This is a genomic window from uncultured Campylobacter sp. (assembly GCF_938045345.1).
Classification (GTDB): domain Bacteria; phylum Campylobacterota; class Campylobacteria; order Campylobacterales; family Campylobacteraceae; genus Campylobacter_B.
In genome coordinates, this window is the sequence record NZ_CALIMS010000049.1 from 1 (window position 1) to 57,671 (window position 57,671).

Genomic DNA, 57,671 nt, shown 5'->3' on the forward strand with positions numbered 1-57,671 from the left:
TCGCGTTTATTGCGTATTGCGGTAAAGATATAAGTAATAACGGCGATCAGTAATAGCGCCATACAGGACAGCAAATATTCGTATGTATCTATATATCCGAAGTCTATAATATCTCGAATAAGAAGTAGCGGCAGACCTGATGTCGGAAGAATTATAAAAAGCCGCGCATAAACAAAAAACTTTTCATAATTTTTGATGATTATCGGATCTTTGTCGTAGTTCCTAGCGTTAGAATTTTTAAATAAAGTAGCGCCAAGGGAATCTAAATTTTGAAATTTTCTATCGCGCTCTGCGTTTAAATTTAGATCGTCTGAATTTTTGTCGTTAGAATTTAAAGTTTTAGAATCTGTATTGTTTAAATCTGAGGTATCGAAATTTGAAGCATTTAAATTTGAGGTATCAGATTTTGAAGTATCAAAATTTAAGACATCAAAATTTTGAGCGTCAGAATTTTCTTGCGATCCTTGCTCTAAATTTTGACGTCGTTCGTTTAGAATTTTCTTTAGCTCTTCGAGCTTTGCTTCGTTCATCCTTATCCCTCGCCTGCGATCTTAAGCGATCATATTTTACTTCTTTATACCTTGGGATAGTATTAAATTTAAGGCTACTTTGCTTGCCAGACTCAAGCATTTTTGAAATTTATTTGTTGAGTAAAATTTAGTGAGATAAAGAGATAAATTTAAGCGGGAAGATCCCGCTTAAATTTTATTTGCCGCAGCCGCATTTGCCCTGAGCGGCAAGCTTACGGCGGACATAGGCGATTTTGCTTTGAAGCGGAAGATGCTTAGGGCAGTGGTCTTCGCAGCCTAGCAGCGTCATACAGCCGAATACTCCGTCATCATCGCCGATGAGCTCGTAAAAATCCGCGTCGCTGCGTTTATCCAACGCATCGATCTGAAAACGTGCCACGCGGTTGATGCCGACGGCGCCGATGTAGTCTTTTCGCATTATTGCTACGCCACATGCAGCTACGCAGATACCGCACTCGATGCAGCGATCCAGCTCGAAAACCTCCTGCGCGACCTCCGGCTCGACCTTCTCCTCAAGCTTTGAGATGTCGGTTTCGTGATCGGTGTGGATCCAACTCTCTACGCGTTTGCTCATCGCGTTCATCCAGTTGCCCGTATCAACGCTGAGGTCTTTTAGCAACTTAAAAAATGGAAGCGGCATAAGCTCGATCACGCCGTCCGGATAATCCTTAGTAAGCGTGCGGCACGCAAGCTGCGGCTTGCCGTTTACGAGCATACCGCAACTACCACAGATACCCGCGCGACAAACGAAGTCGAAGCTTAGCTCGGGATCAAATCTCTCACGAATCACGTTAAGCGCAATAAACAGCGTCATTCCGTCGGTCTCTTCGATCTCGTAAGTAGCGAAGTGCGGCTTTGAAATTTTGCTTAGCGGATTATACTTAAATGCCTTTATTGTTATTTTTCTACTCATATCCTATACCTGCTCTTTCGTTAGGTGCTTTGTATTTTGGCTGCAATTCATAATGCATCAATGCCTCTTGAATTTCATATCTGCCTTTGCCCTCGGCTTGCATTTTCTCGCGAATTTCATCGACCTCTTTTTGGCGCACGGCGCTGTCCGGATGCTCGATGATATTGCCTTTGGCGCCGTATCCGCGGAATGCAGGCGGCATCTCCATCTTCATAATATCAAGCGGCTCGTAGCTTAGAGTAGGCATAGTGTCGCCCTCTTTCCAGTTTGCAAGCGTTCGTTTTAGCCAGTTTAGATCGTCGCGTTTCGGATAGTCCTCGCGGAAGTGTGCGCCGCGGCTTTCGGTGCGATCAAGCGCACCCTTGGCGATACAAAGCGCAAGCTTTAGCATCTTCGGTACGCGGTAAGCCTCCTCGAGCTCTGGGTTTCCGAAAAGCTCTTTATTGCTTACTTTGACGTCCAAAGATTGCTTATAAAGCTCCTCGAGCTCTTTTACGGCTTTGGCTAATCCCTCGCCGGTACGGAAGATCGCGCAGTGCTCCCACATCACATCTTTCATCTTGTTTTTTATCTCGAATACGTTAAATTTACCCTCTTTTTCAAGCAGGCTTTTAATGTAATTTTTCTCTTTATCTACGAATTTTTCGATATCATGTGTATTGATATCGACGTCGTGTCCTTGACAATATTCCGCAAAATACTCGCCCACGATCATTCCTGCGACGACGGTTTCGGCGACGGAATTTCCGCCTAAGCGATTAAAGCCGTGCATATCCCAGCACGCAGCCTCACCAGCGCTGAATAGTCCCGCCAAAGTCGGACTCTCGCCCGTAGCTTTTGTTTTGATGCCGCCCATTGAGTAGTGCTGCATAGGAAGGATCGGAGCCCAGCCCTTGCCGCGCTTCCTGCCCTGCTCGTCGGTTATTACCTCGGTGTCGGCAGGATCGATGCCGTTGAAAATTTCGCAAATTTCTTGCACGTCGCGTAAATTTTTCTCGATATGCTCGCGTCCGAGGATCGAGATATCAAGCCAAACGTGCTCGCCGTAAGGGCTTTTGACGCCCTTGCCTTTTCTTATATGCTCCATTATGCGACGGCTTACGACGTCGCGGCTAGCAAGCTCCTTTTTCTCCGGCTCATAATCCGGCATAAAGCGATAGCCGTCCACATCGCGTAAAATTCCGCCGTCGCCGCGGCAACCCTCAGTAAGTAAAATTCCGCTCGGAACGATAGGGGTCGGGTGAAATTGCACCGCTTCCATATTTCCAAGCTGCGCGACGCCCGTCTCAAGCGCAATAGCTGCGCCGATGCCCTCGCAAACGACGGCGTTTGTGGTGTGTTTATACACTCTACCGTAGCCGCCGGTAGCGATCAACGTACCTTTTGATACGTATGCGCTAATTTCGCCGGTAACCAAATCACGCACGATTGCGCCATAGCAGCGGTTATTTGCGTGAATTAGCGCGATCGCTTCCTTGCGATCGTGGATATCGACGTTATGTTTTAGCGCTTCGTTTGCAACGGCAAAAAGCATCGTATGTCCCGTAGCATCGGCGGTATAGCAGGTTCGCCATTTTTTCGTACCGCCAAAGTCGCGGCTATGGATAAGTCCGTGAACCTCATCTTTTTCGGTGATCGTGGTTTTTTGAGCATTGATAATAGCGCTTCGCTCGCCTCTAGTAATTCTAGTCCAAGGAACGCCCCAGCCCGCAAGCTCGCGGATCGCCTTAGGCGCCGTTTGCGCAAACATCCTAGCGACATCCTGATCGCAGCCCCAGTCGCTTCCTTTTACCGTATCGGCAAAGTGCACGTCCTCGTTATCGCCCTCGCTCATTTTGGAATTTCCCAGAGACGCTTGCATGCCACCTTGAGCTGCCGCAGAGTGCGAGCGCTTAACGGGGATCAGACTCAAAACGATGGTGCTAAGCCCCTTCTCGCCGGTAGCGATCGCAGCTCTTAAGCCCGCCAAACCGCCGCCAATAACTAAAGAATCGCAATATATTACATTCATCCTAAGCTCCCTATTCTAAACTTAACCATTTGAAATCGGCGATTATCGAAAGCAAGAAAAATGCGCCCCAAACGATAAAAACCGCTTTTTTAATAAAGGCTCTTTTCCTTTGAATTTCAGCCTTTGTGCCGTCTATGCTGATCCATTTCATATAAAGTCTATAAATTCCAATACTAGCGTGAGTTACTACGAAAATCAATAAAACAAAATAAAATAGATGAAGCTGTCCGAATCGCGCGATAGCAAGATCTGCAGTAATTTTCGGACCGAATACGATCATTAAAATATGAGCCGCCGCAAAGAAGAATAGGAAAAATCCCGTCCAAAACTGAAACCACCAAAGCGTTGTATCGCAATGCTTCATTCGCATTTTGTGCGCTTTAAACGCCCTATAAGCGGCGTAATTAGCTGGAAATTTTCTCATCGCCAAAAACGCGTGAACTACGAAAATCACAAAAATTACAAAAGCGACGATGTTTGTAACGAAATAAATTCCGCCCGGTTCGGCAAAATGTACGACGCCCTCAAACGCGCCCTTACCGATCAAAATCGTGCCGGTAAATATCATATGACACAGCATAAAACAGGCCAAAATCAGCCCGCTGATGCTTTGCGCCACATCTTGCAAAGCCATAATACGGCTTTTTTTGCCGTCTATGGATCTGCCCGTAAAGCCTTCAATGCGACCTAGCATAGGTTCTCCTTAAAAAAGATGATTATAAATCCCCGCTAAACGAAAATTTACATTTTTGTAAAAAGATTATATTACTTTTTAACTTTAGATTAATTTAATTTCTGCAAATTAGTTTTTTCTTCAAAGACTGCTTTAAGAAAACTGCTATCAAAAACATTACTAAAGATAAAATTTGCCCCATCGATAAATTTAAAAATACAAAGCCAAGCCCATCGTCCGGCTGCCTAAAAAATTCCACGAAAAATCTAAACGCCGTGTATAGCATCGCATACAGACATATCAACTCGCCGTTAAATTTCTTAAATTTACGGTAGAAAAATAAAATCACGAAAATTACCAGCCCTTCCAAAACCGCTTCGTAAAGTTGGCTTGGGTGACGCAACGTGCCGCCCACCAAGATCCCCCACGGCTCGGTTGTTTCGCGCCCGAAAAGCTCCTGATTTAAAAAATTCCCCACGCGCCCGAAAAAATATCCAAGCGGCACGCTAAGTGCCACGAGATCGAGCAGCGCCCACATATCGGTTTTAAATTTTTTGCAAAACCAAACCGTTGCGATCACGAATCCGACGACCGCGCCGTGATAGCTCATACCGCGGATACCCACGAACTCGCCGTTATGAAATGGGTTAAAAATTTGCCACGGATGGCTGAAATACCACGCCGCCTCGCCCGAATAGATCGCGATGTATCCAAGCCGCGCGCCCAAAATGACGCCCACTTCGACCCAGATAAAGTAGCGATCTAGCATCTTATCGCTGAAGTCAAGGCCGTCTTTTCGCACGAAATATTTGGCGATAAATAGCGCCGTAAGCAGCGCCAAAACATACATAATGCCGTACCAGTGCACGTTTATACCAAACGCGCTGAATGCCACGGGGTCAAAGTGGGCGTAAATTTCGTTCCAGTAATTCAAATTTTTCCTTTGTTTTAAATTTTAAAATTTAACGGCACGCATCGGACGCTGCGTGACGCGCGCTCGGTAAAAGACGCAGGGCGCGCAGGTGCAAGTGCATAGACCTTGCTTCTGCGCCAGGTCGCACACGCAAAGCACGAAAGACGCGCTGTGCCGAGCGACGACATCGAACGATATACAGGGCACCTCACGTAAAATTTCAAATGGCGGTGTCTTGTGTGGCATGCAAAGCTACGCACGGATTACCGAAGCACAGCACCGTGACACAGACGCGATGCGCACAGTGTCTCGATACCGACAGCACACGGCAAAGGCTGGATGATGTGCATAACGCGACCAAAGCGCCGAATGCCGCGCAGAATTCAAAACGACGCGCGCGATATGACAAGCCGACGCACAAAACAGCAAGGCAGCCACTTTACATCCGCGCAGATAAAATTCACCTGCCTCGCTTAGCAGCTTGTCGCGCCCGCAGGAGCTTGTACCGACTACAGCGCAAGAAATCCCGAAAGCAAGCTCCAGACTTATCTCTACATAACGCTTTTCTGTGCCGAACGCGCAAAAACACCGAGCGAGCGCTCTAAATTTTAAATTCCAAGTCCTAGCGTCTCTTTAACCACGCGGCAAAAATCCGCCAAAAACCACCCGAGCGCCTTGTAGTAGCTGCTTTTAGCGTTTATCTGCACGTGCGTAGCAAGCGCGGAAAAGCTAGGAATGATAAATTGCGCCAGATATAGCGTCAAAATTTTATGCGATTTCGCGTCCGTGTTTTGCTTAAAGATCATGGCAAGAAGTGCTAGCATATTGGCCGCGTGAGCGCTTTTAAGCTCCGTAAAAGGCTTTTTGAAGCGGCATTTTTCATAAAACATCTCCACTTCGCTTTCGCTTATGAGCTTGAAAAAATCCATCTCAAACGCCCCTTTTAGCGCCTCAAAATCGCGCCCTAGCGCCGCGTAGTCCTCGCTCTGAATCTTTTGCCAAAGTTCATGGCCGTTTTTGTTCTCGATATTTTTATTTACGATGATCCAGTTTTTGCCCAAGCTGCGCAACTTCTGCTCGTCTATCACGCCTTTGAAATTCGTCGCGAAGATTATGCAGATCACCGAGTATAGCTCGCCTAATTTCATCTTTTTCCTTTAAATTTAATCAAATTTCGCTCGCTTTTTTTAGCTTTTCGATGCCGAATTTTTCCCAAATTCTGCTTAAAGATCGATCCAGGCTCTGCTGCTTTTTATCAATCTCGCCAAAGAGCAGCGAGCCGCCCGATCTGCCGCCGAAATTTGAAAGATTTAGCGCTACGTGGATTATCTGCGCGCCTTTTTTCACGTCGCAGAGCTCAAACAGCTCAAGCGCGGTCTCGCTCAGCAAGCTTAGACTAAACGCCCTATCCTGGCTGATCTGATGCGAAAACTCCTCGCGCGATTTGTAGCGGATCTTTAGATCATACGTCGCGGGCTTTAGGCCCCTTGCGAGCACTTCGCCCGCCAAATGTCGCGCCAAAATTAAAATTTTGCGCCGCAGCTCGTCGCGATCGGCGCACGGCGCGAAGCTGCGCCCAAAGCCGATACTCTTGCGCTCGCGCTTTGAGACGACCTCGCCCTCATCCTCGCCGCTAAGGGCTGCAAAAATTTTCCTGCCGTTTGCGCCCATCTTTTCAAAAATTTCTCTGTGCCCTAGCGCGTCGCCGAAGGTTACGATACCGTATTTGCCGAGCGTTTTTTGCGCCGCTTTGCCGATGCCAAAAAATTTCGCTACCGGCACGGCGGATAGCTCGCGCGCGATTTGCGATTTTAAAATTTGCCGCACGCCGAAGGGCTTGGCAAGGCTGGTGGCGAGCTTTGCGATAAGTTTTGCTTCGCTAAGGCCTACGCTGCACGGAAGGCTAAAGCGGCGCATAATCTCGCTTTGCAAAAACACGGCAAAGCTCAGCGCGTCCGCATCGTATGCCGTACCGCGTAAATTTAGAAAAAACTCGTCGATGCTAAATTTTTCGATCTCGGGCGTAAAGTTTAGTAAAAACTCATAAATTTCGCGTGAAGCTTTTCGGTACTCGCCGTGCCGCGCGCGCACCAAAATCAGCTGCGGACAGAGTCCGAGCGCGATTTTAACGGGCTGCGCCGAGTGCACGCCGCAGGCTCTGGCCTCGTAGCTCGCGCTTAAAATCACACTACCAAGCTCGCTCTTTCCGCCGAAAATCTCCTCGTCGCCGCCTCCGACGACCGCGATCTTTTTGCCCGCAAGCGTGGGATCGGCAAGCCTCGCTACAGAGACGAAGAAGCTGTCCAAATCGATGTGAGCTATCAAACTATGTCGATCCCGAAACCGCTAAGCCCCGCATAGTCTTTCGGCTCGCTCTTGCTTAGAATTTTGATTTTTTTCACGCCCAGATGCGCTAAAATTTGCGCTCCGATGCCGAAGCTCTTAAAATCGGCGCGATTTTGCGCGGATTTTAGCATCAAAAGCACGCCGCCCTCTTTGCGCAAAACGTCCAGATCGCGCATGAAATCGTTAAATTTCATATCGCTTAAAAACTCCAGATCGCTTGAAATTTTATGAAATTTCACGTTCGTCTGCGCGCTCTTTTCCAGCTCGCCGAAAATATATGCGCGGTGCTCGTTGCCCTCGTGATCGCTCACGTCGTAAAATTTCGCCGCCTCGCCGCACAGCAGAGCGCTTTTTGGCTCGCTAAATTTAACCAGAGTTTCGTGTTTTAGGCGGTACTGCACGATCTGCGCGACCGAGATCATATTGATGCCGTGCTGCGCGCAGAATTTTTCCAGATCGTCCCTGCGCGCCATATCGCCGTCGTCTTTGACGATCTCGCAGATCACGGCGCTTTGCGAAAGCCCAGCCAAGCGGCACAGATCCGTAGAGCCCTCGGTGTGCCCCGTGCGAGCGAGCACGCCGCCGCTTTTGGCGATGAGCGGGAAGATATGCCCAGGGCGGACGAAATCATCGGCGCGAGCGCCTACGCGCGACATCAGCTCGATCGTCATATTACGCTCATACGCGCTTACGCCCGTCTTGGCGTCCTTTGCGTCGATCGTGACGGTGAAGGCGGTCTCGTGGCTGGAGGTGTTTTTATCGACCATCAAATTTAAATCTAGCTGCTGCGCTATCTGCGGACTAAGCGCTACGCACAGCACCCCGCGAGCGTGCGTGATCGCAAAATTTACCTTCTCCGCACTGCTAAATGTGCTCGCAAACACCAAATCACCCTCGTTCTCGCGATCAACGTCATCGACCATAACGAGCATTTTGCCGTTTTTCAGATCCTCGATCGCTTGCTCTACGCTAACCATTATCTCTCCTTTAAATTTACGATATTATTTTGCCGTTTTTATTCACGATCGTTTCGCGACCGTCTAAATTGATCTTGACGTAGTCGTCGCTCAGAATTTTAATAACTTCTATCTCGTCGTAAAACATCGGCTTTACAATTTCATTATCCTCATTATCGAGCAGCCCCCATTTACCGTCTTTTTTAACTTTAATGTATCCTTCGCAATATTTGATTTCGTCATAATATCCGCACAAAGTATTGTCAAAATCCCAAGCAAGCTCGTATACACAAGACACTACCTCTGTGCCCGTTTTATCGATAAAGCCCCATTTGCCGTCCTTTTCAATCTTTGCTAAGCCTTCGCAAAAACTCCCGGTCCGATCATATATGCAAGGAATAACTTCTTTGCCCGTTTCATCGATATATCCCCAATAACCGTTCTTTTTAACGTCCGCCAAGCCTTCGCGAAAAACGCCAACGTCATCATATATACAAGGAACGATCTCTTTGCCGGTTTTATCGATAAAACCCCAATAGCCGCTTTTTTGAACTTCCGCCAGTCCTTCGTCAAAATTATAAGCATCATCATATATACAAGAAATCACCTCTTTACCCGTTTTATCGATAAAGCCGAATTTATCGTTCTTTCTAACGCATGCTAGGCCTTCGCTAAAATACGAAACGTCATCATAGATACAAGAAGCTATTTCCTTTCCCGTTTTATCGATAAAGCCCCATTTATCATTTTTTTTAACCCAAGCCGATACCATCTCGATCTTCCGAATTTAAATTTTAATCTCCGCGTAAGCCGCTTTTAGCTTCTCAAAAAGCGGGGCGAACGAAACGCCGTTTACGCGGACGTTTGCGATCGTCGTGATGAAATTCGTATCGCGCTGCCACCGTGGCACGAGATGATAGTGCACGTGCTCGGCGATACCAGCACCCGCGTCGGCGCCTAGGTTCATGCCGATATTTACGCCGTTTGCGCCCAGCGTGCGCTTTAATATCCCCACTCCGGCGCGCACGTATCGGCTTATCTCTGCCCACGCATCATCGCTAAGGCACTCGATATTATCGACGTGCTCGTAAGGTATCACCATAAACGCGCCTGGGCTGTAAGGGTAGAGGTTCATCACCCCGAAGCAGTGCTGCGCGCGAAAAAGCACGCCGTTGCGATCATCAAACGCCGCATCCGCCGCTGCGTCGCAGAAGGGACAGCCGCTTCTTTTTTCGGTAAAATACTCGCTTCGCCAAGGGGCGCAAAGATAATCCATCTCTTTTCCTTTCCGAAATTCCAAAATTCTATGGAATTTTAAAATTTGCGTTTCGCAAAATTCTATGAAATTTGGAATTTAAAACTTCTAAATTTCATAAAATTTTAAATTTACGCGTTTTGCGCTTGCTCGCACGATGCGGAGCTATGCACGCGACGGGACGGGACGCGCTTTGCAATCCCAGACTGCGCAAGGCGCCTCCTCTGCGCGATATATGTTTGCGGATCGAAGCCCGCGGCGGGCATTGGTGCGCATTTGGCGGACACTCATCGCGCGGCAAACATAGCGTCTATCCGCTCCGCAGCCGTTCGCACAGCGTGCGATAACAAGCTCGCGATGCCAAGGCGTAGCACGTACGCTTACGCGGCATGCGACGTTAAATCCACCAGTCTTTGCGCGGCGCATTATAACAAAACTTTGACGCACTCACAGGCACGGTACGCGGTGCCAAACCTGCGCCGCAATCACCATCGCAACACGCGGTAAAATTTAACGCGGCGCGGTCGCGGCGCAGCTGTAATACGGCTGCGGCTTAATCGCGTCGTATCGCAGGGTATCGCAGCCTTGCTAAGCCCCTACGCCGTCCGCTTTTACGATAGCTCGCTTTGCGCAGTTATCGTACGCGCAAGCTCCTCTGGACGGCTTGATCGCGAGTTACGATTAAATTTACGGCGCCATATATAATCGCCGAGACCGGGCTTGCGTAAGCGTACGACATACGGGGCATTACAACAGACGCGCAATCCTAAGCAGTCAAATTCCGCAAGCGCAAACCCGCCTGCGCGAAGCTATGCAAAGCGTAAATTTAAACCTCACTCCGTAGCCGCTCGCACGGCGCGCAATAACAAACTCGCGATGCCAACGCGCAGCGTAGATGCTTACGCCGCATGCGATATTAAATTGCGCCACGGCGCTAAATTTAAAGAGCCGTTAAATTTTAAAGTCCGCCGAATTTTAAAATTTACTGCCTTAAAATTTCGCTCCGTTCGCTAAATTTAACCGCTCGCTTCGGGTTTAAGCTTGCGCGATCAAACGAGCCAAATTTAAATTTTACCGCCAGTGCCGAGCTTTATCTCACGCAATGCCGCGCCGACGTCATTTTGGCGCATAAAATGCTCGCCGATCAAAAACGCATCGACGCCCGCCTCGTGCAAGCTTTTAAGCTGCTCGTGCGAGTGCAGACCGCTTTCGGCGACGATGATCTTGCCGTTTGGAATCAGCGGGATCAGCCGCTCGCTCAGGCTCGTATCGACCTCGAAAGTCTCTAAATTTCGATGGTTGATGCCGATAATACCCGCACCTGCGAAGATCGCCTTTTTCAGATCGTCCTTATCGTGGATCTCGCACAGCGCCTCAAGCCCCAGCCTGCGGGCAAACTCGAGCAGCTCTCTTAGCTCCTTGCGCTCAAGCGCTTTGGCGATCAGCAGTATAAAATCCGCGCCGTAAACCAGCGCTTCGAGAACCTGATAACGATCAACGATGAAATCCTTGCGCAAAATGGGCGTGCGAGTGTAGCGGCGGATCTGCGGGATGAACTCCAAATCGCCTCTGAAATAATGCGGCTCGGTAAGCACCGAAAAGGCGCTCGCACCTGCATTTTCGTACTCCACCGCAAGGCCTAGCGACTCAAAATCCTCACGGATGACCCCCTTGCTCGGGCTTGCCTTTTTAATCTCGGCGATGATGCGCAGCGGGTCCTTCTCATCGCTTCTAAGCGCGCTTATGACGCCCCTCGGCTCGTAGGGATTGGCGCTTAGCGAGCGGCCGAGTAGATCCTCGGGTAGCCTTTCTTTACGAAGCGCGAGATCCTCGCGAGTGCGCTTTAAAATTTCATCCAAAATCATCGCTACTGCTTTGGTGTCTGGATTTTAGAGCCGGTGGGCTCTTTCGACGTAGAATTTTGCTCTGGCATAAAATCCTGCCTCGATACGGAATTTTGTCTTGACGAGGCAGAATTCTGCGCGGCGGAATTTATAGGCGTCGCAAAATTTTCAGAAGCCGCGGAATTTGGTGTCTGGTTTTGAATCGCGGAATTTGCAGACCCGGCAGAATTTTGCGAAGCGGAGTCTTTTGGCGTTAAATCACGCGTTGCAGCGGAGCTCGAACGTGCGGAATCTAACACAGAGCTTTCGGGCGCCGTAGATTTTATGGAATTAGGCGAAGGAGTTTTTATTGCCGGGCTTTGCGGCGCCTGATCTTTCGGCACTGAGCCTTTTATCGTAGTGGGATTTTGCGATATGGAATTCTGCGGCGCTACGCCTGTACCTGCGGCGCACGCATCGATCGCCTCCAAATGCTCTTTGCCTTCGGGGGAATTAAAAAATTCTGCGTCTTTGATCTTAGCCATTTCATTTTTAGCCTTGTCGCACTCGCCAAGCTTGTAGTATCCCCAAGCAAGCGAGTCCAGATAATACGGCGAGTCGGGGTCTTTTTGCAGGGCGCGGCGGACGAGCTCGATGCCCTTGCGAACGTCCAAATCGTGATCTATTAAGATGTAGCCGTAGTAGTTTAGATGCACGGGGTCTTTAAGCTGCGGCGCGATATTTTCAAATTTCGCCACTACGCTAGATAGGGTCTTGGCGTCCACGTTTTTGCCCGCACTTTCATATTCGTAGATCGCTTCGATCGCCAAAAAGTCGTAATTTTTGGTTTTCATAAACTCATCGCGCGCCATTTTAATTGCGGTTTTATAGTCTTTCTTATGCGCGTAGGCATCGATTAGAAGCTCGCGCTTGTAGTCGTATTTTTTCAAAAGCTCGATTATTTTATCAAAGTCGTTTGAGTAGTAATAAATCGCTATCATATCGTCCAAGAATTTATTATCCCCTTTGGCTTCATACAGCGCTTCATCGATCTTAGCGACATCCAAATAGCGTTTATTCGCGCGATACACATCAGCTAGCAGCTCGCACGCCATACCCTGGGCGCAGCCGTAGATGCGCCTATGCGTCTCGATGATGCGGATCGCTCCGTCCGAATCATCGAGTTTATTTAGCAGCACGTCGCATAATCTGATGAGATTTTCGTCAGTTTTGTCTAGCTCATAGGCTTTTTCAAAGTAGGTTTTGGCTAAAGTAAAATTCTCCATCGCATAATATGTCGCCGCTAAGATCGCGTAACTACGCGAAACTGGATCTACGGTGACTAGCTTAAGAGCAGCAGTATTGGCATTTAGATTATCTTTAATGCCTAAGTAGTAGCCGATTTTTACTCGCAGATACTCAGAGTCTGAGCTTAGGCTCTTTTCGCCGAGCTTTAAATAGCGCGCCGTATTTTTACGATCTTTGATCGCAAAAGCAGTCTTTAGCGCCTCTAACAGATAAACGGACGAGCCCGTTTTATTGTATGCCTTTTCATATAAAAACATCGATGCAACGGGATCTTTATGCAGTAGCTCCAAAGCTGTAAGCAAATCGAAATTTAACTCGGCGTCCTCTTGCGCTCGCATCGCGTGATTTAGCTTTTCTTTGGTTATACTTTTAGCGCTTACACCGCGATTTATCAAGCTCTTTTTAATTGCATCTTTTGCACTGTTTTTTGTGCCAATGCTGGAATTCCGATCAGACGCCTTTTTATCCGTAACGGACTGCTTCGCTGCTGCAGCATTCGTCCCACTTTCCGCACTTAGATACTGCGGCGCTAAAATCATCGCCGCGATTAAAATTCCGCTTAAAACCTTACCCCGATACATTCTTCCTCCAATTCTTTAGTATGCGTTTTAAAATATTCCCAAAACGGAAAGCTGCGGCACTGCTTCGGACGCAGCTCGTAAATCCCGCAGTTGCGTTGCGATTCGTCAAAAAATACGCACGCCAGACCATCTTCAAAGGGCTTTTCTTTTACACTAAATTTAGCGCCTATCTTGTCCAAATACGTCCTTTTAAGCTCCGCGGGCGAAATTTCAAATTTTACCGCAAGTGCCGCGATCTCACTCTCATCTATCCAGATGTAGCCGCTCTCTCCCGTGCAGCACTTGCCGCCGCAGCGTTCGCACGCGCTTGCATCGAAGCTAAAGCCAAACTCACTCATAATCCACGCTCGTTAAATCCGCGCTTTTGTAGATCGCGTGGGCTTGTGCGGTGCGCTTTCCGTGCGCGCTAGCATAGATCGGAAGGACGATCTCACAGGGCGAGCGCGAGTTCTTACGAGCCTGCAAAAGCGCGAGTTTAGCGGGCTTTGAAATGTCAGGATAGACAAAACCAAGCCTCGTCAAATTTAGCCTAAACTCGCCCAAAAGCTCGCAAATTTTAGCTAGCTTGCCCGCCTCGTAGCAAAAAATAAGCGTACCGCCAGGCTTAAGATGAGCATTCGCAGATCGCACAAAATCCCGTAGGCTAAGGCTTACTGCGCTCTTACTAAGCGCCATGTGAGGCTCTTTGCTAAGCGAAATGCGCTCGCGATAAAATGGCGGATTTGAAACGATAAAGTCAAAACGCTTCTCGCTTTTAAACTCCGCGAAGTCCGCGTGCAAAATCTCGGCAGGCAGATCGTTTTGCAAAGAATTTAGCCTTAAGATTTCTAAATTTCGCTCTTGAATTTCTAGCAAGCTTAGATTGATGCTCTCAAAATCGCGTTTTAGCAAAAGCCCTAAAATTCCACATCCTGCGCCCACATCCAGCACGTCGCCGTATATCGCTCGCGGATTTAGAGCGCTTTTTAAACTACGCTCATCGCAAACTGCAAAGCCGCCGTCACGCAAGCACTCCGCAGTAAAATCCGCGCGCACCTTGGCGTCTTCAAATTTGCTCGCGAAATCTTTATCGTGCGTCTTTTGAGATTCTAAAGACTGCGCGATTTGCTCGTCACAAAATTTAAAATTTTCACCGCTTGCGATATCAGGCTTTAAAGCATGCCAGGCTTCGTCGTTTTGAAAATCGGAATTTTTACAGCGCTCGCTTTGAAATTTCTCCTGAAATTCCGCTTGAAATTTCATTTTAAATTCCGCCTTAAGTTCAGCGCAGCCCTTACTTCCAAAATCGCGATCATTCCCTACGCTATGGTTAGCGACATACGACTCTTCTTTGCTAAAAGCGCAATCCTCGGCGCAAAATTCCGCTTCGCCGCCTGCGAAATCCGAAGCGCAAAACTGCGCATTAAAGCCTCCATCTGTCGCGTCTTTAAATTCCGCGCCACAGCCCAGCGCCCAAGAGCCATTTTGCGATGCTGCGTCAGCTTTACGCACGCCTGAGCTTCTTATAAAATTCCACAAAAAAATCGTATCGCTAGTGTAGCGATAACCCTTTTTTGGCTGATAAAGCCTCATCTGCGGATATTTTTGATGATGGTATGAGCGTGATTTATCGCCACTACGATCGATCCGCCGCTTCTGCTGATGAGATCTCCGCCGACGTAAAGCCCACTAGTGGCGGTTTGAAGATTTTCATCCACGATCGGCACGCCGTTTTCATCGTAAGCGATGCCGCATTTTTTAAGAAAATCGATCGGGCTCGTGCCGCCGATCGCGTATATCACGCGGTCAAACACGAGCTCGGTGCCATTATCAAATTTTACCAGCACCTTGCCGTTTTCATTCTCAAGAGCCTCTATATCGATACCTAAGCGCAAGATGATGTTGCCGTATTTGGTCTCGCGCATTACGTCGCTTTCGTTCGTCTCGTTTAGGCGGGTAAATTTAGCCTTGCGATAGCAAAGCGTCACGACATTGGTTTTACATAGCGCTATAGCGTATTCCGCGGCTGAGTTACCACCTCCAACGACTAGAATTTTTTCATTGATCGTGCATTTATCAAGATTGAAATTTACGCGTTGCGTGATCGAAGGCGGAATTTTATAAGCGGGCTTATTGGGCTTGCCCATCCTACCAATTGCGACGATGACGTTGCGCGCGCGGTATCCAGCCAAGCTAGTCGTGATATAAAACTCATCTGCGTGCTTTTCGATCTTTTCGACCTCACTTTTGAAATTCGTATCGATTTCGTCGCTATCTAAGAGCTCGTCGAAATAATTTAGCACGCTCTCTTTCGTGCCGGTTTCAAACGAAATAGAGCCACGCGTCTCGCTGTCAAAGCCCTTATATTCTTTATCTACGCGCTTTTTATCTTTGTAAAACTGCCTAATCGTTTGAGAGTGGTTGTCGCCTTTTTCAAGCAGAAGCACGTGCGCGAGCCCGTTTCTTTTGGCTTCTACTACGGAAGCGATGCCGCAAGGACCGCCGCCGATCACCGCCAAGTCGTAAACGTCTATCATAAATTTCCTTTAATCTTTTAAATTTCATACGAAATTATAGTAAAAATTCCATTAAAATCAGTGGAATTTCCTAGCAATTTCGTAGCTTAAATTTAAAATTTTAACGCTTTAAGATGCTTGCTTGGCTAAATTTGAAAAGACATAATTTTCTCCGTTTAAATTTTAAATTTCACGGCGCCAATCCGTTTGTAAAAGCTCATGCGGCGGAGCAGTAGAAGCACAGCAAGAGAGGCAGATTTTAAAATTTCACTTTGCCAAGATAGAATTTCGCGAGCTAAGACAAAGCGGTAAGGGCGGTAAAATTTTAAAATTTCACCGCCCAGGCAGGGGTTTTTAGTAGAATCTTTAAGGCTAGTTAAAATTTAGTGTATACTTTATGCTAAAGTTAAATTCCATATCTTTCTCGACCTTTGGAAAGCTACCTTTGGTGCGCTCGACCGCGCTTAACGCGCCCTCATCAAGCGAATCGACATTCGAAGAAGACGTAACGCGAAGGCCCTTAACATCACCGCTTGCCGTATAGGTAAAGTGCACGCCTACGACGCCGATTTTACGCATACGTTGCGCATTTTTAGGGTAGTGCGACTGCGCGTAGCGCGAAATGATGGCGAAAATTTTCTTGCCGACATCGCTATTGTTAGGATCGCCACGGCTTGTTATAGCGTCGCTACCGCCACCTGCACTACTGGAGCCGCCGCCCCCGCCGCTACCCAGCGAAATAGGCTTTGTCGGGTCAAATTTAGCCGTTAAATTCCTATCGCTGCTTTGAACTTTATGCTCTTTTTTAGGCTTAGGTTTTTCGACCGGTTTTGGTTTTTCTACTGGCTTTGGCTTGGGCTTTTCGACCGGTTTGGGTTTTTCGACTACGGGCTCCGGTATCGGCTCGGGTTCAGGAATCGGCTCAGGCTCCGGTATCGGTTCCGGCTCCGGCGGAGTGGGCTCGGGCTCCGGTTCAGACTCGGACTGATCGGAAGGAGGCGGGATATTCGGCTCATCCGAGATATCGCCCTGCCTAGCCTCGTCCGTTATACTATCGATGGAAAAGGCTATCATATCGGGCATGCTAGGCGGCTTCGGCGCCGAGGATATAAATACGAAAACACCCACAGCGATGATGCAATGCAGCACCAAAGATACAATGAAACCTACTGCGCTATCTTTATTCATTGCTCTTTTTCGGTCACGATCGCAAATTTTTCATGGCCCGCCTTTTTTAGGACATCCATGATAGAAATGAAAGAGGAAAATTTCGAGTCTTTATCGTTTTTCAATACGACAAGATCGTTTTTATCGAGAGCGGCAATTTTTTTCTCAAGCTCATCCTCGCTTATTGCAATATCGTCTAGGTAAATTTTAGATTCGCTATCCACTTTAATGGTAACTTTTTTATCCTCTTGCGGGTTTTGCGAGCTTGAAGAAGATGGAAGATTTACCTTGATATGCCCCTGCGCAATGAAAGTCGAGACACTAAGCACGATCGCTAACAGCACCAGCATAATGTCAATGAACGGGACGATATTTAGCCCGTCTCGTCTAGGGATGCTCATCTTTCTACCTCATCGTAGCGGTTTAGAAGCACATCTACCTTGCGAACAAAGCCATTGTAGATGATAAGCGTAGGCACGGCGACTACTAGACCCGTAGCCGTAGCTTTAAGGGCAAGCGAGAGACCTTGCATGATAGCCTTGGTATCGATACCGCTTGCAGTACTCATATCAAAAAATGTGATCATAATGCCGATGACAGTACCTAAAAGACCGATGTACGGAGCATTTGAATAAACAATATAAAGCGTCGTTAAATTTTTTGTCAGAGCCTCTTCATATAGCGCCTTGCTTTTGTAATCGCTCGCCTTAACCTTCGAATAAAAAAGCAGCCTTTCGATAGTAAACCACACGACTAAAAAGCTCATAAATCCGAGGATCGCAAAGATAATGTAATCCACGTAATGCGCCAAAAATTCCATAATGCCCATAAGCTCTCCTTAAAAATTTTAAAAATTTTTATAAATTCAGCAAAGTGCCTTGCCAAAAAATGAGCGATTTTATCAAAAGTAGATTTAATTTTTACTAAAATTTTGATGATCGATATTTAAATTATATTTTATCATTTAGCTTTATTTAATGATAATAAAGCATTCGGAGATAAAATTGTAATGATTTTAAAATGTCTTGATAATTAATATAAAATAAAGGATTAATTTTATATTATTCGCCGTTTTTTAATCTTATTATCATTTGGGAATTTCGTATGAAAAAATTTCATCTGGCTTTGTCTTTGTGCGCAGTTCTTTGCTTAAGCGCACAAGCAGACGAGAAATCAAGCGCTACGGACGCGTCCAAAAGCAAGGATTCAAATACGCAAAGCCTAGGCGTAATCGAAGTTACTAGCGATTCTAGCACGCCTAGCACCGTGGATGATGTCAAAATCAACACCCGCAACGCTACGCTCGTAAAAGACGTATTTCGCGACATTCCGGGCGTGTATGTGGGCGGCACCAACGGCATGAATCAAAAAATTTATATGCGTGGCGTAAGCGATCGTGGCTTAAATATCACGATTGACGGCGCGAAGCAAAACGGCAATACCTTCCATCACAACGCCGATTTACTAATCGATCCGGATCTTATCAAAGCCGTAGAGGTCGATGTAGGCGCGCGCTCAGTCGTGAACGGCTCGGGCGCTTTGGGCGGCTCAGTTGCCTTCAGGACGGTAGACGCTTCTGACATGCTTGAGGACGGTCAGGATATCGGCGCCAAGCTCAAAGTGGGCTATACGAGCAACAACGAGGGCTATTCGCAAAGCGCAATGCTTTATGGCAGGGTGTTTGATAGCCTAGATATGCTTGCTGCGTTTAAGCACTACGGATACGGCTTCGGCGAATCGGGCAACGGCAAGCCTACGGGCGGCGACGGCAACGATATAAATTATTTATTAAAAGCGGGCTATAGCTTTTTGGATTTTCATAAAATTTCGCTCTCTACCGAACATATGCAGTATAAAGGTCTCTATCCGCTGCGACCGGAATTCGGCTCATGGCTAAACGGACAGCTGGATAACCGCAAATACGAGCGCGATACGCACACGATCAAATACACGTATAATCCAAGCGACCTGTTAGAGCTCGACATCACTGGATACTACACCAAGCATCAACGCATCGGATCAACTTCAACGAACGTAAAATGGGGCGTCGAGACCAAAGGTGGCAAAATCGGCGCTAAGAGTAAATTTGAAACGGGCGATCTGGCTCATACGCTACGTTACGGCTTTGATTACTACCGCTCCGAAAACTACGTTAAGCCCGGCAATCTACGCCCCGAGAAGGTCGATAATTATAGCTTTTATATCGAGGATGCTATGCGCTACGGCGGGCTTACGGTAACTCCGGGCATCCGCTACGAAAGGCACGAGTTAAAAACTTACAACGGCAGAGGCGCTAATATCTCTAGCTACAAATATAAATTTGACGAAGTAAGCCCTGCTTTAGCGCTTGATTACGAGATTGGCGCGGGATTTGGAGCGTTTGCGAGCTATGCGCGGGTATTTAGAGGACCTGACGTAATGGAGAGCATGATGGCTGCGGGCACTAGCCGTGGCAGACCGCTAAGCTGGATGGCCAATGAAAATTTAAAAGCCACTACGGGCAACGCCTACGAAATAGGCGGTCGCTACAAAAGCGAGCTAGGAGAGAACTCCTCGGTAAGCCTAACCGCAAAATATTTCAGGACGGAATATAAAAATCTCATCGTAGATAACAATGCGGCGGGCGGAATCGTCGGCTGCCCGGGAGGCGCACAGGGCACCTTATGCAGGGCTAACGCAGGCGGTGCGGATATTGACGGCGTCGAGCTTTACGCAAGATTGATATTAGATGATTTGAGCCTTGCTGCGGGTTACACCCACCAGCACGTAGAATATAAAGACCGCGTGCGCAGCGGCTCGGGCTATCTAAGCTCAAACATCATCGGCTACCGAGATTATGGCGATAAATACACCTTCAATGCCGAGTACGCAATCTCTGCGGCGGATCTACTGCTGGGCTATAACTTGCTCTTTTTCAACTCCAAGAACGTGGCCTCTGCAAATAGCGACGAAAAAACAAAAGTGCCTAGCTACGCGGTTCACGATCTATATGTGACCTACGCTCCGGATAGCGGGCAATTTAAAGGGCTTGAGATCAACGCGGGCGTTTACAATCTCTTTGATAAAGCCTACGCGTCGCACTCGCAGCGCAGCGCCGATTTCACCGGTGATTCAAACGCTATCGACTGGGAGCCGGGACGAAATTTCAAGCTAAGCGTGGCGTATAAATTTTAAAGCTTACGCGAGATGACGGTACGAAATTTTGCACGCTAAAGCGGCGAAATTTTAAAAATTCAAGCCCTTGGAATTTCAAAATTCCTAGGGCTTTATAAATTTGAAATTCCAAGGGCTTTGAATTTCAAGCTTTTAAATTCTACTAACATAAATTTTCTCGTAAAATTCTTGCGAATAGCAAAATTCTCATTCGCAATGAAATTCTAGCTTGCGGCGAAATTCCCAAAATTCAAAGCGATATCCGCAACGCTTCACATCCAAAGTTCCTTTAGAATTTATAAGATTCCTCCCGCTTCAAGTGCCGTCCGTTTACTCTTCATCGTTAAAATTCCGTTTTAAATTCTACTTAAAAGGAGAGCCTTTGTTAAATTATACTAAAAACGCCATTCGCGGAGCATTTTGGACGAAACCGTTTATAGTTTTAGTGCTGCTTTTGCTGCTGCTAATTCCGCTAAGCTTTATCGATAATCTTACCTACTCGCGCTCCGAAACCAAGCAGCTCGCGCAGGATTCGATCCTCACACCGGTGGGCGGCGAGCTGCAAATCCAGGGCCTTGCGATCGTAGTGCCCTACGCAGAGATAATCGAAGCGATAGACAAAAGCAACAACGAGCTCGTAAAAAGGCGCGTAGAGAAAAATTTCATCATCGTGCCTAAAAACTACTCCCTCGCGGCAGAGATCGACCCCACCTATCTAAAGCGCGGGATTTTTCGCGTTCCGATATATAACGGCGACTTCGCGCTTAAGGCGGACTTTGAGGCGATAAACTATACCGAGCTCGGCGTCGATCCTGCGCGGCTAAATTTCGACGAAGCCGTGCTAGTGCTCGGCGTAGGCAATCAAAAATCCTTCACCGCCTCCCCCGCTTTAAGCTTAAACGGCAAGGAGCTTAAGCAATATCACGGCAACACCGAAGCTAAAATTTTCGATCGAAGCCTAATCTACAAGCTCCCCACTTCAGCGCTGTCGTCTGATTTTAGCATCAGCGGCACGCTTAAAATCCAAGGCGGCGAGGCACTTCATCTAGCTCCGATCGCGCAAAATAGCCGTTTTGAAATTAGCTCTACTTGGGCATCGCCTAGCTTTGGCGGCGGCTTCATCGCCAAATCGCGCGAGGTAAGCGCTAGCGGCTTTAAAGCTTCGTGGGAAGTTACAGGCTTAGCCGCAGGCATTGCTCCTGCGTGGCTTGCAGATCAAGATGACCGCGTCGCTATGACGAACTGGCGCAGCAACGACGATAGAAATGACGCCGTAAGCATCGGCTTCATCGAGCCCGTGAACAACTACTCGCTGATTAAGCGCTGCACGGATTACGCTCTGTTATTCTTAGCGGTGCCGTTTTTGGCGATCTTTTTGTGCGAGGTTTATACTCACGAGCGCATCCACCCGATCCAATATCTACTCATCGGGCTTGAGGACGTCGTTTTCTACCTGCTGGTACTTTCACTCTCCGAACACATGGGCTTTGCGCTTAGCTATGCTGCTTCGGCGATCGCAGTCAGCGCGATAGTATTTTTCTACGCAAGCGCGATTTTCAAAGGCGCGCGCTGGGGCATTTTCATCACTTGCGTTCAGCTCGTTTCATATGCGATCCTCTATGTCATCTTAAATTCCGAAGACTACGCCCTATTAATGGGAAGTTTGATGATATTTGCGGTGATCTCTTTGGTGATGTATTTTACGCGCAAGCTCGATTGGTACGACACCGCGATCCCAAGCGGCGAGAAAAAGCAGGAGTCCGAAATTTAGCCTTTAAATTTAGCGCTAAATTTAATCGCGACGGCCTTTGGAGCTTTAAATCCAAAGGCCTTTTTAAATTTGCTCGCTAAATTTCAACTGCCAAAATTTCATCTATTTAAAATTTACCCGACGCGGCAGACAAACCGCGACCGAGCCGAACGGCGCGCTTTAAAATTTAGCCCCGCGAGCGCGAACATACCGCGACAAAGACAAAATTTAGGGCGCGCCGCTTTAAATTTTAAAATTTCATCTGCGCCGCAGAGCCGATTTTTGAGTATAATGAGCGAAAAATTTTAAGGATTTTGTGTGATACTTGCTATTGAGAGCAGCTGCGACGACAGCTCGGTCGCGGTGATGGATGAGTGCAGTTTCGAGCTGAAATTTTACGAAAAAATAAGCCAGGAAGCCGATCACGCCAAATACGGCGGCGTCGTGCCCGAGCTTGCCGCGAGGCTGCATACTGAGGCGCTGCCGCGGATTTTACAGCGCGCAAAACCCTATTTTAGCGAGCTTAGCGCCGTCGCAGCGACCAATACACCAGGGCTCAGCGTGAGCCTGATCGGCGGCGTGAATATGGCAAAAGCGCTCGCGCTCGCGCTAAATCTGCCGCTCATCGGCGTAAATCATCTCGTAGGTCACATTTACTCGCTGTTTTTAGGCGGCGAGGCGCGATTTCCGATGGGCGTTTTGCTCGTTAGCGGCGGGCATACGATGGTTTTGGATATCGACGCGGCGGGGGGTATTGAAATTTTAGCGACCACTGGCGACGACAGCTTCGGCGAGAGCTTCGATAAGATCGCCAAAATGCTAGGCCTCGGCTACCCCGGCGGCGCACTCATCGAGGAGCTTGCAAAAGGCGGCGAGCCGAGGTTTGAGCTGCCCGTGCCGCTGAAGGGCGATAGGCGGCTAGAGTATAGCTTTTCGGGGCTTAAAAACGCCGTGCGCGTGCAGATCGAAAAGCTAAAAGAGGCGGGCGAGCTAGATGAGCGGGCGATGCGCGATCTGGCGCGCTGCTTTGAGGACGCGGCGTGCGCGCACATACTGGATAAATTGCAGCGGATCTTTGAGCTGCGGCGCTTTGCGCGCTTCGGCGTCGTGGGCGGAGCAAGCGCAAACCTGCACCTGCGCGGGCTTTTGACGGATTTGTGCGAGCGGGCGAGCTGCGAGATACTTTTTGCGCCGATGAAATTTTGCTCCGACAACGCCGCCATGATCGCGCGCGCAGCGATAGAAAAGCTGCGCAAAAAGGAATTTACGGCGCCCGCAGAGCTTGAGATCATTCCGCATCTAAATCTACGCTCGGCGTTTGAGTGAAATTTTAAAATTTACAAATAATCTGCGTCCGCTAGCGGATTCTTGCGCGCTGGATGTTTGAGTAAAATTTTATCTCGCGCTCGCTCACGGTTAGGTTTTGGATAAAATTCACTTTGAATTTATACATCGCGCTTCGAGCTCGCGCCACGTTTTGCCAAACTCCTTTCGTTCTCGCACCGCCATCGGTACCGCTACCGCTGCGCGCCACCTTGCCGTTTGTAATGTCTGATAAAATTTGATCGGCTTGTTCTCGCGTCATTTTTTATCCTTTCTTAATCGTGTAAAAATGTTACAATCTGGTGTTCTTTTGGTAGAAATTTTCTACCGCCAATTCCACGACTACCATATTCTTTTAAAGCCTCATTCAAGACGCCATAAAGTTCATCTAACAAAATTCCGTCAATACTAGAATTTATATTTTCCAGCTTATATTTGATAAAAAACGGATTATCGACTAGCATTTTACTTGTGGTTTCGTCATAGACCCGTCTAATGTCAAGCTCAATTTTTCTACCCTTATAATAAAGCAGCCAAATCATCTCTCCGGTATATCCGTCTCTTGGATCAGGTAGATGCGGGCTACAAACAAAGATAAGCCAAATATCTCTTTGCCTGTCGATGACCCAGTTCAACCACTTTATTTCATTGGGCTCCTGTGAATCATAATGATATTTTGCCAAGCACTGATCTACACGATTTATAATATCATATTTCTTTAAGTCCTCTTTCGAAATATATTCTGCTACAAACGCCACTTTATTTTTCCTTTCTTACATCTATTAATGCTACACTAAAATCATCCTTACCCTCCCAGCCTGGTCTAAATTTAAAATCAATCAAAATATCTCTCAATATTTTAATAACTTCATTATCTGGAATAATAGAATTTATAACATTCACCTCGATAATTTTCCACACCCTTTGAAATTTGCGTCCATCCACTTCTTGATCATATTCGTAGTCCAAAAGAATATCTAAATTATTTCCTTGAATATAAAGCCTCCATAGCTTTTTGCTCCCATAACCATAATCATACCCTTCATTTGGTAGTCTTTTAATTAAAAGAAACCAAATATCTTTTTGTCTATCAACAACAAAATTTCTAGGTAGTTCTTCATAATACGGACTATATTGATAAAAAATTTTACTCAACCCGTACTTTTCATCATCCTTTTTAGTGATGATAGCATTTTCAAACGCCATTCTCTCCTCCTTAAAATTTAATTCTCGGATTATACTACGATATGTTTATATCCGCCTATGCGCTAATAAATATATCGTAGGGTTAAATTTATAATTGATTTTCGCCTCAAACCGCATGCAACGCTCGCATTAAAATTTTTCAAATTCCGAAGCGCAGTTTAAATTTACAGCCACAGCTCGGCGCGCGCCAAAGTGCAGGCCGCAGCGCGTTTAAATCCTGCCGCAAACCATGCAGTATTTCAAATTTAAACGCTACGCGGATTACACGCTACGCGGGCTCGGTAAATTTTGCCGCGGCGCGATTAAATTTCGTCGCGGCGCACCTAAGCTTCTATAGCGTAGGGGATTTTATCTTTCGCGCCGGCGCCAGCAAAGCCTTTGAGCCGCAGCAGGCAGCTGTCGCAAAGCCCGCACGCAGCGTCCTCGCGCTCGTAGCAGCTCCACGTAAGCTCTAGCGGCACGCCGATCTCAAGCGCTAGTGAGACGATCTGCGCCTTGCTAAGGTGCACGAGCGGGGTTTTGATGCGCGGATGAAAGTCGCGGCTCGTGCCCAGATCAAGCGCTCGCTCAAACGCGCCGATAAACTCCGCGCCGCAATCGGGGTAGCCGCTGCTATCCTCCTGCACCACGCCGATGAAAATCGCGTCGCAGCGCTCCTTCTCGGCAAGGGCGGCGGCGATGCTCAAAAACACGCCGTTGCGAAACGGCACGTAGGTGCTCGGCAGATCCGAAAATACGCTCTTGCCGCTTGGCGGTAAAATTTTATCGCTTTGGCCCTGCGATGAAATTTTATTGTTTTGGCTTTGAGGTGAAATTTCACCCCCTGCGCGCTTTGATGAAATTTTATCGCCCTGCTGCGGCTCGGCTCCGCTTTGAAGTGAAATTTCACCTTCTTGAACCAGAATTTTGCTGCCCTGCGATAAAATTTTGTCGTCGCGAGCTAAAATTTTACCGCCTTGCAGCGAAAGCTCATCATCCCCTAGTGGAATTTCACTCTCTTGCGTTAAAGTTTCACCGCTCTGCACGCAGCTGTCTCGCGCCGAATCTACGGCGAGCGGAGCGCCCGCGGGGCTCGTCATGAAATTTGACGCAGTAAAATTTTGCCCGCCAGTCTCGGCATTAGTAGAATTTGCCGCAATAGAATTTTGCCCATCAAGTTCGGCGACGGAATTTGTCTTGGTAAAATTTTGCCCGTCTAGGCGAGCGCTCTTGGAATTTGCCGCGCTGTCAATTTCGGCGCCGGTAAAATTTACCGCGCCGCAAAGCTCTGCAGCACCCTTTCTGATCGGCAAGGTACCGTCCGTAAGGGCACTGCCGCCGATTTGAGCGATAAAGCGAGCGTCCAAAACGAACCTCTTTGCGACCCCCAAATCGTCGCAAATTTTACCGAAGCACTCGCGCTCCTTGCCCATCGTGCGCTGATTGTAGTCAAAGTGCAGCGCCACGATCTCGTAACCTTCGCGCCTCGCGATATAGGCGCAGGTCGCGCTGTCCATGCCGCCGCTGATCACGCATAAAGCTCTCATTTTCGTCCTTTTTTTGCTAAAATTATACGAAAATTTTATAAAAGAGGGGTAAAAATGATACTTTGCGAGCAGCCATATCCCGAAATTTTGGACGCTATCGCGACGGAGCTGGGCGGCGGGAGCGTCGAGCTAATTTTCGTGCGCGGCGAGGAGATGAGACAGCTAAACGCGCAAACGCGCGGCATCGATAAGGCGACCGACGTGCTTAGCTTCCCGCTCGATCCTGCGGCGTTTGCGAGCTTCGGCGAGGATTTGAGCGAAGAGAGCTCCGCGCATGAAAACAGCGGCGGCAAAATTCTAAACACCGCGAATTCTGCTAATGAAAATACAGACGCCGCGAATTCTGCGAGCAAAAATTCCAATACCATAAATTCCAAAAATTCCGAGGGCAAAAGTTCTAGCGATGAAAATTTAAAGAATAAGAATTTTGACGGCGGGAATTTCGCCCCCGTGCTACTCGGCTCGGTCGTGATAAATTTAGACCTCGTAGAGCTGAAAGCCGCGCAGCTGGGGCACGGCAGGGATGACGAGACGGCGCTACTTTTTACGCACGGCTTGCTGCACGTGCTAGGTTACGATCACGAGAGCGACGACGGGCAGATGCGCGCCAAAGAGTGCGAGATCATCGAGAAATTCCGCCTTCCAAAAAGCCTAATCGTACGAACGGAGAGAAACGAGGAGTAGGCGCTGTATATTGAAAAACGGCAAGCTAAATCTATAACGTATAAATTCTACTAAATGAGGATTATAAAATATAAATTCAGCGAGAATATTAATCTCGCTGAATTTATTAAGATCTGCCCAAATTTATACTCGTTTGTCATAACCATTCGCACTATGCAAATAAGCTAGCTCATATAAATTTGAATATTATCTTTTTGTGCATTATTTGACATAAATTCTAGTGCTTGCGAATTATCGGCGTACGAATTTAACTGCTCGATAATTTTATTTACTGTATCTTGCGGCACAAAATAATCGTTTTTCAAGGAACTTGCTTGTTTAAGCCCACCGGTGTATTCGCCCGCACGAACAACATCTTCGATCTGTTTATAACTCATCTGCGTGCCATCTGCAAATTTAATATTTTCAAGCCTGTGGTTATATCCTAAGCTTCGCTTGAAATGATCCTTTATTGTGATTTGATCGCTTCCTTCTTTAAATTTCAAGATCAAATCATTTTTCTCTTTAGATAATTCAAGTTCGTTCTTATTTATATTTTTTAATATCAGCGTATCGTTTCCACTGCAATCGCTAATAACATCCTTGCCGTCTCCCTTGCGAAATACGTATTTATCATTACCCAGGCCGCCGTCTAAATAATCATCACCTTTTCCACCGATGAGCGTATCGTGCCCGAGACCTCCGTAAATTTTATCGTTCAAATTTGATCCCACTAGCGCATCGCTTCTTACACCGCCTTTTATCGTCGTAGCGGTTTCATCATCAGCTTTGAAAAATACCTTTTTCAGTAAAGCTTTTAGCTTATTCTCGCCTTTATTTGCAAATTTAATGACTTCCTTATTGCTTTGAAGCGCAGTTAGCTCTTTGATCTCTTCATAGCCCAACGTTACATCTTTAAATTTGATCTGCGATATCTTCTCTTCATCTGAATAAAAATCTCTTATAGTGACCGCGTCAAATTTTGACCTATTTACGACGACATCATTTTTATTTTGTCTAAAAACGACATCTTTTAAACTGAAGGCGGACATATCTATGATATTTTTATCTTTATTTTCCTTGTTAGTTTCTATTATCGTATCTTTGCCGAAATTTTCTTCAAAAACATAGGTATCGCTTCCTTCTCTTCCTTCTAATACATCATCCCCGCCCTTGCCGTTTATGATATTGTTTTTCTCATTGCCGACAATGGTTTCATTTTTGGAAGTACCTGTATTCATAGCGTCAAAAAGAGCATCCGCCACGGATGTATAGCCCGAGTTTGTCATATTTACATAGCCGCCGCCGGTGGATTCGGCTAATTCTTTAAATTCCGCCGCCACATCTTCACCACCGCCCGTTTGAATCGTAAAGACCTGAATATTATTTAAATCACTGTGATTATTGCCATAAAGCGCGTTTGCTGCGCTTAAACTTCTTGCTACCGCTCTTGGTTTATTGGGCAAAAGCGCCACCATTGCTTTAGATTTGAACTCATTGTCCTTCGCGGGAGCATCGCCAAAAACGAAAATTCTTTTTACGGAGTATTCGCTCCAATTTGAATTTGCGGCATTATAAATCCCATGCCAAGTCATCTCCGGCGTATCGCCTCCGCCATCTGCGTAAAGTGAGTTTATAGCAGACATTATCGCGTTTTGATCATTCGTGAGATTGGTAAAAGTTTGAACGCCCGGATCGTTATAGCCAAATACTCCTACCTTGGTATTTTTATCTCTAGCAAAGGCGGTTTTTATGATCTCTTTTGCTTGGGATTTTACCGAGCTTATCGCCCCACCCATGGAGCCCGTAGTATCGCTAAGTATGGCGAATTCATTCGACTGCTCTTTTTGCAAATTTATCTCTAACTCGTTATTGTCGAAATCGTTTATCTTTAGACCATTCGCGCTCAATACCTTCATGGAAGTATTGTACTCATAAGTTATAGAATCGTCATTACTTTTATAAATTTCGATATTTCCGTGCGATTGCTCTTTTATAAACCTTCCGCCTTTTAGTTTAGTCTCGCTCAAATATACTTTGCCGCTGCCATCGGAATCGTTTATCGTGTCATTCTCATCCGCATGATATATATCATAGCCGTTACCGCCATCGAAAACATCAATACTATTATTTCCACCTACTAATATATCATCACCATTCCCTCCATATAAAAAATTCTTTTTACCACCTACCGCTTGTATAGTATCATTACCTTCATTACCATATAAGTATTGATTTAAATTATTACCTATAATGGTATCTTTTCCGTCTCCGCCATAAACCACATCAGTATTATTTTTACTCTGTAGATCATCGTCGTCATAATTACTTCCATACAATACGTTATAATCTTTTTCTAGAAAATCATATTTCCACCCATCTATTGTTTTAAATAAAAATCTATATAACGACCTATCTACATTCATCATATTGGCTGTAGGAATTAAATTGCCTTGGAAATCAATAGGATTTAAATCCGCTAAATTTAATGCTTTCCATACGAAATCTATACAACTATTAGACAATACGTTATAATCATTATCTCCAAAACCATATTCTATCGCAATATGTTTTTGACCAAAATTTTTTAAAATATCATATTGGGTTTTATTAATAATGATGGTACCCGTATAATACGTGCTTTGGTAGCCATTATTATCCCATTCAGTTACCCCTCCAGGTGCATACCCATATGATTTTTCAGTACTTCCATCTGAAATAGAGTACCACATATGACCTGCCAATGAGCCATGAGGTCTCTCGTAGTTCGGATCCTGCGGAATATAAATAGTTCCTTTCTCTGCAATCTTTATGGTTAATCTATAGGTCATTTTATTCTCCTTGTTAATATTTAAGGCCGCTATCTTTCGTAGTAAAATAAATTTTTACATTCGAAAAAATAGGCAAATCTTGTAAATTCTCTAGTTCTACCTTATACATACCTTTTTGTAAGGGCGTGCAGGCGATCGTCGCACTATATGCGTCATAGTGTTTCTCGCCCCTATAAATACTCGTTTGCATATACGCGGGGCGTAAATTCCTCACCTCTGCAAACACGGGTTTTAACTTATAATAAAAATACTCCTTTCCGCGTCCAAATTTATTCGGCTCATTATCTATTTTGTATATCTTTAGACTTAGCGGTATTTTGGTACCGCGCAGCAGCGTTTCGTTCACGTCGTATTCCCCTCCTATATACGTATTTGCGAACTCATCATCCAAGAGCTTCATATCTCTATCGTAATCGTATGAGACAAAATCCAAAGTAAAATATCTACAAATTTTATCATCTTTGTTATTTATATATAATTCCGCTTTATTGCCGGCTTTAGTTAAATTTATATCGGTAAATTCCATAGGAATGCGCGGCTTAATTATCAAATAATTTATAAGCTCCTCCGCCACATAACAAAACAAAATAGACGCTGCTATTATAAAAATAAATTTTAATACTCTCATATTGCTCCATTTATAGGCATTTTAGCGGATTTATCCTTTCGCTTTAAGCATAATAGATTTTATTCACATTCATGAATGTATGGATCTTTTAGGGTAAATTCACCGTAATTTCCCAACCAAAATTTTGCATACTCAAAATTATCAATCGCAAATGTCGCATGGTGCTCGCTGTATACCCTGCGCGATCTGCATTTTTTGCCTTTGTAATCATAGTGATCTGATAGCTTTTTATAAAACTCGATGCTTTCGTTATCAAAGTCGTAGCCCAGCGCGATATCTTGATTTCGCCCGTCGTAAAAATGGATATAGTCGAAATCGAGGTTGTAATAAACCTTGCAATAACCATTTTCGCCGTTTATTATGGCATCGCTGCAATATTTTTCTAGTTTTAATTTCTCTTTTTCAAACTCATGCCTTAGCTTGGTTTGCTCAGACGGGTCTAAATTTTGTGTTTTCTCAGTAAAAAATTTCTCTTCATACCTAAGCGCCTTCTGCAATAAAATAGCCGCATATTCGGCTTTTTTGGAATAAAAATATAGAAAATAAGAGGCGTATAATATAAAGATGAAACCTGCGAAAATCATAAAATTTCTAAGTAGTTTTTTCAAATCGTTTCCTTCTTTGATTATACAAGGTAGCAAGACCTACCGCTGCCAAAATCTATTTTCTTACCTCAATTCATCGCCTCGTTGCGTAAAATTTTGCGGGTAAGGCTTATGTCGATAAAATTTTATAAATCGCACGTTTAGCCGAAGTTTACGGGATCCATATCGATCTCGACGGGCAGATGCTCAAGCGTGTGCGCAGCATTGATGAGCGGCACGTGCGAGCTAGCGCGCAGCAGAATTTCAAAGCGAAATTTCGACGCGATATAGGCGATGCCCGCCTTGCCGTAGCCGATGATCTCAAAGCTCTCGCTCGCTTTCTCTTTCAAATACTGCGCGGAATTTTCGGCAGTATTTTCGGCCGCTAAATTTATAAAATTTTGCGCGGTGCCGTTTCTTTCGGGCTTTAAATTTACGCTGTCCGCGCCTGCGTCGCAAGCTGAAATTTGCGCGGCATTTTTTAAATTTGAAGCGTTTTGGCGGTTTAAATTTACATCGCCCCCGCACAGATCCGAGCTTTGAAATTTAGAATTTGGCATCTGTTTACCGCCCTGCTGCACAGAATTTTGCAAATTTAAAGCGCTTAAATTTGCTTGCCTCGCGTCCAGCCCGTCATGCGATGCAGACGTGCTACTTTCCGCCTGTTTGTGGCGCAAAAGTTCAAGCGTGGCGCTCATTATCTCGCCCGCCGCCTTTTCGTTTTTATGCGAGATCAGTACGCGCAAAAGCCGCATATACGGTGGATAGAGCCCCTCGCGAAACTCCGCTTCGTCGCGCAAAAAATCGTCGTAGTTTTCGATATAATCCCTAAAAAAGCCGCTTTGGCGCGTCTGTATGACGACCCTGCCCTGCCCCGAGCGACCCGCGCGGCCAGCCACCTGCATCGCAAGCGCTAGCGTCTTCTCGCGCGCCCTAAAATCGGGATAGCTCAGATGCTCGTCGATTCCCATTATCACCGCAAGATCGACGCCATGGTAATCGTGCCCCTTGCTAAGCATCTGCGTGCCTACCAGAATGTCGATTTTATGGGCGTTGAAGTTGTTTAGCAGCGCCTCAAGCTTGCGCTGCGTGGTGATCTCGTCGCGATCAAATTTTGCGATGCGGGCACTTGGGAAACGCGCCGTAAGCTGTGCCGCGAGCTCGCCCGTACCGATCTTGCGCGCCTGCATCACCTCGCCGCCGCAGTTTTCGCAAGACGCCTTGTAAAACGTGCTAAAGCCGCAGTAATGGCACTTTAGCGCCGCAGCGTCCGCGTGGTAGCTCATCCCGACGGCGCAAAACGGGCAGCGCACGATCTGCCCGCAGTTTTCGCAGACCATATATTTGTAGTTCGCGCGCGTGGGCAAAAACACGACCGCCTGCTTGCCGGCTTCGAGGCTGCGCCCGATCTCGGTTAAAATTTTGGAGCTCAGCGCCGTCTCGCTCTCGTCAAAAATAAAGCGCTTGGCGCTGCTAAAGTAGGTGCCGCGCAGGCGGAAGTGCGGCTGCTTCGCGTAGGTGCTAAGCGCGGGCGTCGCGGAGCCCAAAACCACGCGGATGCCGAGCTTCTTGCCGACGAAAATCGCGGCGTCGCGGGCATTTAGGCGCGGCGCGGCGGCGGATTTGTAGCTGTCGTCGTGCTCCTCGTCCACGACGATGAGACCTAGATCGCTAAAGGGCAAAAACAGCGCGGAGCGGGCGCCCGCGATGAGCCGAATCTCGCCTACGTTAAATTTCGCTAAAATTTCGCGCTTTTTTTTGGGCGAAATTTTGGAGTGCCAGACGCCGAGTCGCTCGCCGAAATAGCTCTGCAGCCGCTTCGTCATCTGCGGCGTAAGCGAAATCTCGGGCATCAAAAACAGAGCCTGTTTGCCCGCAGCGAGCGCCTGCGCGATCAGCGCGATATAAATTTCGCTCTTGCCGCTGCCCGTATCGCCGAAAATCAGCGATGTCTCGTTAGCTTCGGCAAATTTACGCGCTTGCTCCTGCGCGGGGGTGAGGTTTGGAATTTTACCTATTTGAAGCGGAGATAGCGACGGCGGGGCGGGGCTTTGCGCCGCGGCGTCGGAATTTTGAATTGAGATGGAATTTTGCGCTGAAGTAGGATTTTGAATCGAAATGGAATTCTCTCTCTCGGTAAAATCCCGCTCTTGGATCGAATTTTGCGCGATAGCGAAATTTTGTTTGTGTGCCGAACTCGGCGCGGTAACAAAATTTATGGCGGTCTTCATGGCGGCAGAATTTTGAATCAATGCGAAATTTTGAATTGAGGCGGAATTTAGTTCATTGACAAAGCCCTGCTCTTGGATAGAATTCTGCGCAGGGGCGGAATTTGACGCCAAATTTTGCGAGATAGAATTTGGCGCCCGCTTTAAATTTTGCTTTTGCATGGAATTTGGCGTGATGACGGAATTTATGACGGTAACAGAATTTTCTGCGGTAGTAGAATTCCTCCTCAATTCAGAATTTTGAATTGAGGCGGAATTGTGTGTGGCATTAAAATTCCCATCGAGCGTAGAATTTTGTGTGGTGATGGAATCCTGCTCGAAAATAAAATTTTGTTCGCGGGTAGAAGCTTGTTTGCAAGCGGAGACCAACTCACTAACGGGAATTTGCTCGCAAGCGCAATTCCGCTCGGTCGTAGGATCCTCCTGCGAATTCCGCAAATTCTGCGTCGTCTCACTTGAAGGCTCAAAGATCCCGAATGCAACGCCCTTTTCGCAAACATAATAATGCGCTATAAAATTTGCTAGTATAATTTGAAACTGCGTAAATTTAAGCTGCGAAATCTCTAAAATTTTCTTAGTTTTGAAGCTCGGCTTTGCAACCTCGCGCAGAATTACGGCGGATTTGATACTTGATTTTATGGGAACGGATACGATTTGATAAGCTGGGATTTTAAAATTTAAACTATAAGTAAGCGGCTTTAGGCTGGCGCCCAAAACCGCAACTTCATAATAGAGCATTTAGCTATTGAGCTAAGGATTGGCAAAGCTCGTCTTTGTGATCGCAGTCGAATGAACCTACGTTTCTACCCGCTGCCGTAGCCAAAGCCGATGTCGGATAGTAATCAAAAGTAGTACTCTTGCCCGCTACGCTAGCCCTATATGTAGACGTTGCGTTAGCATTGCCGTTCGTAACCAAAGCCCAGCCGTTCCTACCGCCATCTCTCATAGGATAGATAGGTTGCTGCAAAACGCCTTCAAAAAGAGTGGCATTGTCTGAACCCTCCAAAGCGGGCCACGTAGTCACGCCCCTCATCATATTCTCGCTTCTAACTAGCGAAAGTCCGCTTCTAATGGCGGCGATATCCCCACGCATCTTAGCGATTGTAGCATCATCGCGCGTAGCGGCTAATCTAGGCACCGCAATGCCCGCCAAAATACCTAAAACGACGATGACAAAAACAAGCTCTATCATCGTAAAAGCTTTTAAATTTTTCATGTTAAATCCTTTGATTTAAAGTGAGATGATTATAGCCAAATTTAAATAAAATTAATTTTAGTTAAAGAAAAAATCCTGCATTTTAAATGGAATTTTGTGAAATTTCATTAAATTCTGCGATTTTTTGTCCGAATTTTACGGACGTATCAGCCGGGGTTTCAAATTTTAAAAACTCGCTTTGCGCTACGAGTACGATCGTTGAGCCCAGCTCGAAATTTCCCAAATGATCGCCCTTTTTAAATTTTAAATTTTCATATTCGTAAAGCGCCTCAGCTCTACTTGCGCATGCATTCGTCTGTATTCGCGTATCGAAATCAAATCTCATCTTGCCGACGTTTAAAGCACCCACGAAAACCATCCATAAAATCCCGCCGTTTCGCATTTTGCACTTCAAAATCACGCGCTCGTTTTTAGCGTAGAGGTTTGGAATTTTAAGTAAAAGCTTCTTCGCCACGCTGTAGAGATCGGCAGGGATATAAAGCGCCTGCAGCACGCCCAGATCGCACGGCGCGTGATAATGATGATAATCACGCGGGCTTAGATAGATATTTGCGTAGCTTAAATTTGCGCCGCTTGTATTTTTGCGGCATTGGGCGTCCTCTGCGCTCGTTTCGCGGCTCGCGCTATTTTCATCTCTGTAAATTTCAGCTCGCACGCCGCTTGCGGCATAAGTTGCACCGCCGCCTATGATTTTCGCTTGAGCGGCGTCCGCGGCGTCATCTAATTTTTTAACCGCGCCGCTTTCGCTTGCAGTAAACGTGCGCCCCAATAGCTCGCTAAGGCTATATTCGCAGCCCTTTACGCTAAAAGCTCGCAGATCGGCGCAGGTCCCGCTCTCAAAGATCACGCCGTCGCTAGGGCTTATAAAAGCCGTCTCGTCCGTCGCTATCTCGCGCGGACGCAGCAAGCGGCGAGTAAAAAGCGCGTTTAGGCTCGCGTAGCTTTGCGGCGGATCAAATTCGCTCATATCGATTTTGAAAAATTCCACATATTTTAGGTTGATAAAATTTTGTATAAATTTAGGAAATTTCACCGCGGCGATAATCCCGAAAATCCTCGAAATAAAACTTCTCATCTATGCCTTTCTAAGCTTAAGCAGCGCGATTTCGGCATCCGCAAAGACCCTTATCGGCGGGCCCCAAAACCCCACGCCGCTGCTTACGTAAATTTGCTTCAGCCCGTCGTTATACAGCCCGTAAAGATACTTCTGGCTAAGCAGCACCAAAAGCGTCCACGGAAAAATTTGCCCCGCGTGCGTGTGTCCGCAGATACACAGATCGACCTCGTCGCGCACGAAGTCCACGACGTATTTGGGCTGATGCGCGAGTAAAATTTTAGGCTTATCAGGATCCGCCTGCGCTAGCGCAGCACTTAAATCTGGCTGCATGTATCCGAAGCGAAAGCCGCTAAGATCGTGCACGCCCATTAAATTTAGCCCTTCAAATTCCACGCTTTCGTTTTGCAGCACGCGCACGCCCGCTTTTTGCATTGCCGCGATAAGCCCGCTTGCGTCGCCGCGGTAATACTCGTGGTTGCCGGTGACGAAAAAGATAGGCTTTTTGATCGCCTCAAGAGGCTGCAAAATATCCCCGAGCTCATCCGAGCGCAGATCAAACATATCGCCCACGATCAGCAACACATCGTAATTTAGCGAGTTTATCTGCGCTACGACGCCTTGCAAAAACTCCTTTTTCAAAAACTCGCCCAGATGCACGTCCGAGATGACGACGAAGCTTAGCTCGCGAGCTAAGCTTTTGATTTTTATTTCGCACTCGGTGATTTTTGGAATTTTTAGTGCATTATAAAGCCCCTTAAAAATATAGCTAAACGCCATTATTACGAAGGTTACGTCGATGAAGGTTTTTAAAAATTTTCGCCTGTTTTGGCTAAATTTAACTACATGCGCGGCGGCGCTTAGCACATCGTAAGCAAGGCAGATAAAAAAGAGCGAAAAGGACGCTGCCATGCAAAATACGCAAGCTTTATAGAGCAGCTCATTTTTAAAGCTTCCATTAAGCCCAAAACCCGCAAAAAATATTGCATCTAAAATTGCTAAAGCTACGCAAAGTAAGCTCAAGACAGGGCGGAAGATCACGAAATTTTTATATGGCGTAAAGCGCGCGCTGATCGATCTGTAGATGTAAAGATTAAAAAATAGGAATAAAACTGTGCCGACGATTGGGAAAATATAGGCGCTTTTCAAACTCTAGCCTTGGATATACTCGTCTAGCTTATCTTTATCAAAGCCCGTGATTTCTTGTTTATCATCCAAAATTAGCGCGCCGCTCTTTTTAAATTTAGTGATGGTGCGCGAAAATGTTTCGGGGGTAACATTTAGAATTTTGGCTATTCTAGTGTATTTCGTGCTCATAAAAATATCGAAATTCTCGCTGATAAACTTAGCAATCTTGCCGTCGCAGTTAAGCACGACTTGATTATCAAAGACTGCATTTAGCGCTCGGATCTTCTCGGACATCGATTTTAAAAGCTCCAGGCAAATCTTTGGATCGCTCATAAACTCGTTTTTAAATTTTTCATAATCGATCTTTAGCACCTCGCCGTTTGTCGAAAACACGCCACTTGCAGGATAGCTCGTCTCTTCGAAATTTACCATCTCCGCCACGAGCGAGATGGGGCGGATCTCGCGCATATGGATCTCACGCCCCTTTGCGGAGGTTTTATAGATTTTTAAAATTCCTTTTAGCAGGATTAATAGATACTGCGAGCGCTCGCCCTCGAAAAATAAAATTTCGCCCTTTTTGTAGCTTTTATGGATGCTAATCTGCTCCAAACGATCGATTTGCGCTGCGCTTAGAGCTTTGAAATAAGGAATTCTCTCAAGCATCACCGTAACCTATTTTTTAAGCAGGTCTCTTATCTCGCTAAGAAGTTTGACCTCTTCGCTAGGCTCAGCGGGCGCAGCCGGCTCAGGCGCAGGCTCGGCTGGCTTTTTAAGCTTATTGATCGCCTTGATCGCGCAGAATATACAAAATGCGATGATGATAAAATCGACCGTTACCTGGATAAACGAGCCGTAGTTTATCGTAACGGCCGGGGTCTGCCCCACCGCTTCTTTTAGCACGATCTTAAGATCGGTAAAATTCATACCTCCCGTAAGAAGTCCTAAAACCGGCATCATAATGTCGCTTACGAGCGAGGTTACGATCTTGCCGAAAGCCCCGCCGATGACGACACCCACCGCCATATCGATGACGTTTCCTTTCATCGCAAATTCTTTGAATTCCTGAATGAAACCCATATTGTCTCCTTAGATAAGATGCGCCGATATTAGCCTATTTTTGCTTTGTTTTTGCTTTTTATTAGGAAGTAAAAAGTATAATCCCAGCTTAAATTTAAACCCAAAGGACCTAAATTGTATCGCTTCGCTCCGTCGCCCACCGGCGATATGCATATCGGAAATTTACGCGCGGCTATTTTTAACTACATCTGCTCGCTGCAAGATGGAAGCGGCTTTATTTTGCGCATCGAGGATACCGACACTGCGCGCAATATCGAAGGCAAAGATCAAGAGATAATCGAAATTTTAAAGCGCTTCGGCATTAAATGGCAGAGCCTGTATTATCAAAGTAAAAATTTAAAATTTCATCAGCAGTTCGCTGCTAAGCTGCTCTCCGAGAAAAAGGCGTTTTGCTGTTTTTGCAGCGAGGAGGAGCTTGAAGCTAAAAAGCAAGCCGCCAAGGACGCAGGCGAGGCGTATCGCTACGACGGGCACTGCGAACATTTAAGCGACGAAGAGGTGCTAAGCTGCGGCAAGCCCTTTACCATCCGTCTTAAAAAGCCTGATCACGCGCTGGAATTTACCGACGCGATCAAGGGACGTATCGTATTTGAGCCGCAGAATATCGACAGCTTCGTCATTATGCGCGCGGACAAGACGCCAACTTATAACTTCGCCTGCGCCTGCGACGATATGATGCAGGGCGTGAGCTTCGTAATCCGCGGCGAGGATCACGTCTCAAACACCCCAAAGCAAAACTGGATCCGCCAAAGCCTTGGCTACGACGGCGAGATCAAATACGCGCACCTGCCGATCATATTAAATTCCGAAGGCAAAAAGATGAGCAAGCGCGAGGATAGCTCCTCGGTAAAATGGCTGCTTCAAAGCGGCTACCTGCCCGAAGCGATCGCAAACTATCTGATCCTACTGGGCAACAAAACGCCGCGCGAGGTCTTTAGCATGGATGAGGCGGTGGAGTTTTTCGATATCGCTAAAATTTCAAAAAGCCCGGCAAAATTTGACGAGGATAAACTAGCCTTTATAAACCGCGAACATATCAAAAGAGCGAGCGAGCAGCGCCTGGCTGAGCTTTTTGAGCTTGAGCCGAAATTTGCGCCTTTAATAAAATTTTACACTCAAGAAGCAAGCCTTATCCCACGTATCAAAGAAAAGATCGCAGCGATCTACGGCGCGAAAGATATCCCGCAGGAGTGGGCGGCGCAGGCACAGGCGCTACGAGAGGCGATCTTAAATTTATTAAGCTCAAACGATGCACCAGCAGAATTTAATGATTTCAAAGCGGCGCTTTCGCAGGCTACAAGCTTAAAGGGCAAGAGTCTGTTTATGCCGCTTAGGTTTTTACTAACCGGCGCGCCGCACGGACCGGAGCTTAGCGAGCTGTATCCGCTGATCCGCGCCGATTTAAAGGAGATACTCGATGCTACTAAATAGCGTATTTTACGGCATTTTAGTGAGTATTCACTACGTGATTCAAGCTTATATGATGCTAATTTTCGTCGCCTGCGTTTTGAGTTTCATCCGTCCAAATCCGTTCGGTAAATTTTATAAAATCGTCCGCGCGATCTCTGCGCTTACGGAGCCTGCGTTTGCATTGGTGCGCCGCTATCTGCCTACTACTTTCGGCGGATTTGATCTTTCGCCGCTTCTTATCCTACTCGTGCTTAACTTCTTTGACAGCGCGATAATCTATATCATCAATAGGACGGTCATTTGAAAATATTTCTGAAATTTAGCCTTGTTTTAGGACTGCTGTGCGCCGCAAGTAGCGGTAAAATTTTAAGCTACGAACAGATCAAAGACGAGCCAAAATCCCTAGCCAAGGACTATTACATCTACCGCCTGATCGACGAGACGAAATTTAATAAAGCCGAGATCAAGGCATTGAAGCAGAGCATCTTTCGCTACAAGGGCAAGCTAAAAGAGAAGCTAGATAGAATTTTCGGCGCCGTTCGCCCGCCTAAGCGTCCGGATCACTGCGCAGGCGTTACCTCCGCCAATATTTTAGATGCAAATTTAACCTGCAAAAAGGCGCGCTCCTATCCAAATTTTATCGCCAAGCTAAGCCCATCGGTGCGCGAGACGCTCGCTTCGCAGCTTGAAAAGCACCAAGACGCGGCAAGTAGAAACGCCGTAAATTTACTGCGCGGATTTAACGACGAAAATCCGAGCGAGTATTTTATGCAGAGCCACAACGCGCAAAACTACTTTTTATATTACGACTACTTAAAAGGTGCGGGCAAGGACGCTCTGATCGATATCGACGCCGACGCAGCCTTCGTAAGCGAACTGGCTTCGCAAAAAGGCTTCAAAGCGGTTCTCAACGACGCGCTAATCAACCGCAAATACCCGCGCCTGCGCCGCTCGCTTACGGACGTCGATCCACTAGCCGTGGAGAAGGACGTAGCGTTTATGCTCGGCGTAAATGCCGTCATGCAGGGCGATGAAGGGGCTGCGCTTGCATTTTTTAGCCGCGCAGTAGCGAGCTTTGAGAAGCCTCACGACGTTCACAATGCAAAATTTTGGATCTACCTGCTAAATGGAGATCAAAATGTCTTGCGCCAGCTTGCTAGCAGCGATTATTACAGCCTCTACGCGCTTTATGCCAAGGAGGTCTTAGGGGATAGGAATTTAAACATAATCATCCCAAACCCCGCTAAAAATTCCATAGAGGGCTACGACATCACCGATCCTTTCGCTTGGGTTCGGACAAAAAATAGCGCTGATCGGATGTCACGCCCGCAGCTTTTGGAATTTGCCAAAAAATTCGACACCAAGCAAAGCATCGGCGAGTACTCATACATAATGAATAAAGCGGGTGGCGGCAAGGACAACTTCTATCCGACGCCGTTTATGGAGTATATCGGCGACGGCGATAACCGCCGCAAAGCGCTAATTTTAGCGCTCGCCCGCCAAGAAAGCCGCTTCGTGCCCGCATCGGTATCTACGTCGTATGCGCTTGGGATGATGCAATTTATGCCGTTTTTGGCTAACGAGATCGGCAAAAAGCAACTCAAAATCGACGGCTTCGATCAAGACGATATGTTCCGCCCGGAAGTCGCTTACCGCTTTGCTAACATCCATATCGACTGGCTGGAGCGCAAAATTTACAGCCCGGTTTTCATCGCATACGCTTACAACGGCGGGCTCGGGCTCGTCAAAAAGATGCTTCAGCGCGGCGATATGTTTAATAAGGGCAAATTTGAGCCGTGGCTTAGCATGGAGCTCGTGCCGTATGCCGAGAGCAGGGACTACGGCAAAAAGGTGCTTGCAAACTTCATCATCTACTCGCAGATCCTAGATCCGCGCGCGAAAGTCTCGGTGCAACAGGAGCTACAAGATCTGCTGATACCGAGCAGAAGCGACAGCTTCCGCTAAGCCGGCGGCGGGCTTGAAGGATGATTTAAGAGGCGGCGAGCGCAAAAGATAATTTTCAAATACGGCGAGCGAGAAATTTTAAAAGCCGCCGCCTCAAAAGCGCGAAATTTGCCCGCTAAGAGCTTAGACGAGCAGATCAAAACGGCGAAATTTCATCTTTTAACGCCAAATAAGGGCTCTTTCCCACCCTGCATGAAAGGCGGCACGCCATGCAAATTATCGCGACCGCAGTTCTCATAGTAGCCGCCTTTTTGTGCGTATCGTTATTGAAAGACGAAAAGAAGCGCTCCGCAAATTTAGCGGCTTGTTTGTTTTTTATGGCGCTTGCGTATTGCGTGCAATTCGGCGTAGGAGACGATAGCTACACCCGAGCGGGCGGCGCAGCGCTGATAGTCTTTTTTATCTTTGCGCTTGCTTTTTTCGAGCTTTATTTCTGGGGTGACGAGCTTTAAAATTTAAAATTCATTGAAATTTTATCGCGGCGTTTTGTGAGCGATCAAATTAGCGCCCGAACGTATAATTTTAAGTGACATGAAATCAAAATCGGGCGCTTTTGGTTATGGAATTTAAACATATAACCTATCCGCAGCTTATCCGCCGCAAAGGCTGCGACAAGTTTAAATTTAGCCGCTTTGCAGCTTGTTTGCTTGTTTGCGACGCCTTAAAATTTCGTAACTTCGGATATGCAAGCCGCCGTTTTAAAATTTCGGTAAGTTTTAAATTTTAAATCCACGCCTCTTTGCCGCACCGTTTTAGTTAAATTTAACGGCACGGAGCCTATAAGCGCGAGATGATTTAATTTTACGACCTTAACTCCGTGCAAGCCGCTTTAAAATTTAGCGATCAAATTGCTATTTGAAAAGCCCTTTGATCTTGTCAAAAAGCGACTTTTCGCCGCCTACGCAGGTTGCGTCTTTATGATCTTCTGCGGCGGAATTCTCGCTACCGCCTTCTATCGTATCGCCGCTGCACGGGACGGAATTCCCGCCGCTTGCTTTCATTGCGCCGCCATCCGCTTCCGTCGCACTGCCGCCGCCCGTTACATCGACGCCGCGCGAGGCAGAATTCCCGCTGCCCGTCGTACCGCCTCCGCCCACCTTATCTCGCTCTATCGCCTCGCCGATCTGCTGCGCGGCGATTTCCGCGTAGATCAGCGCACCCTGCGTATCGCAATTAAAAAGATTTGAAAACGACTCGGACCTATTCAGATCGATCGGATTGGGCTCAACCACCTCGGTAGCCTCAAGCAGCCCTACTCCAAGCTCTGCGGCGGAATTTAACGCCTTTAAAAACACGGGCAAATTTTGCGCATAAAATTCATCTACGGCGGATTTAACCTCGCCGCCCGCCTCATAATCGCGCAGCAGTTTCTGCACGCTAGCAGTGCTAAGATACGCGCCGCAGCAATAGTTTTCGACGATCTCATTGTGAATTTCGCCGCTAAATTCCGCTAGAAATTCCGCCGGCAAAACCTCGCGCCAATCGCTTATGTAGGGTTTAAATTTAGAGCTTTGCTCCGCCAAAAAGCTAAACGCCGTGCCGCGCGTGTAAAAATATTCTCTAAAATAGCCCTGCGCCACGGCTATATGAAATCCGTGCGTTTTATTAAAAATCCCCTGCGTGCCGTACTGCAGCGCCGAGCGGAAGCCATCCGCGTATTTTTCTGCGTAAAATTCATCCATCCCCGCTTCGCGCGCTATTTTAGCGATAGCCTCAAAATCTCCCTTCTGCGCGAGCTTTAGCGGCTTAAAATACCACTGCGAAATTTCATCTTTGCCGATCGCGTGATAACTTATGTCGTAACCCACCTTCTCTCCTTTAATCTTTTAGATCGATCTGCGGGTGCCAATACATCGACTTTGAAATTTTACGAAATTTCATCGTGGCGTTCAGCTCATTTGAGGTGCGGTAGCTAAGCACCAGCTCGTCCTTATCGCTCTTAGGCGCGGTGATCTTGTAGCGGCTCGCCCACGCGATCTTAAAAAGCTCCTTTTGCAAAAGCGGATCGCCGTCATGCAGCGGCACTACGTTTGCGTTTGCGCCGTTGATCTGCACCGCGCGGATCTGAATCTCTTTAGGATAGGAGGTGAGCAAAAACACCTCGTCCTCCGCGGCGTTTCTAAGCTCAGGTGCAACGGGATTTAGATAGGTCGCCACTGCCAAATAGCGATCGCCCGCGCGCACCGATTCAAATTTTTGCGTGTAGGCCAGAAACTCGTTTTTAAGCGGATCGTGACGGGGATCGTTTGCGGAGCAGGAGTTTAAAAATAGCGCTAGCGCGGCTAAAATAGCGCCCTTTGCCGCAACGCTTAACGAGCCCCTTGCCGCGCTACCTCGCGCGCCGCTAAAATCAAATTTCTTCATCGATCTTCCTTTGAAATTTTAGGCGCATTCTAACGAATTTTGCTTTTTAAAAGGCTAAATTCGCTACAATCTGCTCATCTTAAAAAGCCGGATTTTAAAATGAAAAGACTTGTTATCGCGTTTTCAGGCCCTTCCAATAGCGGCAAAACGACGCTAATTTGCAAGATCGCTAAAATTTTTATCGCTAGCGGGCTTCGGACTGCGATCGTAAAGCACGATCCGGGCGATAAGGCGCGTTTCGACGTAGAGGGCAAGGACAGCGCCAAATTTAGCGAGCTCGGCGCCGAAACCGTCGTGATGAGCCCTACGCGGACGAGCTATTTTTCACAGCGCTGTATGCAGATTGACGAGGTCGTGCGGATGCTCGGAGAATTTGACATCCTGCTCGTAGAGGGGCTAAAGACGCTGCCGCTGCCGCGCATAAGCCTGTTTCGCGACAGGATCGATCCGGCGTATCTGCCATTTTCGGATGCGATCGCTTCAAATTTAAGCGGCGAGCAGATGGATAAATTTTGCCGCGTAAATTTCGACATCAACGATGCTGCGGGCATTAGCGAATGGATCTTAAAAAACGCCAAAAAAATGTAAAGGAATAAAATGCAAGAGATCGTAAAATCAATCCAAAATATCGCGCTACAAATCGCCGAGGAGCTGAAATACGCGGACTTCGGCTACACAGATCATCACAACAGCACGGGCGATACGCAGCTCAAACTCGACGTAAAAAGCGACGCCATAATCGAGGCGGAATTTCGCAAAAATCCGCTCGTGCGCGCCCTAATCAGCGAGGAGAAAGAGGAGGCGCTGGAGCTTAGAAAAGATGCGCGCCTAATCGTCGCTTACGATCCGCTCGACGGCTCGAGCTTGGTGGACGTAAATTTCGCTGTGGGCTCGATATTTGGCATCTACGAGGATGAAATTTCGCCCGCAAACTTAAAAGCAGCGATCTATTGCATCTACGGGCCGCGCCTTGAGATGGTCGTTTGCGAGGACGCACCGAAGCTATACCGCCTAAATCGCGAGGGTAAATTTAGCTTCGTAAAAGACCTGCGCCTACAGCAAAAAGGCAAGCTAAACGCCACGGGTGCGACGCAAAAGGGCTGGAGCGAACCGCACCGAAAGCTCGTGCGCACGCTGTTTGATGAGGGCTACCGCTTGCGATACAGCGGCGCGATGGTAAGCGATCTGCATCAAATTTTATTAAAAGGCGGCGGACTTTTCAGCTACCCCGCTACTAGCGATCATCCGCGCGGCAAACTTCGCGTAACCTTCGAAGTGCTGCCGTTTGCGTTTATCTTCGAGCGCGCTGAAGGCGCCACCAGCGACGGCGTGAACAGCTCGCTTTTACAGCTTAAAATCGAGAAAATCCACCAAAGCAGCCCTTGCTTTTTCGGCTCGAAGTACGAGATCGCGAAAATGCATGAAATTTACGGCAAGAAAAACTAATGGCTGACACCGAGAGTAGCGCGCCGCGCGACGTTTACGACGAAATTTTGGATAAAAGCTTAGCCGCGCTGCAAGCGTGTCAGGCGGAGCATAACCTCACCAGCTGCCTGGAATGCGAGAAGCTGCTAGATTGCGCGGTGCGCGATAAGTACGTCAAGGCGGTTTATGAGAGCATGTCGCACGGCGCGACGGGGGATTTTTCGTTTTAAATTTAGCTATTGCAATCGCGGAATTTTACGAAGCAGGCTACTTAAAGCCCTTGCGGCGCAGGATTTTCACGAAGATGGCTGCGGCGCGGAATTTGCTCTGCGGTGCGGATTTAATCCATCGGCGCGCAAGATTTGCTTTGCGGCACTGAATTTGCCCCACCGCGAAACGATAAAATTTACGGCGCGTTTAGCCTCGCGGCTAGGCTGTGCTATAGCACATGTCTGTTTTGCGTGCGGATTTTGCGGCGGGTCGATAAAATTTAAATTGCGGGCGTGGCTAAATTTTAAATGCGTAGCTAAATTTAAAGCAAGCAAATGATTAAATTTCAGGCGCCACGGCTGGATTTTAAAATTTGCGGATAAAATTTTAAGGCGCGAAATTTCACTTCGCGAAATTTCAGCCGCGATCATGGGCTATTTATGAGCGCGGACACGCGAAATTACACAAAGTAAAATTTCGGCGGGTTAAATTTTACCGCCACGATCTTTAAATTTACGCGATTAAAATTTACCGACTTGCGCGAACCGCCATTCGTCGCCAATCTTTTGCTAGTTTAATTTTGCCTTGCAAAATTTGGCTCGCAAACTTAGCGAGACGGCGGATTTTGCCTCGCAAAATTCGAGCCGTAAATTTAAGCTGTAAATTTAAGCCGCGATTGCGCGTTAAAATTTAAAAGCTAAATTTAAAGCTCGTCTAGCGTGAGTGCCGTGCGAAGCGCTCGTTAAAATTTCAAAGCCGAGGCGCACGCAATGCTCGGCATTAGAATTTCAAAGTCAGCCAAGGCTCGGTAAGCAGGTGTGCCGCGAGCCGTGCATGCTAAAATTTCAAAGCCGAGCGCACTACGACGGTCGCGTTAAAATTTTAAAGCTAAGGCGCATTACGGCGGCGATTGCGTTAAATTTAAAAACCGATCGGCGGGTGCGCGGAATTTCAGGATCGATCCATTCGCGAAGCTATGCGCCATCGACCTATTCGCAAAGACACGCGTCATCGATCTGTTCGCAAAGCCGCGCCCATAGATCTTTTCGCAGTGCCGTACGCCGAAATTTTATAGCAAATTGGGGGATGCAAGCAAAAGGATGCAGTCGTTCATACAAGGAATTTTGATGGGGCTTGGCGTTAGCGTGCCGATCGGTCCGGTAAACGTGCTGATAATGTCCTACGCGCTGCGAAGCTACACTAAGGCGCTGTGTCTGGGCCTCGGCGCCATGAGCGCGGATATGCTATATCTGGCGCTCTCGGCATTCGGGATATCGCAGTTAGCCAAAATTCCGATCGTTTTTACCTGCATATCGGTATTTGGCGCGTGCTTTTTGCTCTACATGGCGTACGCGATCTGGCATGGCGCGGCTAGCTCGGTGCAACCTGCAAGCGTCGAGGCTTGCTCAGGCGCGGCGCTTTACGGCAAAGGCTTTTTAATAAATTTACTAAATCCATACGTCATTATGTTTTGGCTCAGCGTCTCTGCCGGTACCGCGCGAGCAAATTTCGCGCTTGCTCTTGCGGGGCTTGTAAGCGGAATTTTAGCTTGGATCACGCTTTTTCCGCTTGCTATATATCTAGCTCGTAGCAAGCTTCCAAACATAGTAGTGCGGGCATTTGCATATATCTCGGCGTTTATTTTGGTATTTTTCGCACTAAAGCTTTTATACGCTATAATTTTCGGTAAAATTTAAACCAAAGGAAGGCTTATGAAACCGATTGAAATTCTAAAAGAGCTCATCAAATTCCGCTCGCTCACGCCTAGCGACGACGGAGCTTTCAACTACGTCTCGATGCTGCTGGCAGACTTTAGCGAGGATAGATTCGAGCTAAACGGCGTAACTAACGCGATTTTTACCAAGCGCTTCGGACAGGGTCCGCATCTGTGCTTTGCCGGGCACATCGACGTCGTGCCGCCGGGCGAGGGCTGGGCGAGCGATCCGTTTGTGCCGGTGGAAGCGGATGGCTTTTTATACGGGCGCGGCACGCAGGATATGAAAAGTGGCATCGCAGCGGCAATCTGCGCGCTAGCGGCGGCACGCGATTTTAAGGGCACGCTGAGCCTACTACTAACCAGCGATGAGGAGGGCGACGGCATCTACGGCACGCGCGAAATGCTCTCTAAATTGCGCGAGCAAGGTGCCCTACCCGACTTCGCAATCGTTGCGGAGCCTACATGCGAAGTGCGCTTCGGTGATACCATTAAGATCGGCCGTCGCGGCTCAATTAACGGCGTCCTCGCACTCACGGGCATCGGCGGGCACGCGGCCTACCCTGATAAATGCATCAATCCTGTCCACATTTTGGCGCCGGTGCTTGCAAGCCTCGCGGGGCATGATCTGGACGCAGGTAGCGAGGATTTCGCTCCAGCCAAGATAGTCATCACCGACATTCGCGGCGGTTCGCAGGTAGTAAACGTAACACCCAAGGACGTACGCGTGATGTTTAACGCCCGTGGTGGCGTAGGGCTGGGGCTAGAAGACGTGCGAGACTACGTACTGAGATTATTTGAGCTGGACGCTAAAGACGCGCTATGCAACGAAAGCGAATCCTGCGGCAAACTAGAAATGAGCTGCACCGCGCAGCTGCGAGCAGGCGCGTCGCTACACCTTGCGCTAAAAAGCTCCTCAAAGCCTTTTTTAACTCAGCGAAACTCCAAAATCGTGCAAAAACTAAGCGCTAGCGTGCAGAAGATCTGCGGCGCAGTAGCCGAGCTAAATACCGCAGGCGGCACGAGCGATGCGAGATACTTCGCGGAGTTTGGCGTGGAGACAGCGGAGTTTGGCGTGCGAAACGACACGATCCATCAGATCAATGAACGAGTAGAGATGAGCGACGTCGAAAATTTAACTAAAATTTTTAGCGATCTGATAGAAAATTTCGACTAATTTAAGAATTTGGCAAAGCTACGTAGATTTGATAAAAATTCTGCGTTCTACCAAACTTTGCTGAATTTGCCGGGGTTTTCGCTCGTAGTTGCTTGGCAAATTTTATCTCTGCCGTGCGTATTGCGTAGAAATTTTGCCCTGCTACGCCGCTTTTGCTAAGAATTTTATCTACAGCACGCTTGCCGCTTTTACAATTACTTTGCTATGCAACGTCGCTTTAGCAAGAAACCCTAGCAAAACGTCGCTTTCAAAGGCGAGCTTCGCCGACGAACGCTACCACTGCTAGGAATTTTTTAAAAGAATATTGCTTTTGCGCGAATTTCAGCAAATAGCGCGGTCTTTGCGCAAAATTCATCTCGCTCTCTTTGCGTAGAATTTCATCTTCGTCAGGTGACTCTAGCGGCATACTGCTGTACTTTGCCGTCTTCGTGAAAAATTTTATCTTTGACGCGCCCGCTGCTTACGCAAGAAGCTTGGCTAGGACAATGCCGATTCTGCTGGGATACTGCCCACTTCGTGGATTTATAAAATTTTACTTAGTCACGTTACCGCCGAGAGGAATTCCGCCTCGCTCTACCGCCTCTGCGGGAATTTTACCCTACCTCGGCAAGCGCGATTTAAGAATTTTACTTTGCTTTGATACGGCAATGTGAAATTTTGCCCGTACGGCGCGGCAGCATAGAATTTTTAGCCTCTGCAAAACTCCGCGACAAAACCTTGCTATCCTTGCCTATCTACACAAAAAGGAGCGGCAAAATTTTACCGCCTCGCGTGCTGCTACACTAAATGCACGCAAGATGAAAATTTATCGAAGGATTTCAGAGCGTAATTTCGCGAGGCTAAATTTTATCACTGCGAAAAATTTCAACCACTCATAGCAGGCGTCTAAGGCGCGATAAATTTAAAATTAGGGCTTTAAGTCAGCATAGCAAGTTTCGCTTCTTGCAAAATTTTAACTGCCTTGGTCGCCGCAAAACTAGAAATTTACAAAATCGCTTTATGAAATTTCGCAGCGTCTCGCGGTAAAATTTGAAAATCAGCGCCGTGCCTGCAAGGCATAATTTAACGGAATTTTACTTGCCCAATTTGGCTAAGCTTTCTCTTTCGAAGTTTAGCAGCCACGCTTTGGTCGCTACGCCGCCCGCGCCGCTGTATCCTCCGAGCCCGCCCGTAGCTACAACGCGGTGGCACGGCACGATGATGGGGATTTTGTTTTTGCCGTTTGCGCTGCCTACTGCGCGGCTTGCGCGCGGTCTGCCGATAGCCCGGGCTAGCTCGCCGTATGTTACGACCTCACCATAAGGGATCTCTAAAAGCGCGCTCCACACGGACTTTTGAAACTGCGTGCCATTTTGGCTCAGTTTAACGCTAAAGCTTTCAAGCTCGCCCCTGAAATATGCGCCAAGCTCGTCGGTGCAAAGAGCCAAATTCTTTTTTAAATCGCTAAGCCTTAAATCGCGTCCTTTATCATCCGCTGCACGCACAAAGCCGAATTTAAGCTCTGCGTCGTGTTTTTTAAAGATCTCATCATTGGGCCCGCAGGCAGAGCTTTTGACCCAGTCGATACTGCAGATCCCGATCTCATCATCCCAAATTTCAAGCATTCCAATGGGCGAATTAAAAAAGGCTTTTTGCATCTCAATCCTTTCAAATTTTTACTGGTTTGATCAAAAAAATTTTAAAAAGCGCTTGTTGCGGTGCGAGCTAAAGCTCGAAAACGATGGAATTTCATGCGGTAGCTCAAAATTTTTAAAATTTATACGCAAAGCATCGCAAAGTCTCTACTCAAACCGCACGAGGTTTACCAAAACCCCGTCGAAAACGTCCTGCTTAAAGAGCTTGATCTCGCGCACGATATCTGCGTTATCATCATCGATGACGCTGTTTTTGACGAGGCTGTCCTCGATGAGCTTAAAGATAAAGGCGTGGTTGCTGACGTCAGAGATACCGCTTTTAAAGCCCATTTCAAGGCGTACCGGCACGCCTATGTGCACGCCGCGCAGATCCTTGGCGATGTAAAGATCGGCGATTGTGCGCACCATTTTTTTAGCCATTTGGTAGCTCGCCGTGGACGACAAAATATCATTAAGACCGAAATTCTCCATCAAAAGTGGAATACGAACGCGCGCCAAAACTCCTTCGCCAGGCTCGCTCGCGCTCTTTTTCAAAAACGAAATTTTAATCCTATGCGCGATGCCTATGAAACGCGGCTTAAGCTCGATGAGCCTAGCTTTAGACGCTTGCGGTAGCGAGATAGGACGCGAAGTGCTTGCAATAGGCAGAGCCTGCGGACGCCCCGGCAGGCGCGCGCGCTCTTTCGCAGGCGCTTTGCGCGCAGGCTTGCCATATAAATTTACGGGCTTAGTCACAAAAGTTGATTCGCTCCCAAAAGCAGCAGACGCGGGCTCATCACCAAGCGCCCCCTCCGCCATAGAAGAAGCAAACGTAGAATTCTCACCCGTTAACTCAGGCTGCGCGGATTGCTCAAATTCGAGCGCAAATTTATTTCCCGCTTGCGGCGGCAAATTTAAAGTGCGCCACTCTTGTGCGGAGCTTTTCTGCTCTAAATTTTGCTCATCGGAATTTTCTAGCGCGTAATTTTGCCCTTTTTCCAAAAACATTGAATTCTCACCGACGAAATTCTCATCTTGAGGCGTAAATTCCGAGGTATTTTCTGAAACAAAATTTGCAGCACGGCAGCTAGCGAAATTAGCGCTTTGCCCCTTGGAAAACTCGGAGCCTTGAGGCCCACAATCATTTGCGCACTTTATATCAAGCGCAGAATTTGCGAAAGTGGAATTTTTTGATGCAGAGCCTTGCGCCGTAGAATTTTTACTTCGTAAGTCCGCGTCCTGCTCTGCTACAAACGAATTTTCAGCTGCAAAATTCTCCGTTTGCGCCATAAAATTAGAATTTTGCGCCTCGAATGCGGAATCTTTCACGAGCATAGAGCTTTGCGCGGAAATAAAATTTCGCGATGCAAGAATGAAGCTTCGCCCTTTGGCAGAATTCATAGACGCAGAGCTTTGCGGCATAAAATTTTCACTCCTCGCATTTGCGCTCTCTTCGAAACTAGCAGCAAGCCCCACACTCATATCATCCTGCGCAGCATCATTTTGCGAAATTAAATTCTCGCGCGCCGTATCCCACGCGGTATCTGCGCAAAATTCCGCCCGAGCCGCACCATAAAATTCTGCTTGCGAAGCATCTTGAAATTCTGCTCGTGAAGCAAAATCTCGCACACTCTGAGCGCTGCACGCAGAAAAATCGCCACACCTTGCGTTTGTAGCATACAAAGTCTTTGCCAAGCTGCCGCCAGCCTCGGGCAAAACTGCGCTTAAATCTCCGCCGCAAAAGCTACCAAAATCGCAGGCGCCGTCAAACTCCGCATAGCCATCTGCCGCGCGGAGACGATCTGCGCGGGCTTTCTTTTTGGGCGTAGAAGAGAGCGTGAGCCTGCCTGCAAGCTCGCGTCCGCCGGAGTTTAAAATCCCAAAAATTCTAGCTCTAAAGCGCTCGAACTGCTCGCCACTAAGCAAAATTTTGTCGTTTAGGCTCTGCACGCCGAAGTCTGCAGCGGTAAAATTTACGATCGCTCCGTCCCTACTCGCGACGCGCACGCGGCCTTTGACCGAGCCTTTTAGCTTAAAATCGCTGCCTGCGAGAATTTTTTTCATTAATTCCTTCGGATTGTAGGGCATTTTAGCGCTCGCCAAAAACCACTTCGTTAAATTTAGCGACGAAGCTTAGCGGATTGACGCTCACGCCGTTGATCGCGATGCCGAAGTGCAGATGTGGGCCGCTAACTCTACCGCTCTCGCCCGAAAGCGCGATTTCATCGCCTTTGTGAACGTGATCGCCAAGCGTAACTTTGATCTCGCTTAGATGATAGTACTGCGAATAAATGCCGCCGCCGTGATCAATCACGACCGAACCGCCCGCGTAGTAGCGGTCTTTGGCGATGACTACGACGCCGTCGTTGGCAGCGCGCACTGCAGTGCCTACCGCGGCGCGATAATCGGTTCCGCTGTGATAGCTTTTAAGCTCGCCATTGAAAGTGCGGGCATTGCCGAATGCAGAGGTTATTTTAGAGTTTAAAGGCAGCTCAAACGGCGTGGAAAAAAGATAGCGCGGCGTGGTAATCGCATAGATCGCGTTAGCTTCGTCGAGCTCTTTTTTGATACGCGCGGCGGCTTCTTTAGGTGGTTTAACTTTGCCTGGAGCGACACTTAGGGCCTCTTTTTTATACTCACCCTTTTTCAAAGCAACGATCTGCTCGTGGCTGCCGCTTTGATCTACTATTCTCAGCGCGAAATCTCCCTTAGCACGGTAATTCGCTGCTAAAACGGCGATTTTACAGCTAGAATTTGGCGCCTCGATAAGGGGGATTTTCTTTGAGCCAAAGCTCAACTCGGTTGTGCTTTTATCTAATTTTAAGATAATAACGTCACCGTTTACTATGTCTAAAGCGAAAATTTTGATCGCCAAAAGTGCAAAAATAGCTAGAAATTTCATAAATTTTCCAAAATTCGTTATTTTTCATCAATTTTTTGTTAAAAATTAGCTAAAACAAATGAAATTGCTGTTATAATAACGAAAATTCAATTTTAAAAGGATTAAATGATGAAAAAGTTTTTGCTTCTAGCATCTGTTGCACTTTGCGGTCTTTTGCACGCGGACGTCGTGGCAAATCAAGAGGTTATAGCGGCGACTAACGTCGTTAGATCTTTCGTAGCGGCTAATAACTTCGGCACCGATGAGCGCTATCTAACCAGCGCCAAAGCCGTCGCAATCCTAACCGACGTAAAACGTTTAGCTGCGGGCGCATCGCTACAATACGGCGATGGAATTTTTAGCGTCAAAGGCGAGAACGGTGAGTGGAGTTCACCGATTTTTATCAAATATAAAGGCTACGGCGTGGGCTTACAGGCAGGCTACGAGACGAGCGACATCGTGATGATCTTCCATACTACGAAGTCATATCAAGACATTTTTACTGGCACAGACACCCTTGAGATCAATGTAGGTGCTGCAGCAGGCGGCGTAGGTAGAAGAACAGGTCGCGCAACCGATCTACCTGATATTTCTGCATGGATGGTAAGCCCGGGCGAGCAAACAGGCGTCTACCTAGGCGTATCGATCGACAACGGCAGAATCACTATCGACGATCAACTAACTAACGACTTCTATGAGAGAATTTACGACTACGAGGATATCTTAAACGATTCTCCGCGCGCGAATAAATATGCAAAAAGATGGAAGGAAGTGATGAGGAAGTATTTCACAAACGGCGAGAAATATGGCGCTAGCAGCAGTGCAGCGATACCTGTAAGTCACGTGCAGAAAAAATACCCTGATGGTAAGCCAATCATCTCAAACCGCTCTCCTAGAACTCATGCTAAGGCTACGCGAAGCAAAAAGGCTAAAAAAGCAAAATAAATTATCGAGCCAAGCCCCGCTTATGGGGCTTCTTGTTTTGGCTTTGCGTTGATTTGTGCAAGAGCGCCTAGATGTGAAATCGAAGCGCATAGGTTATTTTAAAAAGATTTATTGATTCTTTACTAAAGTATTTTATTTAATTTTTATGAGTTATTAGATATATAAAGACCGAATAAAATTTTATGAAATTTAACGAAATTTTTATAAAATTTAATCAGTTTTTTATATTTTTATCACTACAATTATAATTCTTGTCTCGTTAGCTCAGTTGGTAGAGCATCTGACTCTTAATCAGGCGGCCGTAGGTTCGAATCCTACACGGGACACCAATACTTTTTTACATACAATTATAGAATTTTAATCGGCGATTTTTAATTAATACACCTAAATTTATAATTACGATGCTTTTGTAAATGCAAATTAGGGCCACTCGAAGTAATAAATGACTTTTTCGATAATGTATCCAAGCGATAGAATTCGATGCATAGATAAAATTTAATAGTCATAGCTAAAAAGCAAAAAACAATTCTAGCTTTGATACTGTAATAGCTAAATGTCATTCTTACTCTTTAGTAAAATAGTATTGCTAATTTAACGTCAATACTATTTTACTAGAGTTTGCGCAACATAATATTCCATATAAAGCGCCGCAGTAGGGAGTTTTATCAAAAGCAGCCTTTACATTCAGCCGTAACGCCCGAATATAGAAATAAATTATTTAAAATTTATCTATTTTCGGAATTGCAGGTTTTAAATTTATCATAAACCAATACTACAAAGGTAGAAAGCATAAGTCCTATTATTGCAGATATTACTAAAATGATTAGTTTTTTAGGCTTTGCTGGGCGATCAGATAAAACTATATTAGAAATTATATGAGAAGTTTTAAAATTAAAATCAGAAAGCCTACTTTCTATAATGCTCTTTTTCTTCATTAAATCAGGAATTTGTACTAGAGTTATAGCACTAATTTCGTCACTTATTTTAGGTATATTGTCGTTTAAAATTTTGTCTTTTATATTCATTAACTCCATCAGTTTTAATTCGCCAGCATCGCTAAGCTTTTCTTTCTTGTTCAGCATATCTATTTGATCGTCTATTTTGGCTATCTGAACGCCTTTTAAATATTCTATGCGTTCTTTTAGATTACGAATTTTATTATTTTTTAAATAAGTTATCTGCGAATCAATACTTATCAATTGTTCACGTAAAACCTTTTTATATTCATCTAAAACTATAGCATCTTCTTCGCTTAAATCTGCTACCATCTCATCTATATGTTTTTTTAGTAATTCGTTTGATTTGGCAAACGCCGTTATAATAAATATATTGGCGCTATCTTTATCAGCGACGATACTATCAACCATTACGTTCTTGTCCTTAATATCCTTTAGTCCATCAATATATTTTACTCTAAGCTCATGCATCCGAACGGATCTTTCGGTTATATACTGTGGCATACCAGTTTCATTATTATAATAGGCGGTTTCTACCGCCGCCGTTGCTTTATACCACGGAGTAGCAAATAGAATGTACAAAAGCCCAATCGCAATAAATCCACAAGTTACTATACAAATTTGCTTTTTATATTTCCATATCTTTTTTGCCAAATCTAGCAAATCGATCTCATCATCTTTACAATAATTCTGTTGCATATTTCTTCTCCAAATTAAAATTTAAATTGCGCCCTCGCGAACAAGGACCACCTTAAAGGTTTTTATGATTATCACGATATCGTTCCAGATCGACCAGTTTTTCATATACCACGCATCCATGCCCGCCCTGGTCGCAAAATCCACATCGCTGCGCCCGCTCACCTGCCAAAGCCCCGTGATACCGGGCTTGACGGCGAGTATGAGATCAGCGTATTCGCCCATATCTTTGCGCTCGTATTGCGCGCACGGGCGAGGGCCTACGATGCTCATTTCGCCCTTTAGGACGTTGATCAGCTGCGGAAGCTCATCTAGAGAGCTTCTGCGCAAAAAATCGCCCAGCTTCGTGATGCGCGGATCATGCTCGTATTTGTGATATTTTTCAAAATACTCCACCTCTTGCGGATTTTGCTTTAGGTACTGAGATAAAATTTCATCGCCGTTTTCTTTCATCGAGCGAAATTTTAGGCACCCAAATGGCTTGCCGCCAAATCCCATCCTTTGATGCGAAAAAAATATGCGTCCCGTGGGCTCTTTTAGCTTCATCATCAACGCGATTACGCCAAAAATCGGCACCAGCAAAGGAAGTGCTAAGAAAATTAGCGCCAAATCAAGCCCGCGTTTAAGAGCTAAATTTAAAGGGCTTTTCAGAGAATTTCGTATCGCAAAGAGGCTGGTGCGTGATGCAAAGACGCTGTAAATATAGGTCTGCGTAAAGTCGTACGAACGCAGCACCGGGGTGAATAAAATTTCTTTATTTTCCCTGATGTTGCTCTCGATGAGCTCGTTTAAGGCGCTCGCTTCGAGCCTGCTTCCGCCAATAAATAATACGTCGTAGTCCCTACCTAGCGCTCTTACATATCCAAGATATGTGCTTCCTAAAACAGCGCTTTCAAACTCCTCACCTTCACCTAAAATTTTCGCCCTCTTTTTCCATAAGCCAAATTTAAAAAGCTTCCTTTTTGTTACGAGCTTCAAAAGCGGCAAAACCACTGCCATAAAGGCAAAGCTCAGAATAAAACTGGCGCGCGAAAATTCGTAATTAACTTTGATTAAAGCAAGTAGTGCGAGGCTTAGCAAAAGCCCCAAGAAGCAGCTTTTTACTAGAATTCTACTCTCGTGCCAAAAATCATACCGCCTCGAATATATCCCCTGATAGAAAAATAGAAATATCATTATGACATAGGAAGGCGCAAAGCCCTGATACCTGCCGACGTCCAGCAGCACATTATCGCCGTAAAGCAAATTTTTAAGTACCACGGCAAGCCCGAAGCAAAACCAGATGCCGAAAATATCGACCGCCAAGATTATCAAAACGCAGAGTTGCTTTTTCATCCTAGCTCCTATTAAAATCATCTTGCAGGCGCACGATATCATCCTCGCCGGTGTAGCTGCCGACTTGAGCCTCGATTAGCACGACGGGGATTTTGCCCTCGTTTGCGAGGCGGTGAACCTCGCCCATTCTAATGAACGTCGATTCGTTCTCGCGCAGCAAGAAATTTCGCTCGCCCACAGTCACGGTCGCAGTGCCGCTAACGACGATCCAGTGCTCGTTACGATGGTAGTGCTTCTGCAGCGATAGCCGCTTGCCGGGCTTAACGACGATACGCTTGATCTTGTAGCCGCGCTCATCTTCGAGCACCGTGTAGCTGCCCCACGGGCGATGCGTCGTTACGTGCACGTGCGCTAGATCGCTACCGCCTAGCCGCTCCACCACCTGCTTTACCTTTTGGGTAGAGCCTTTTTTACATACGAGCAGGGCGTCTTTGGTATCGACGATAGCGAGATCCTCGATGTCTATGGCGGCTATCGTGCGGCCCGAGCCGATGATGAGATTGTTTTTAGAATTTAGAGCGATATTTTGCTCGCTAGCGGTGTTGCCGTTCGCGTCTTTGGGCAGCTCGGCGTCTAAACTATCGAAGCTTCCCAGATCGCTCCAACCGATGTCTGCCGGCACGACCTTAGCAAGGCTCGTGCGCTCCATAACTGCGTAATCGATACTATCTGCGGGGATTTCTTGCATATCGTCTAGTTTAATTCTAATCGGATTTTCCGCATTAGAATTTTCGTACGCACGAACGCAGGCTTCGTAAATTTCGGGGCTACGCGCTTTTAGCTCGTTTAAAAATACGCCCGCTTTGAACATAAACATGCCGCTGTTCCAGTAAAAATTCCCCGCCGCTATGTAGCTTTGCGCCGCCGCAAGCTCAGGCTTTTCGTGAAATTTTAACACGTCCTCGCCGCTTGCTTCGATATAGCCATAGCCTGTATTTGCATCCGCGGGCTTGATACCAAACGTCACCAAAAACCCCTGCTTTGCAAGCTCGCGCGCGCGCAAGACGCTGTTTTTATACGCCGCCTCATCTCTAATTAGATGATCGCTCGGCGTTACAAAAACTATCTCCTCGGCCTTTAAGCTCAAACATGCAAGCGCGATCGCAGGAGCCGTATTTCTGCCGACGGGCTCGAGTAGAAATTTTACGCCGCGCGTGCCTAGGGCCTCAAGCTGATCGAGCGCCAAAAAATACTGCTGCTCGTTCGAGACGACGAGCGTGCGCTCGCATAGCGGGGAGTTTCGCTCGTAGCTCATCATAAAAAGCGAGCGATCGCTGAAGAGGCGCACGAACTGCTTCGGCATAAGCGTACGGCTGATCGGCCACAGCCTCGTGCCGCTGCCGCCGCTTAGGATTATATTAGTCATTTAGGCCGTCCTTAAATTCCTCATATTTTTTCTCGACGTAGCTTTTGATCTCGGCTTCAAAGCGCGCGCGCGAAAATTTTAAAGAATTTTCTCTGATTTTTACAGGCTCAAATTTATCATAATTTTGCTCAAATTTAGCTACGGCGACGAGCAGCTCCTTTGCGTTTTGCTTCATAAAATACAGCCCGCTCTCGCCATCGCGCACCGTCTCGCGGGCGCCGCCGCGCCCAAAGCAGATCACCGGCGTGCCGCATGCCTGCGCCTCTACGGGCGTAA

General features: G+C 46.9%; 51 protein-coding genes, 1 tRNA gene and 5 pseudogenes (1 of these 57 running past the window's edge). 15 read left to right on the forward strand and 42 right to left on the reverse strand.

Annotated elements, in window-relative coordinates; genetic code table 11:
- From Q0144_RS08365 to exbB, 18 genes and pseudogenes are all read right to left on the reverse strand, one after another.
- Positions 1-530, reverse strand: a pseudogene (locus Q0144_RS08365) (hypothetical protein); the annotation flags it as partial.
- Positions 531-705: 175 nt separating this feature from the next.
- Positions 706-1,443: a fumarate reductase iron-sulfur subunit gene (locus tag Q0144_RS08370; RefSeq protein WP_297943309.1), complete on the reverse strand. Its 738-nt coding sequence runs from the start codon at positions 1,441-1,443 to the stop codon at positions 706-708.
- Positions 1,436-3,454 carry a fumarate reductase flavoprotein subunit gene (locus Q0144_RS08375; RefSeq protein ID WP_298063269.1) on the reverse strand — a complete coding sequence of 673 codons (2,019 nt, stop codon included), beginning with the start codon at positions 3,452-3,454 and terminating at the stop codon, positions 1,436-1,438. Before Q0144_RS08375 ends, Q0144_RS08370 begins: the two co-directional genes overlap by 8 nt.
- Before the next feature lie 10 nt (positions 3,455-3,464).
- Positions 3,465-4,148 (reverse strand): fumarate reductase cytochrome b subunit, encoded by a 684-nt coding sequence (locus Q0144_RS08380; RefSeq protein WP_297950455.1) that lies wholly within the window; start codon positions 4,146-4,148, stop codon positions 3,465-3,467.
- Between the two features lie 94 nt (positions 4,149-4,242).
- Entirely contained in the window at positions 4,243-5,061 is an 819-nt protein-coding gene (gene lgt / locus Q0144_RS08385) for a prolipoprotein diacylglyceryl transferase (protein WP_298063272.1), read from the reverse strand.
- 587 nt (positions 5,062-5,648) lie between these two features.
- Positions 5,649-6,188: a hypothetical protein gene (locus Q0144_RS08390; protein ID WP_298063276.1), complete on the reverse strand. Its 540-nt coding sequence runs from the start codon at positions 6,186-6,188 to the stop codon at positions 5,649-5,651.
- Between the two features lie 19 nt (positions 6,189-6,207).
- A complete protein-coding gene (locus Q0144_RS08395; RefSeq protein ID WP_298063278.1) occupies positions 6,208-7,365 on the reverse strand; it encodes a DNA polymerase IV in 1,158 nt (385 codons plus the stop codon).
- Positions 7,362-8,363, reverse strand: a complete 1,002-nt coding sequence (locus Q0144_RS08400; protein WP_298063279.1) for a bifunctional 3,4-dihydroxy-2-butanone 4-phosphate synthase/GTP cyclohydrolase II — start codon at positions 8,361-8,363, stop codon at positions 7,362-7,364. The genes Q0144_RS08395 and Q0144_RS08400 overlap by 4 nt, the downstream gene beginning before the upstream one ends.
- Before the next feature lie 16 nt (positions 8,364-8,379).
- Positions 8,380-9,114 (reverse strand): WG repeat-containing protein, encoded by a 735-nt coding sequence (locus Q0144_RS08405; RefSeq protein ID WP_298063280.1) that lies wholly within the window; start codon positions 9,112-9,114, stop codon positions 8,380-8,382.
- 15 nt (positions 9,115-9,129) lie between these two features.
- On the reverse strand, positions 9,130-9,618 hold the full coding sequence (locus Q0144_RS08410; protein ID WP_298063282.1) for an HIT domain-containing protein: 489 nt from the start codon (positions 9,616-9,618) through the stop codon (positions 9,130-9,132).
- 1,043 nt (positions 9,619-10,661) lie between these two features.
- A complete protein-coding gene (gene trpC / locus Q0144_RS08415; RefSeq protein WP_298063285.1) occupies positions 10,662-11,462 on the reverse strand; it encodes an indole-3-glycerol phosphate synthase TrpC in 801 nt (266 codons plus the stop codon).
- A gap of 2 nt (positions 11,463-11,464) precedes the next feature.
- On the reverse strand, positions 11,465-13,309 hold the full coding sequence (locus Q0144_RS08420; protein WP_298063288.1) for a hypothetical protein: 1,845 nt from the start codon (positions 13,307-13,309) through the stop codon (positions 11,465-11,467).
- Positions 13,288-13,647 (reverse strand): YkgJ family cysteine cluster protein, encoded by a 360-nt coding sequence (locus tag Q0144_RS08425; RefSeq protein WP_298063290.1) that lies wholly within the window; start codon positions 13,645-13,647, stop codon positions 13,288-13,290. Before Q0144_RS08425 ends, Q0144_RS08420 begins: the two co-directional genes overlap by 22 nt.
- A complete protein-coding gene (locus Q0144_RS08430) occupies positions 13,640-14,881 on the reverse strand; it encodes a methyltransferase (protein ID WP_298063292.1) in 1,242 nt (413 codons plus the stop codon). Before Q0144_RS08430 ends, Q0144_RS08425 begins: the two co-directional genes overlap by 8 nt.
- The gene (locus Q0144_RS08435; protein ID WP_298063294.1) at positions 14,878-15,825 is read right to left on the reverse strand and encodes an NAD(P)-binding domain-containing protein; all 948 of its coding nucleotides are present in this window, start codon (positions 15,823-15,825) and stop codon (positions 14,878-14,880) included. Before Q0144_RS08435 ends, Q0144_RS08430 begins: the two co-directional genes overlap by 4 nt.
- Before the next feature lie 351 nt (positions 15,826-16,176).
- On the reverse strand, positions 16,177-16,992 hold the full coding sequence (locus tag Q0144_RS08440) for an energy transducer TonB (RefSeq protein ID WP_298063296.1): 816 nt from the start codon (positions 16,990-16,992) through the stop codon (positions 16,177-16,179).
- The gene (gene exbD / locus Q0144_RS08445) at positions 16,989-17,372 is read right to left on the reverse strand and encodes a TonB system transport protein ExbD (protein WP_177389020.1); all 384 of its coding nucleotides are present in this window, start codon (positions 17,370-17,372) and stop codon (positions 16,989-16,991) included. The genes Q0144_RS08440 and exbD overlap by 4 nt, the downstream gene beginning before the upstream one ends.
- Positions 17,369-17,791, reverse strand: coding sequence for a TonB-system energizer ExbB (exbB, locus tag Q0144_RS08450; protein ID WP_298063364.1), 423 nt, complete (start codon positions 17,789-17,791; stop codon positions 17,369-17,371). The genes exbD and exbB overlap by 4 nt, the downstream gene beginning before the upstream one ends.
- Positions 17,792-18,075: 284 nt before the next feature.
- Between exbB and Q0144_RS08455 the strand changes: the two genes are divergently transcribed.
- From Q0144_RS08455 to tsaD, 3 genes are all read left to right on the forward strand, one after another.
- Positions 18,076-20,145, forward strand: a complete 2,070-nt coding sequence (locus Q0144_RS08455; protein ID WP_298063299.1) for a TonB-dependent receptor — start codon at positions 18,076-18,078, stop codon at positions 20,143-20,145.
- A 361-nt stretch (positions 20,146-20,506) separates the two neighbouring features.
- Positions 20,507-21,895, forward strand: coding sequence for a cell envelope integrity protein CreD (gene creD, locus Q0144_RS08460; protein WP_298063302.1), 1,389 nt, complete (start codon positions 20,507-20,509; stop codon positions 21,893-21,895).
- Between the two features lie 297 nt (positions 21,896-22,192).
- On the forward strand, positions 22,193-23,200 hold the full coding sequence (gene tsaD / locus Q0144_RS08465; protein WP_298063305.1) for a tRNA (adenosine(37)-N6)-threonylcarbamoyltransferase complex transferase subunit TsaD: 1,008 nt from the start codon (positions 22,193-22,195) through the stop codon (positions 23,198-23,200).
- A 31-nt stretch (positions 23,201-23,231) separates the two neighbouring features.
- On the opposite strand, the gene Q0144_RS08470 is transcribed toward tsaD, so the two are convergent.
- The 5 genes and pseudogenes from Q0144_RS08470 to Q0144_RS08490 all read right to left on the reverse strand — a co-directional run.
- Entirely contained in the window at positions 23,232-23,459 is a 228-nt protein-coding gene (locus Q0144_RS08470) for a hypothetical protein (protein WP_298063307.1), read from the reverse strand.
- Positions 23,460-23,472: 13 nt separating this feature from the next.
- Complete coding sequence (locus Q0144_RS08475; protein ID WP_298063309.1) at positions 23,473-23,955, reverse strand: hypothetical protein; 483 nt, start codon at positions 23,953-23,955, stop codon at positions 23,473-23,475.
- Between the two features lies 1 nt (position 23,956).
- A complete protein-coding gene (locus tag Q0144_RS08480) occupies positions 23,957-24,403 on the reverse strand; it encodes a hypothetical protein (protein ID WP_297943277.1) in 447 nt (148 codons plus the stop codon).
- Between the two features lie 323 nt (positions 24,404-24,726).
- Positions 24,727-25,134 (reverse strand): annotated as a pseudogene (locus Q0144_RS08485) (7-cyano-7-deazaguanine synthase); the annotation flags it as partial.
- A gap of 528 nt (positions 25,135-25,662) precedes the next feature.
- A pseudogene (locus Q0144_RS08490) lies at positions 25,663-25,929 on the reverse strand (7-cyano-7-deazaguanine synthase); the annotation flags it as partial.
- Between the two features lie 54 nt (positions 25,930-25,983).
- Between Q0144_RS08490 and ybeY the strand changes: the two are divergent.
- Positions 25,984-26,613 (forward strand): rRNA maturation RNase YbeY, encoded by a 630-nt coding sequence (gene ybeY / locus Q0144_RS08495; protein ID WP_298063311.1) that lies wholly within the window; start codon positions 25,984-25,986, stop codon positions 26,611-26,613.
- A gap of 164 nt (positions 26,614-26,777) precedes the next feature.
- On the opposite strand, the gene Q0144_RS08500 is transcribed toward ybeY, so the two are convergent.
- The 10 genes and pseudogenes from Q0144_RS08500 to mscL form a co-directional block, all read right to left on the reverse strand.
- A complete protein-coding gene (locus Q0144_RS08500; protein WP_298063313.1) occupies positions 26,778-29,423 on the reverse strand; it encodes a calcium-binding protein in 2,646 nt (881 codons plus the stop codon).
- A gap of 13 nt (positions 29,424-29,436) precedes the next feature.
- Positions 29,437-30,051, reverse strand: a complete 615-nt coding sequence (locus Q0144_RS08505) for a hypothetical protein (RefSeq protein ID WP_005872169.1) — start codon at positions 30,049-30,051, stop codon at positions 29,437-29,439.
- Positions 30,052-30,110: 59 nt separating this feature from the next.
- Positions 30,111-30,659 (reverse strand): hypothetical protein, encoded by a 549-nt coding sequence (locus tag Q0144_RS08510; protein ID WP_298063316.1) that lies wholly within the window; start codon positions 30,657-30,659, stop codon positions 30,111-30,113.
- A gap of 650 nt (positions 30,660-31,309) precedes the next feature.
- Positions 31,310-32,647, reverse strand: a pseudogene (priA, locus tag Q0144_RS10605) (primosomal protein N'); the annotation flags it as partial.
- 702 nt (positions 32,648-33,349) lie between these two features.
- Positions 33,350-33,601 (reverse strand): annotated as a pseudogene (locus Q0144_RS10610) (primosomal protein N'); the annotation flags it as partial.
- Positions 33,602-33,605: 4 nt separating this feature from the next.
- Positions 33,606-34,079, reverse strand: a complete 474-nt coding sequence (locus tag Q0144_RS08520) for a prepilin-type N-terminal cleavage/methylation domain-containing protein (protein WP_297987909.1) — start codon at positions 34,077-34,079, stop codon at positions 33,606-33,608.
- Between the two features lie 82 nt (positions 34,080-34,161).
- On the reverse strand, positions 34,162-35,154 hold the full coding sequence (gene asd / locus Q0144_RS08525) for an archaetidylserine decarboxylase (protein ID WP_298063321.1): 993 nt from the start codon (positions 35,152-35,154) through the stop codon (positions 34,162-34,164).
- Entirely contained in the window at positions 35,155-36,282 is a 1,128-nt protein-coding gene (locus Q0144_RS08530) for a metallophosphoesterase (protein WP_298063323.1), read from the reverse strand.
- Positions 36,283-36,285: 3 nt separating this feature from the next.
- Positions 36,286-36,924, reverse strand: coding sequence for a Crp/Fnr family transcriptional regulator (locus Q0144_RS08535; RefSeq protein WP_298063325.1), 639 nt, complete (start codon positions 36,922-36,924; stop codon positions 36,286-36,288).
- A 9-nt stretch (positions 36,925-36,933) separates the two neighbouring features.
- Positions 36,934-37,338 (reverse strand): large-conductance mechanosensitive channel protein MscL, encoded by a 405-nt coding sequence (mscL, locus tag Q0144_RS08540; RefSeq protein WP_298063327.1) that lies wholly within the window; start codon positions 37,336-37,338, stop codon positions 36,934-36,936.
- A 114-nt stretch (positions 37,339-37,452) separates the two neighbouring features.
- On the opposite strand from mscL, the gene gltX reads away from it, so the two are divergent.
- The 4 genes from gltX (at position 37,453) to Q0144_RS08560 (ending at position 41,165) form a co-directional block, all read left to right on the forward strand.
- Positions 37,453-38,769, forward strand: coding sequence for a glutamate--tRNA ligase (gene gltX / locus Q0144_RS08545; protein WP_298063329.1), 1,317 nt, complete (start codon positions 37,453-37,455; stop codon positions 38,767-38,769).
- Complete coding sequence (locus Q0144_RS08550) at positions 38,756-39,052, forward strand: YggT family protein (protein WP_297883309.1); 297 nt, start codon at positions 38,756-38,758, stop codon at positions 39,050-39,052. Before gltX ends, Q0144_RS08550 begins: the two co-directional genes overlap by 14 nt.
- Positions 39,049-40,713 carry a lytic transglycosylase domain-containing protein gene (locus Q0144_RS08555; RefSeq protein ID WP_298063331.1) on the forward strand — a complete coding sequence of 555 codons (1,665 nt, stop codon included), beginning with the start codon at positions 39,049-39,051 and terminating at the stop codon, positions 40,711-40,713. Before Q0144_RS08550 ends, Q0144_RS08555 begins: the two co-directional genes overlap by 4 nt.
- Positions 40,714-40,922: 209 nt before the next feature.
- Entirely contained in the window at positions 40,923-41,165 is a 243-nt protein-coding gene (locus Q0144_RS08560) for a hypothetical protein (RefSeq protein ID WP_298063333.1), read from the forward strand.
- A gap of 399 nt (positions 41,166-41,564) precedes the next feature.
- Here Q0144_RS08560 and Q0144_RS08565 read toward each other — a convergent pair whose 3' ends face one another.
- Together Q0144_RS08565 and Q0144_RS08570 are read right to left on the reverse strand one after the other, a co-directional pair.
- Entirely contained in the window at positions 41,565-42,521 is a 957-nt protein-coding gene (locus tag Q0144_RS08565; RefSeq protein WP_298063336.1) for a hypothetical protein, read from the reverse strand.
- Between the two features lie 10 nt (positions 42,522-42,531).
- Positions 42,532-43,077: a hypothetical protein gene (locus Q0144_RS08570; protein ID WP_298063338.1), complete on the reverse strand. Its 546-nt coding sequence runs from the start codon at positions 43,075-43,077 to the stop codon at positions 42,532-42,534.
- A 99-nt stretch (positions 43,078-43,176) separates the two neighbouring features.
- On the opposite strand from Q0144_RS08570, the gene mobB reads away from it, so the two are divergent.
- The 5 genes from mobB (at position 43,177) to dapE (ending at position 47,603) form a co-directional block, all read left to right on the forward strand.
- Positions 43,177-43,665: a molybdopterin-guanine dinucleotide biosynthesis protein B gene (gene mobB / locus Q0144_RS08575; RefSeq protein WP_298063340.1), complete on the forward strand. Its 489-nt coding sequence runs from the start codon at positions 43,177-43,179 to the stop codon at positions 43,663-43,665.
- A 9-nt stretch (positions 43,666-43,674) separates the two neighbouring features.
- A complete protein-coding gene (locus Q0144_RS08580; RefSeq protein WP_298063342.1) occupies positions 43,675-44,523 on the forward strand; it encodes a class 1 fructose-bisphosphatase in 849 nt (282 codons plus the stop codon).
- Positions 44,523-44,732 (forward strand): hypothetical protein, encoded by a 210-nt coding sequence (locus tag Q0144_RS08585; protein WP_295151906.1) that lies wholly within the window; start codon positions 44,523-44,525, stop codon positions 44,730-44,732. The genes Q0144_RS08580 and Q0144_RS08585 overlap by 1 nt, the downstream gene beginning before the upstream one ends.
- A gap of 1,080 nt (positions 44,733-45,812) precedes the next feature.
- On the forward strand, positions 45,813-46,409 hold the full coding sequence (locus tag Q0144_RS08590; RefSeq protein WP_298063344.1) for a LysE family translocator: 597 nt from the start codon (positions 45,813-45,815) through the stop codon (positions 46,407-46,409).
- 15 nt (positions 46,410-46,424) lie between these two features.
- Positions 46,425-47,603 (forward strand): succinyl-diaminopimelate desuccinylase, encoded by a 1,179-nt coding sequence (gene dapE, locus Q0144_RS08595; RefSeq protein ID WP_298063346.1) that lies wholly within the window; start codon positions 46,425-46,427, stop codon positions 47,601-47,603.
- A 1,073-nt stretch (positions 47,604-48,676) separates the two neighbouring features.
- Here the strand turns inward: dapE and Q0144_RS08600 are convergent.
- The 3 genes from Q0144_RS08600 to Q0144_RS08610 form a co-directional block, all read right to left on the reverse strand.
- Complete coding sequence (locus Q0144_RS08600) at positions 48,677-49,240, reverse strand: methylated-DNA--[protein]-cysteine S-methyltransferase (protein WP_298063348.1); 564 nt, start codon at positions 49,238-49,240, stop codon at positions 48,677-48,679.
- A gap of 144 nt (positions 49,241-49,384) precedes the next feature.
- Complete coding sequence (locus Q0144_RS08605; protein WP_298063350.1) at positions 49,385-51,280, reverse strand: hypothetical protein; 1,896 nt, start codon at positions 51,278-51,280, stop codon at positions 49,385-49,387.
- 25 nt (positions 51,281-51,305) lie between these two features.
- The gene (locus Q0144_RS08610) at positions 51,306-52,118 is read right to left on the reverse strand and encodes a M23 family metallopeptidase (protein WP_298063352.1); all 813 of its coding nucleotides are present in this window, start codon (positions 52,116-52,118) and stop codon (positions 51,306-51,308) included.
- A gap of 108 nt (positions 52,119-52,226) precedes the next feature.
- On the opposite strand from Q0144_RS08610, the gene Q0144_RS08615 reads away from it, so the two are divergent.
- Together Q0144_RS08615 and Q0144_RS08620 are read left to right on the forward strand one after the other, a co-directional pair.
- Positions 52,227-53,042, forward strand: coding sequence for a lipid-binding SYLF domain-containing protein (locus tag Q0144_RS08615; RefSeq protein WP_297943234.1), 816 nt, complete (start codon positions 52,227-52,229; stop codon positions 53,040-53,042).
- Positions 53,043-53,295: 253 nt separating this feature from the next.
- A tRNA-Lys gene (locus Q0144_RS08620) sits at positions 53,296-53,371 on the forward strand.
- Between the two features lie 396 nt (positions 53,372-53,767).
- Here Q0144_RS08620 and Q0144_RS08625 read toward each other — a convergent pair.
- The 4 genes in view from Q0144_RS08625 to Q0144_RS08640 are tightly spaced (at most 21 nt apart) and all read right to left on the reverse strand, a layout consistent with a single transcriptional unit that may run on beyond the window.
- Positions 53,768-54,697 carry a Wzz/FepE/Etk N-terminal domain-containing protein gene (locus Q0144_RS08625; protein ID WP_298063354.1) on the reverse strand — a complete coding sequence of 310 codons (930 nt, stop codon included), beginning with the start codon at positions 54,695-54,697 and terminating at the stop codon, positions 53,768-53,770.
- Positions 54,698-54,718: 21 nt separating this feature from the next.
- Positions 54,719-56,029 carry a sugar transferase gene (locus Q0144_RS08630; protein WP_298063356.1) on the reverse strand — a complete coding sequence of 437 codons (1,311 nt, stop codon included), beginning with the start codon at positions 56,027-56,029 and terminating at the stop codon, positions 54,719-54,721.
- A gap of 1 nt (position 56,030) precedes the next feature.
- Positions 56,031-57,395, reverse strand: a complete 1,365-nt coding sequence (locus tag Q0144_RS08635) for a mannose-1-phosphate guanylyltransferase/mannose-6-phosphate isomerase (RefSeq protein WP_298063359.1) — start codon at positions 57,393-57,395, stop codon at positions 56,031-56,033.
- Positions 57,388-57,671, reverse strand: the 3' portion of a protein-coding gene (locus tag Q0144_RS08640) for a glycosyltransferase family 4 protein (RefSeq protein WP_298063361.1). It continues 841 nt past the right edge of the window; 284 of the gene's 1,125 nt are visible here — the last part of the coding sequence; its start codon lies off the right edge, out of view; the stop codon is at positions 57,388-57,390. Before Q0144_RS08640 ends, Q0144_RS08635 begins: the two co-directional genes overlap by 8 nt.

Excerpts from the sequence above, each read along its gene's own strand:
- Q0144_RS08370 (WP_297943309.1), bottom strand. The coding sequence starts at position 1,443 with ATGAGTAGAAAAATAACAATAAAGGCATTTAAGTATAATCCGCTAAGC.
- Q0144_RS08375 (WP_298063269.1), bottom strand. The coding sequence starts at position 3,454 with ATGAATGTAATATATTGCGATTCTTTAGTTATTGGCGGCGGTTTGGCG.
- Q0144_RS08380 (WP_297950455.1), bottom strand. The coding sequence starts at position 4,148 with ATGCTAGGTCGCATTGAAGGCTTTACGGGCAGATCCATAGACGGCAAA.
- Q0144_RS08390 (WP_298063276.1), bottom strand. The coding sequence starts at position 6,188 with ATGAAATTAGGCGAGCTATACTCGGTGATCTGCATAATCTTCGCGACG.
- Q0144_RS08400 (WP_298063279.1), bottom strand. The coding sequence starts at position 8,363 with ATGGTTAGCGTAGAGCAAGCGATCGAGGATCTGAAAAACGGCAAAATG.
- Q0144_RS08405 (WP_298063280.1), bottom strand. The coding sequence starts at position 9,114 with ATGGTATCGGCTTGGGTTAAAAAAAATGATAAATGGGGCTTTATCGAT.
- Q0144_RS08410 (WP_298063282.1), bottom strand. The coding sequence starts at position 9,618 with ATGGATTATCTTTGCGCCCCTTGGCGAAGCGAGTATTTTACCGAAAAA.
- trpC (WP_298063285.1), bottom strand. The coding sequence starts at position 11,462 with ATGATTTTGGATGAAATTTTAAAGCGCACTCGCGAGGATCTCGCGCTT.
- Q0144_RS08420 (WP_298063288.1), bottom strand. The coding sequence starts at position 13,309 with ATGTATCGGGGTAAGGTTTTAAGCGGAATTTTAATCGCGGCGATGATT.
- Q0144_RS08425 (WP_298063290.1), bottom strand. The coding sequence starts at position 13,647 with ATGAGTGAGTTTGGCTTTAGCTTCGATGCAAGCGCGTGCGAACGCTGC.
- Q0144_RS08430 (WP_298063292.1), bottom strand. The coding sequence starts at position 14,881 with ATGAGGCTTTATCAGCCAAAAAAGGGTTATCGCTACACTAGCGATACG.
- Q0144_RS08435 (WP_298063294.1), bottom strand. The coding sequence starts at position 15,825 with ATGATAGACGTTTACGACTTGGCGGTGATCGGCGGCGGTCCTTGCGGC.
- Q0144_RS08440 (WP_298063296.1), bottom strand. The coding sequence starts at position 16,992 with ATGAATAAAGATAGCGCAGTAGGTTTCATTGTATCTTTGGTGCTGCAT.
- exbD (WP_177389020.1), bottom strand. The coding sequence starts at position 17,372 with ATGAGCATCCCTAGACGAGACGGGCTAAATATCGTCCCGTTCATTGAC.
- exbB (WP_298063364.1), bottom strand. The coding sequence starts at position 17,791 with ATGGAATTTTTGGCGCATTACGTGGATTACATTATCTTTGCGATCCTC.
- Q0144_RS08455 (WP_298063299.1), top strand. The coding sequence starts at position 18,076 with ATGAAAAAATTTCATCTGGCTTTGTCTTTGTGCGCAGTTCTTTGCTTA.
- Q0144_RS08470 (WP_298063307.1), bottom strand. The coding sequence starts at position 23,459 with ATGACGCGAGAACAAGCCGATCAAATTTTATCAGACATTACAAACGGC.
- Q0144_RS08480 (WP_297943277.1), bottom strand. The coding sequence starts at position 24,403 with ATGGCGTTTGAAAATGCTATCATCACTAAAAAGGATGATGAAAAGTAC.
- ybeY (WP_298063311.1), top strand. The coding sequence starts at position 25,984 with ATGATACTTTGCGAGCAGCCATATCCCGAAATTTTGGACGCTATCGCG.
- Q0144_RS08500 (WP_298063313.1), bottom strand. The coding sequence starts at position 29,423 with ATGACCTATAGATTAACCATAAAGATTGCAGAGAAAGGAACTATTTAT.
- Q0144_RS08505 (WP_005872169.1), bottom strand. The coding sequence starts at position 30,051 with ATGAGAGTATTAAAATTTATTTTTATAATAGCAGCGTCTATTTTGTTT.
- Q0144_RS08520 (WP_297987909.1), bottom strand. The coding sequence starts at position 34,079 with ATGAAAAATTTAAAAGCTTTTACGATGATAGAGCTTGTTTTTGTCATC.
- asd (WP_298063321.1), bottom strand. The coding sequence starts at position 35,154 with ATGAGAAGTTTTATTTCGAGGATTTTCGGGATTATCGCCGCGGTGAAA.
- Q0144_RS08535 (WP_298063325.1), bottom strand. The coding sequence starts at position 36,924 with ATGCTTGAGAGAATTCCTTATTTCAAAGCTCTAAGCGCAGCGCAAATC.
- mscL (WP_298063327.1), bottom strand. The coding sequence starts at position 37,338 with ATGGGTTTCATTCAGGAATTCAAAGAATTTGCGATGAAAGGAAACGTC.
- Q0144_RS08550 (WP_297883309.1), top strand. The coding sequence starts at position 38,756 with ATGCTACTAAATAGCGTATTTTACGGCATTTTAGTGAGTATTCACTAC.
- Q0144_RS08560 (WP_298063333.1), top strand. The coding sequence starts at position 40,923 with ATGCAAATTATCGCGACCGCAGTTCTCATAGTAGCCGCCTTTTTGTGC.
- Q0144_RS08570 (WP_298063338.1), bottom strand. The coding sequence starts at position 43,077 with ATGAAGAAATTTGATTTTAGCGGCGCGCGAGGTAGCGCGGCAAGGGGC.
- mobB (WP_298063340.1), top strand. The coding sequence starts at position 43,177 with ATGAAAAGACTTGTTATCGCGTTTTCAGGCCCTTCCAATAGCGGCAAA.
- Q0144_RS08580 (WP_298063342.1), top strand. The coding sequence starts at position 43,675 with ATGCAAGAGATCGTAAAATCAATCCAAAATATCGCGCTACAAATCGCC.
- Q0144_RS08585 (WP_295151906.1), top strand. The coding sequence starts at position 44,523 with ATGGCTGACACCGAGAGTAGCGCGCCGCGCGACGTTTACGACGAAATT.
- Q0144_RS08590 (WP_298063344.1), top strand. The coding sequence starts at position 45,813 with ATGCAGTCGTTCATACAAGGAATTTTGATGGGGCTTGGCGTTAGCGTG.
- dapE (WP_298063346.1), top strand. The coding sequence starts at position 46,425 with ATGAAACCGATTGAAATTCTAAAAGAGCTCATCAAATTCCGCTCGCTC.
- Q0144_RS08600 (WP_298063348.1), bottom strand. The coding sequence starts at position 49,240 with ATGCAAAAAGCCTTTTTTAATTCGCCCATTGGAATGCTTGAAATTTGG.
- Q0144_RS08605 (WP_298063350.1), bottom strand. The coding sequence starts at position 51,280 with ATGAAAAAAATTCTCGCAGGCAGCGATTTTAAGCTAAAAGGCTCGGTC.
- Q0144_RS08610 (WP_298063352.1), bottom strand. The coding sequence starts at position 52,118 with ATGAAATTTCTAGCTATTTTTGCACTTTTGGCGATCAAAATTTTCGCT.
- Q0144_RS08615 (WP_297943234.1), top strand. The coding sequence starts at position 52,227 with ATGAAAAAGTTTTTGCTTCTAGCATCTGTTGCACTTTGCGGTCTTTTG.
- Q0144_RS08625 (WP_298063354.1), bottom strand. The coding sequence starts at position 54,697 with ATGCAACAGAATTATTGTAAAGATGATGAGATCGATTTGCTAGATTTG.
- Q0144_RS08630 (WP_298063356.1), bottom strand. The coding sequence starts at position 56,029 with ATGAAAAAGCAACTCTGCGTTTTGATAATCTTGGCGGTCGATATTTTC.
- Q0144_RS08635 (WP_298063359.1), bottom strand. The coding sequence starts at position 57,395 with ATGACTAATATAATCCTAAGCGGCGGCAGCGGCACGAGGCTGTGGCCG.